Annotated in this window: 53 protein-coding genes and 1 riboswitch (2 of these 54 only partly in view); of the genes, 23 read left to right on the forward strand and 30 right to left on the reverse strand. The window is 64.7% G+C overall.

What is annotated here, in order from left to right; all coding sequences use genetic code 11:
* Positions 1-1,155: the 3' portion of a TolC family outer membrane protein gene (locus LK540_RS20360; protein WP_229439144.1), read on the forward strand. 201 nt of this gene lie to the left of the window's left edge; 1,155 of the gene's 1,356 nt are visible here — the last part of the coding sequence; the start codon falls outside the window, past its left edge; the stop codon is at positions 1,153-1,155.
* A gap of 84 nt (positions 1,156-1,239) precedes the next feature.
* Here LK540_RS20360 and LK540_RS20365 read toward each other — a convergent pair whose 3' ends face one another.
* The 5 genes from LK540_RS20365 to LK540_RS20385 form a co-directional block, all read right to left on the reverse strand.
* On the reverse strand, positions 1,240-2,508 hold the full coding sequence (locus tag LK540_RS20365; protein ID WP_229439145.1) for a hypothetical protein: 1,269 nt from the start codon (positions 2,506-2,508) through the stop codon (positions 1,240-1,242).
* Positions 2,509-2,707: 199 nt separating this feature from the next.
* The gene (gene ribB / locus LK540_RS20370; protein ID WP_229439146.1) at positions 2,708-3,352 is read right to left on the reverse strand and encodes a 3,4-dihydroxy-2-butanone-4-phosphate synthase; all 645 of its coding nucleotides are present in this window, start codon (positions 3,350-3,352) and stop codon (positions 2,708-2,710) included.
* A 108-nt stretch (positions 3,353-3,460) separates the two neighbouring features.
* Positions 3,461-3,607, reverse strand: a riboswitch (FMN riboswitch).
* Positions 3,608-3,697: 90 nt separating this feature from the next.
* Positions 3,698-4,111, reverse strand: a complete 414-nt coding sequence (gloA, locus tag LK540_RS20375; RefSeq protein ID WP_229439147.1) for a lactoylglutathione lyase — start codon at positions 4,109-4,111, stop codon at positions 3,698-3,700.
* Positions 4,112-4,495: 384 nt separating this feature from the next.
* Complete coding sequence (locus LK540_RS20380) at positions 4,496-4,927, reverse strand: OsmC family protein (protein WP_229439148.1); 432 nt, start codon at positions 4,925-4,927, stop codon at positions 4,496-4,498.
* A 10-nt stretch (positions 4,928-4,937) separates the two neighbouring features.
* A complete protein-coding gene (locus LK540_RS20385; RefSeq protein WP_229439149.1) occupies positions 4,938-5,249 on the reverse strand; it encodes a hypothetical protein in 312 nt (103 codons plus the stop codon).
* Between the two features lie 130 nt (positions 5,250-5,379).
* Between LK540_RS20385 and LK540_RS20390 the strand changes: the two genes are divergently transcribed.
* The 11 genes from LK540_RS20390 (at position 5,380) to LK540_RS20440 (ending at position 17,139) form a co-directional block, all read left to right on the forward strand.
* On the forward strand, positions 5,380-6,339 hold the full coding sequence (locus LK540_RS20390) for a DUF3667 domain-containing protein (RefSeq protein ID WP_229439150.1): 960 nt from the start codon (positions 5,380-5,382) through the stop codon (positions 6,337-6,339).
* Between the two features lie 126 nt (positions 6,340-6,465).
* A complete protein-coding gene (locus LK540_RS20395) occupies positions 6,466-7,377 on the forward strand; it encodes an NAD kinase (RefSeq protein ID WP_229439151.1) in 912 nt (303 codons plus the stop codon).
* A gap of 27 nt (positions 7,378-7,404) precedes the next feature.
* Complete coding sequence (gene recN / locus LK540_RS20400) at positions 7,405-9,069, forward strand: DNA repair protein RecN (protein ID WP_229439152.1); 1,665 nt, start codon at positions 7,405-7,407, stop codon at positions 9,067-9,069.
* A gap of 12 nt (positions 9,070-9,081) precedes the next feature.
* On the forward strand, positions 9,082-9,588 hold the full coding sequence (locus LK540_RS20405; RefSeq protein ID WP_229439153.1) for a hypothetical protein: 507 nt from the start codon (positions 9,082-9,084) through the stop codon (positions 9,586-9,588).
* Positions 9,589-9,653: 65 nt separating this feature from the next.
* Entirely contained in the window at positions 9,654-10,082 is a 429-nt protein-coding gene (locus LK540_RS20410; protein ID WP_229439154.1) for an organic hydroperoxide resistance protein, read from the forward strand.
* Positions 10,083-10,273: 191 nt separating this feature from the next.
* Positions 10,274-11,377: a ferrochelatase gene (hemH, locus tag LK540_RS20415; RefSeq protein WP_229439155.1), complete on the forward strand. Its 1,104-nt coding sequence runs from the start codon at positions 10,274-10,276 to the stop codon at positions 11,375-11,377.
* 465 nt (positions 11,378-11,842) lie between these two features.
* On the forward strand, positions 11,843-12,388 hold the full coding sequence (gene grpE / locus LK540_RS20420; protein ID WP_229439156.1) for a nucleotide exchange factor GrpE: 546 nt from the start codon (positions 11,843-11,845) through the stop codon (positions 12,386-12,388).
* A gap of 104 nt (positions 12,389-12,492) precedes the next feature.
* Positions 12,493-14,433, forward strand: a complete 1,941-nt coding sequence (gene dnaK, locus LK540_RS20425; protein WP_229439157.1) for a molecular chaperone DnaK — start codon at positions 12,493-12,495, stop codon at positions 14,431-14,433.
* Between the two features lie 100 nt (positions 14,434-14,533).
* The gene (gene dnaJ, locus LK540_RS20430) at positions 14,534-15,661 is read left to right on the forward strand and encodes a molecular chaperone DnaJ (RefSeq protein ID WP_229439158.1); all 1,128 of its coding nucleotides are present in this window, start codon (positions 14,534-14,536) and stop codon (positions 15,659-15,661) included.
* A gap of 429 nt (positions 15,662-16,090) precedes the next feature.
* Positions 16,091-16,768, forward strand: a complete 678-nt coding sequence (gene can / locus LK540_RS20435) for a carbonate dehydratase (RefSeq protein ID WP_229439159.1) — start codon at positions 16,091-16,093, stop codon at positions 16,766-16,768.
* The gene (locus tag LK540_RS20440) at positions 16,765-17,139 is read left to right on the forward strand and encodes a nucleotide pyrophosphohydrolase (RefSeq protein WP_229439160.1); all 375 of its coding nucleotides are present in this window, start codon (positions 16,765-16,767) and stop codon (positions 17,137-17,139) included. The genes can and LK540_RS20440 overlap by 4 nt, the downstream gene beginning before the upstream one ends.
* A 200-nt stretch (positions 17,140-17,339) precedes the next feature.
* Here the strand turns inward: LK540_RS20440 and LK540_RS20445 are convergent, their stop codons facing one another.
* From LK540_RS20445 to LK540_RS20460, 4 genes are read right to left on the reverse strand one after another with little or no spacing between them, the layout of a single operon-like run.
* On the reverse strand, positions 17,340-17,645 hold the full coding sequence (locus LK540_RS20445; RefSeq protein ID WP_229439161.1) for a hypothetical protein: 306 nt from the start codon (positions 17,643-17,645) through the stop codon (positions 17,340-17,342).
* Positions 17,645-19,099, reverse strand: a complete 1,455-nt coding sequence (gabD, locus tag LK540_RS20450) for an NADP-dependent succinate-semialdehyde dehydrogenase (protein WP_229439162.1) — start codon at positions 19,097-19,099, stop codon at positions 17,645-17,647. Before gabD ends, LK540_RS20445 begins: the two co-directional genes overlap by 1 nt.
* Positions 19,100-19,158: 59 nt before the next feature.
* The gene (gene uraH / locus LK540_RS20455) at positions 19,159-19,560 is read right to left on the reverse strand and encodes a hydroxyisourate hydrolase (RefSeq protein ID WP_229439163.1); all 402 of its coding nucleotides are present in this window, start codon (positions 19,558-19,560) and stop codon (positions 19,159-19,161) included.
* Between the two features lie 30 nt (positions 19,561-19,590).
* Positions 19,591-20,103: a heme-binding protein gene (locus tag LK540_RS20460; RefSeq protein WP_229439164.1), complete on the reverse strand. Its 513-nt coding sequence runs from the start codon at positions 20,101-20,103 to the stop codon at positions 19,591-19,593.
* A gap of 147 nt (positions 20,104-20,250) precedes the next feature.
* Here LK540_RS20460 and LK540_RS20465 point away from each other — a divergent pair, with 147 nt between their 5' ends.
* The gene (locus LK540_RS20465) at positions 20,251-20,943 is read left to right on the forward strand and encodes a heavy metal response regulator transcription factor (protein WP_229439165.1); all 693 of its coding nucleotides are present in this window, start codon (positions 20,251-20,253) and stop codon (positions 20,941-20,943) included.
* Positions 20,940-22,358, forward strand: a complete 1,419-nt coding sequence (locus tag LK540_RS20470; protein ID WP_229439166.1) for a heavy metal sensor histidine kinase — start codon at positions 20,940-20,942, stop codon at positions 22,356-22,358. Before LK540_RS20465 ends, LK540_RS20470 begins: the two co-directional genes overlap by 4 nt.
* A gap of 151 nt (positions 22,359-22,509) precedes the next feature.
* On the opposite strand, the gene LK540_RS20475 is transcribed toward LK540_RS20470, so the two are convergent.
* Entirely contained in the window at positions 22,510-23,250 is a 741-nt protein-coding gene (locus LK540_RS20475) for a PEP-CTERM sorting domain-containing protein (RefSeq protein ID WP_229439167.1), read from the reverse strand.
* Positions 23,251-23,621: 371 nt separating this feature from the next.
* Here LK540_RS20475 and LK540_RS20480 point away from each other — a divergent pair, with 371 nt between their 5' ends.
* From LK540_RS20480 to LK540_RS20490, 3 genes are all read left to right on the forward strand, one after another.
* Positions 23,622-24,380 (forward strand): gamma-glutamyl-gamma-aminobutyrate hydrolase family protein, encoded by a 759-nt coding sequence (locus LK540_RS20480; RefSeq protein WP_229439168.1) that lies wholly within the window; start codon positions 23,622-23,624, stop codon positions 24,378-24,380.
* A 116-nt stretch (positions 24,381-24,496) separates the two neighbouring features.
* Positions 24,497-25,867: a glutamine synthetase family protein gene (locus LK540_RS20485; RefSeq protein WP_229439169.1), complete on the forward strand. Its 1,371-nt coding sequence runs from the start codon at positions 24,497-24,499 to the stop codon at positions 25,865-25,867.
* A 40-nt stretch (positions 25,868-25,907) separates the two neighbouring features.
* Complete coding sequence (locus LK540_RS20490) at positions 25,908-27,356, forward strand: aspartate aminotransferase family protein (protein ID WP_229439170.1); 1,449 nt, start codon at positions 25,908-25,910, stop codon at positions 27,354-27,356.
* 203 nt (positions 27,357-27,559) lie between these two features.
* Here the strand turns inward: LK540_RS20490 and LK540_RS20495 are convergent, their stop codons facing one another.
* The gene (locus tag LK540_RS20495) at positions 27,560-29,020 is read right to left on the reverse strand and encodes a sodium:solute symporter family protein (RefSeq protein ID WP_229439171.1); all 1,461 of its coding nucleotides are present in this window, start codon (positions 29,018-29,020) and stop codon (positions 27,560-27,562) included.
* Positions 29,021-29,185: 165 nt separating this feature from the next.
* On the opposite strand from LK540_RS20495, the gene LK540_RS25410 reads away from it, so the two are divergent.
* From LK540_RS25410 to LK540_RS20515, 5 genes are all read left to right on the forward strand, one after another.
* Positions 29,186-29,368 carry a MerR family DNA-binding transcriptional regulator gene (locus LK540_RS25410; RefSeq protein ID WP_374041377.1) on the forward strand — a complete coding sequence of 61 codons (183 nt, stop codon included), beginning with the start codon at positions 29,186-29,188 and terminating at the stop codon, positions 29,366-29,368.
* Entirely contained in the window at positions 29,340-30,689 is a 1,350-nt protein-coding gene (locus tag LK540_RS20500) for a transposase (protein ID WP_229439172.1), read from the forward strand. The genes LK540_RS25410 and LK540_RS20500 overlap by 29 nt, the downstream gene beginning before the upstream one ends.
* A 16-nt stretch (positions 30,690-30,705) precedes the next feature.
* Positions 30,706-32,190, forward strand: coding sequence for an aldehyde dehydrogenase (locus LK540_RS20505; RefSeq protein ID WP_229439173.1), 1,485 nt, complete (start codon positions 30,706-30,708; stop codon positions 32,188-32,190).
* Between the two features lie 64 nt (positions 32,191-32,254).
* Entirely contained in the window at positions 32,255-33,592 is a 1,338-nt protein-coding gene (locus LK540_RS20510; RefSeq protein ID WP_229439174.1) for a glutamine synthetase family protein, read from the forward strand.
* A gap of 118 nt (positions 33,593-33,710) precedes the next feature.
* A complete protein-coding gene (locus LK540_RS20515) occupies positions 33,711-34,049 on the forward strand; it encodes a hypothetical protein (RefSeq protein WP_229439175.1) in 339 nt (112 codons plus the stop codon).
* A gap of 43 nt (positions 34,050-34,092) precedes the next feature.
* On the opposite strand, the gene proX is transcribed toward LK540_RS20515, so the two are convergent.
* The 12 genes from proX to hda form a co-directional block, all read right to left on the reverse strand.
* Positions 34,093-35,142: a glycine betaine/L-proline ABC transporter substrate-binding protein ProX gene (proX, locus tag LK540_RS20520; RefSeq protein WP_229439176.1), complete on the reverse strand. Its 1,050-nt coding sequence runs from the start codon at positions 35,140-35,142 to the stop codon at positions 34,093-34,095.
* Positions 35,143-35,156: 14 nt separating this feature from the next.
* Positions 35,157-36,308 carry a glycine betaine/L-proline ABC transporter permease ProW gene (gene proW, locus LK540_RS20525; RefSeq protein ID WP_229439177.1) on the reverse strand — a complete coding sequence of 384 codons (1,152 nt, stop codon included), beginning with the start codon at positions 36,306-36,308 and terminating at the stop codon, positions 35,157-35,159.
* Positions 36,305-37,540: a glycine betaine/L-proline ABC transporter ATP-binding protein ProV gene (gene proV, locus LK540_RS20530; RefSeq protein WP_229439178.1), complete on the reverse strand. Its 1,236-nt coding sequence runs from the start codon at positions 37,538-37,540 to the stop codon at positions 36,305-36,307. Before proV ends, proW begins: the two co-directional genes overlap by 4 nt.
* A 557-nt stretch (positions 37,541-38,097) precedes the next feature.
* Positions 38,098-39,168 (reverse strand): formylglycine-generating enzyme family protein, encoded by a 1,071-nt coding sequence (locus LK540_RS20535; RefSeq protein ID WP_229439179.1) that lies wholly within the window; start codon positions 39,166-39,168, stop codon positions 38,098-38,100.
* Between the two features lie 122 nt (positions 39,169-39,290).
* Positions 39,291-40,487, reverse strand: a complete 1,197-nt coding sequence (locus tag LK540_RS20540; RefSeq protein ID WP_229439180.1) for an AraC family transcriptional regulator — start codon at positions 40,485-40,487, stop codon at positions 39,291-39,293.
* A gap of 64 nt (positions 40,488-40,551) precedes the next feature.
* Positions 40,552-41,067 carry an RNA 2',3'-cyclic phosphodiesterase gene (thpR, locus tag LK540_RS20545; protein WP_229439181.1) on the reverse strand — a complete coding sequence of 172 codons (516 nt, stop codon included), beginning with the start codon at positions 41,065-41,067 and terminating at the stop codon, positions 40,552-40,554.
* 11 nt (positions 41,068-41,078) lie between these two features.
* Positions 41,079-41,936 carry a 3-methyl-2-oxobutanoate hydroxymethyltransferase gene (gene panB / locus LK540_RS20550; protein ID WP_374041378.1) on the reverse strand — a complete coding sequence of 286 codons (858 nt, stop codon included), beginning with the start codon at positions 41,934-41,936 and terminating at the stop codon, positions 41,079-41,081.
* Between the two features lie 87 nt (positions 41,937-42,023).
* Entirely contained in the window at positions 42,024-42,371 is a 348-nt protein-coding gene (locus LK540_RS20555) for a DMT family protein (RefSeq protein WP_136220979.1), read from the reverse strand.
* A 3-nt stretch (positions 42,372-42,374) separates the two neighbouring features.
* The gene (gene folK / locus LK540_RS20560; RefSeq protein ID WP_229439182.1) at positions 42,375-42,848 is read right to left on the reverse strand and encodes a 2-amino-4-hydroxy-6-hydroxymethyldihydropteridine diphosphokinase; all 474 of its coding nucleotides are present in this window, start codon (positions 42,846-42,848) and stop codon (positions 42,375-42,377) included.
* Positions 42,845-44,224, reverse strand: coding sequence for a polynucleotide adenylyltransferase PcnB (pcnB, locus tag LK540_RS20565; protein ID WP_229439183.1), 1,380 nt, complete (start codon positions 44,222-44,224; stop codon positions 42,845-42,847). Before pcnB ends, folK begins: the two co-directional genes overlap by 4 nt.
* On the reverse strand, positions 44,217-44,891 hold the full coding sequence (locus LK540_RS20570; protein WP_229439184.1) for an HAD family phosphatase: 675 nt from the start codon (positions 44,889-44,891) through the stop codon (positions 44,217-44,219). The genes pcnB and LK540_RS20570 overlap by 8 nt, the downstream gene beginning before the upstream one ends.
* Complete coding sequence (hda, locus tag LK540_RS20575) at positions 44,888-45,574, reverse strand: DnaA regulatory inactivator Hda (RefSeq protein ID WP_229439185.1); 687 nt, start codon at positions 45,572-45,574, stop codon at positions 44,888-44,890. Before hda ends, LK540_RS20570 begins: the two co-directional genes overlap by 4 nt.
* A gap of 327 nt (positions 45,575-45,901) precedes the next feature.
* On the opposite strand from hda, the gene purM reads away from it, so the two are divergent.
* Positions 45,902-46,945 (forward strand): phosphoribosylformylglycinamidine cyclo-ligase, encoded by a 1,044-nt coding sequence (gene purM / locus LK540_RS20580; protein ID WP_229439186.1) that lies wholly within the window; start codon positions 45,902-45,904, stop codon positions 46,943-46,945.
* Between the two features lie 104 nt (positions 46,946-47,049).
* Here purM and LK540_RS20585 read toward each other — a convergent pair whose 3' ends face one another.
* From LK540_RS20585 to LK540_RS20615, 7 genes are all read right to left on the reverse strand, one after another.
* On the reverse strand, positions 47,050-49,107 hold the full coding sequence (locus LK540_RS20585) for a S9 family peptidase (protein WP_229439187.1): 2,058 nt from the start codon (positions 49,105-49,107) through the stop codon (positions 47,050-47,052).
* A gap of 114 nt (positions 49,108-49,221) precedes the next feature.
* Entirely contained in the window at positions 49,222-50,436 is a 1,215-nt protein-coding gene (locus LK540_RS20590) for a 6-phosphofructokinase (RefSeq protein WP_229439188.1), read from the reverse strand.
* A gap of 43 nt (positions 50,437-50,479) precedes the next feature.
* On the reverse strand, positions 50,480-52,504 hold the full coding sequence (locus LK540_RS20595) for an alpha/beta fold hydrolase (RefSeq protein WP_229439189.1): 2,025 nt from the start codon (positions 52,502-52,504) through the stop codon (positions 50,480-50,482).
* Between the two features lie 161 nt (positions 52,505-52,665).
* Positions 52,666-54,723: a VC_2705 family sodium/solute symporter gene (locus tag LK540_RS20600; protein ID WP_229439190.1), complete on the reverse strand. Its 2,058-nt coding sequence runs from the start codon at positions 54,721-54,723 to the stop codon at positions 52,666-52,668.
* Positions 54,720-55,070, reverse strand: coding sequence for a DUF4212 domain-containing protein (locus LK540_RS20605; RefSeq protein WP_229439191.1), 351 nt, complete (start codon positions 55,068-55,070; stop codon positions 54,720-54,722). The genes LK540_RS20600 and LK540_RS20605 overlap by 4 nt, the downstream gene beginning before the upstream one ends.
* On the reverse strand, positions 55,060-56,634 hold the full coding sequence (locus LK540_RS20610; RefSeq protein WP_229439192.1) for a sensor histidine kinase: 1,575 nt from the start codon (positions 56,632-56,634) through the stop codon (positions 55,060-55,062). The genes LK540_RS20605 and LK540_RS20610 overlap by 11 nt, the downstream gene beginning before the upstream one ends.
* 25 nt (positions 56,635-56,659) lie before the next feature.
* Positions 56,660-56,948, reverse strand: partial view of a response regulator transcription factor gene (locus LK540_RS20615; RefSeq protein WP_229439193.1) — the end only. 446 nt of this gene lie beyond the right edge of the window; 289 of the gene's 735 nt are visible here — the last part of the coding sequence; the start codon falls outside the window, past its right edge; the stop codon is at positions 56,660-56,662.

Raw genomic sequence — 56,948 nt, forward strand, 5'->3', positions numbered from 1 at the left:
TCCTACGCCAAGAACGACAACGATTTTTCCCCGTTCAACCAGGGCCAGACGGTGGTCATCGACGGCGTGCCGACCGTGATCACCGGCAGCGGTTCCGACCTGCGCACCAACCAGTATGGCCTGTCGCTGACCCAGCCGCTGTTCCGCTGGGACCGCTGGCAGACCTACGAGCAAAGCAAACTCGCCCAGGCGATTGCCGAAGCCCAGTTTGCCCAGGCCCAGCAAGACCTGATCACGCGCGTGGCGCAAGCCTACTTCGACGTGCTGGCCGCGCAGGACACGCTGGAATCGACCCGCGCCCAGAAAAGCGCCGTGACCGAACAGCTGGCCTCGGCCAAGCGCAACTTCGAGGTCGGCACCCAGACCATCACCGACACCCACGAAGCGCAGGCCGCGTACGACCTGGTAGTGGCGCAGGAGTTTGCCGCCGTCAACGAGCTGGAAAACCGCCGCACCATGCTGCAAGTGATCATCGGCCAGGCGCCGGATGCGCTGGCGCCGCTGCAGGCCGGCGTCACGCTGACCTCGCCGCAACCGGCCGTGGTCGACCCGTGGGTGAGCTCGGCCGAAACCCAGAACTATGGCGTCACCGCTTCGGAACTGGCGCTGGAATCGGCCAAGCGCGACATCTCGCGCAACCGCGCCGGCCACCTGCCGACCCTGGACCTGGTAGCGAATACCGGCCGCACCAACGTCAGCGGCCGCACCCTGAATTCCGGCGACGGCCGCAACAACTCGATCGGCGTGCAGTGGTCGGTGCCGATCTTCAGCGGCTACGCCGTCACCAGCCGCGTGCGCGAATCGATCGCCCTGGAAGACAGGGCCCGCAACGACCTCGAATCCACCCGCCGCAACGCGGCCCTGCAGGCGCGCCAGGCTTTCCTGGGCGTGAACAGCGGCATGGCGCAAGTAAAGGCGCTGGAAGCGGCCGAAGTGTCGAGCCAGTCGGCGCTGGAATCGAACAAGCTGGGTTACCAGGTGGGCGTGCGCATCAACATCGACGTGCTCAATGCCCAGCGCCAGCTGTACTCGACCCGCACCGACCTGGCCCGCGCGCGCTACAACACGATCCTGAACGGCCTGCGCCTGAAGGCGGCGGCCGGTTCGCTGCGCGAGGCGGACCTGGTACCGGTGAACAATCTGCTGCAAAAATAAGTGTTCATATAAAATTTGCATCTTGAGTTCTGGATGCAAATAAAAAACGGCGCCTGCGTGGCGCCGTTTTTGTTCCTGGAACCCTTATTTTCCGCCATCTTTTCTTGGCCGCAGCAGGCCCAGCCCGGTGCTGGTACGCACGGCAATCGCGCCATCGTCGGCCACCGCCTCGGCCTCCAGCAGCACGACGCCCGCCGGCAAATCCTTCACCCGCGTATTCAGGTCGACCAGGCCATAGTCCGGCCCCCAGGCAACGGCGTGCTCGGGACCGGTGTTGCCATTCACCGCCTGGCCGACGATCAGGCCGGAAGCATTGATGGCATTGGCATCGGAAAAGCTGCCGCCGTTCAGCGTGCCCAAGCTGCGCATGCTCGTGCCGTCGTGCACGAAGGCGACCTGGCCGAAATTGCTGTAGACGTAGCCGACGACATGGCCGGCGTCGTTGATCGCATGCGGCACTGCACCGTTGGTATCGGGCAGCACGCCGAGGTCCTGGAGAACGCCGCCGCTGTAGCGGAAGGCGCGCAGCAGGCCATCGACCACGGGGTCGCGCGCGCTGATGGCGATCTGGCCGGACTCGTTGATGTCGATTGCCTGCGAGCTGAAGCCGGGCGGATTCAGGTCCTGCATCGGCGCGCCCGTGCGGGCGTCGTACAGGAAGGCGTGGAGTACGTTTTCGCCCGTGATCGTGGACGTGCCGACTACCTGGCCGGCCGCATTCACGTCGAGCGCCTCCGAGATCTGCCCGCCCAGGGTGCCGAGGTCGCGCATCGACTTGCCGTCGTAATAGAAGGCGTGCCGCGGCGAGCCGGGTACCGTGGACCACCCGGCTACCTTGCCGCAGGTGCTGATCGACACGCCCCAGGACTCGCCGCCCAGCGCGCCGATGTCGTGCAGGGTGCCGTCGTAGAAAAAGGCGTGGGGAATGCCGGACGGCGTTTGCCCCCAGCCGGCCACCTGGCCGCAGCGGTTAACGGCGAAAGCACGCGCGTTCGCCCCGCCGAAGGTGCCGAGGTCGATGTTGGTCTTGCCGTTGTACAGGAAAGCCCGGACGATGCCCGATGCATCCCACGAGCTGCCGGTCACCAGTCCGCCGTTGGCAATGCCTTGCCGGTCGACCACGCCGTACGTGATGCCGGGCAGGCCGATGGGGGTGAAGTCGTAGAGCGGCCCCTGGTTGACCGGTGGCGGAGGCGAGGGTGGCGATGGCTGGACGGGCGGCGTTGGGTGCGGGGTGTGACTGCCGCCGCCACCACCGCCGCAAGCGGTCAGCATGGCGCACAGCGCCAGGGCTGCGCCGGGCATGGCCCGGCCGTTTGAAAGAGAGCGCTGGAACGAACGGAAACCGGACATGGCGTGCCTCCATTGACGAGTTGATACTTCAGTCTAGGTCGGGCCCGGCTGCTGCGTTCGCGTATTGAAGAGTTCGTTTGGCTTCGGTCAAGGTAGCCGTTGACGCCGTGCAATAACAGCTTCCGAATGCTTCCGTAAAGAAAAACGGCGCCGCAGCGCCGTTCGTCATGTATGGCTAATCCCCAAGTTCAAGCCGGGTTCAGGCCTGCTTTTTGCGCCATTCGATCATCTCGGCAATCGTCAGGATCGAAAAGCCGCGTTCCTCGGCGAAGCGCTCGATGGCTTCGCCGCGCATCATGGTGCCGTCCGGGTTCATCAGCTCGCACAGCACGGCCGACGGCTGCAGGCCGGCCATGATGGACAGATCGACCGAGCCTTCGGTATGGCCGGCGCGCGACAGCACGCCGCCCGGGGTGGCACGCAGCGGGAACACGTGGCCTGGGCGGACCAGGTCGTCCGGTTTCGCATCGGCGGCGATGGCGGCGCGGATGGTGGTGACGCGGTCGGCCGCCGAGACGCCGGTGGTCACGCCGTGGCGCGCCTCGATCGACACCGTGAACGGCGTGCCGTAGCGGCTGCCGTTCTCGATGGCCATCGGCGGCAGTTCCAGTTCGCGCACGCGGTCGGCCGACAGGCACAGGCAGACGATGCCGCTGCATTCGCGGATCATCAGGGCCATGGTTTCGACGGTCAGCTTTTCGGCGGCAATGATCAGGTCGGCCTCGTTTTCGCGGTCGAAATCGTCGAGCAGGATGACGGGGATGCCGGCACGGGTGGCGGCCAGCGCCGCGGCGATGCGGCCTTCCAGGTCGGTGCTGTGAAGGGAGTAGGTATTGACTAACATTGTGAGACGCTCCTCGCGTAAAGTTGGCGAAAAACGCATCAGGGCAAGCGAATTGACACGCCTCGCCCGCGCGCCGCAGGGACGAGCAAAGGCAAGGCGCATTGCAGCGCACATCTTCTTTCATCCGGACTATAACCGTCGGCTCTGGAGTCGCACCAGATCTGCTGACCCTGCTCGTTGAAGCAGGCGCTCGCGGGCTTGGCCATGGCTGGCCTTACCGCCGGTGGGGATTTCCACCCCGCCCCGAAGACGTATTATTGCCTGTGGAAACAGGCGCAGGAATTTTAACAGCAAGCATGCAACCCTGCCGGGCAGGGCCGATTCTTGCCGTGGCAGGCGCGTGCCTTAGTTGCTCAGGCCGCCGCCGCCTTCGTTGTCCTTGCGCTGGATGAACTCGATCTTGTAGCCGTCCGGATCGGTAACGAAGGCGATCACGGTCGAGCCGCCCTTGACCGGGCCCGGTTCGCGCGTGATGTTGCCGCCGGCGGCACGCACCGCGTCGCAGGTGGCGTAGATGTCGTCGGCCGAGATGGCGATGTGGCCGTAGGCCGTGCCCATGTCGTAGCTGTCGGTGCCGTAGTTGTAGGTCAGCTCGAGTTCCGCGTGGTCGGGGTTGCTGCCGTAGCCGAGGAAGGCCAGTTTGTACTGGTACTCGGGGTTGTCGCTGGTGCGCAGCAGTTTCATGCCGAGCACGGTGGTGTAGAAATCGATCGAGCGTTGCAGGTCGCCGACGCGGAGCATGGTGTGCAGGATGCGCATGGGGTGGTGTCCTTCTGGGAAACGGAAAGCAGCAATTTTATGCGTTCGGGGCGATCCTTGCCGGAGGCGGGTGTGGCGGGAAGTTGTGATGGCCGTTGTGTGATGCTCCAGCGGCGTCATTCCATCGTTGGCATTAACCGTACGGTGGGCACCCCGTGCCCACGCGGTACGTGCGTTTGCTTACACCTGCGGCCGTGATTATTCGCTCGTACCGTATCCGAAGGGCGCTATACGCAAGTTTGTGGCCGCTGCATACCGTGCGAGCAGTTAGTCACGGCCACGTACTCCAGAGACGCCCGTATCGCGTGGGCACGGGGTGCCCACCGTACGATCAGCGCCGCGGGTGAAAGGCAGCGCCGACCGTCATCCAATTACGAAAACGAATCAGTTTTCCAAGCGCGACGCCAGCGTAATCTCGGCATTGAGCAACTTCGACACCGGGCAGTTTTCCTTGGCAGTGGTAGCCGCCTTGTCGAACGCTTCCTGGCTGGCGCCCGGAATCTTCGCGACCAGGTCCAGGTGCACGGCAGTAATCTTGAAACCGCCTTCGACCTTTTCCATCGACACCGTGGCCGTGGTGCGCAGTTCCTCGGCCGTCAGCCCGGCCTGGCCGAGCTGGCCCGACAGCGCCATCGTGAAACAGCCCGCATGGGCCGCGCCGATCAGTTCTTCCGGGTTGGTGCCGGGGCCATCCTCGAAGCGGGTGTTGAAACCGTACTGCGAATCCTTCAGCACGCCGCTGCCGGTGGACACGGCGCCCTTGCCGTCTTTCAGGCCGCCGCTCCAGACGGCGCTGCCATTGCGTTTGATGGTCATGTGTTCTCCTTTATCGGTTCTTGCCCGGTACGGGCTCGACGGAATCGTGGTCGCGCATCGAGCGATGGCGGTCGGGTTGCGGGTTGGCCTGGCCGGTGGCGTCGGCGTCGGGTTCGACCGCAACGCTGATGCCAGGGGTATTGCGGGCATCGGTATCGACCAGGCCCTGGGCCAGGTCTTCGGCGGCCTGCTTGATGATGCCGCGCGGCTCGGTGTCCTGGCCGTCGGGCGACTCGTCGCGCTCGTGCGGCTCGCGCTTGACGCCATCGTTTTCGATCTTCGCGTCGGTGTTCACGAAGCGGTCTTTGGTTTCGGTAACCATGGGTATTCTCCTGTTGCTGACTCTTGCATGAATCCTAACGCGTCGGGCGAGCGACAGTCGCGCAATTGAATGCGCGTTTTATGATGCTTTTTTGCAATTAACTGGATAACATGAACACTTCGCCATCATCGTGCTCGCCCGTTCCGTGAATTCCGAAGCCCACCTGCACCACAGCGCCACCCATTGCCCGAATTGCGGCACCTCCCTCGGCGGCAATTTCTGCCAGGAGTGTGGCCAGGCCGCCGTCCTGCACGTACCGAGCGCGCGCGAATTCCTGCACGAGTTCGTGGCCCATTACGTGGCGCTGGAAGGCAAGCTGTGGCAATCGGTCAAGCTGCTGCTGTTCAAGCCTGGCCAATTGACGCGCGAATACATCGAAGGCCGCCGCGTGCGCTACGTCGAGCCGCTGCGCCTGTACCTGACCTTCAGCATCATTTTCTTTGCGCTGTTCAAATTCAGCGGCATCAACATCGGCGCCCAGGAAAGGGAGACGGAAGCGCCGCAGCCGAAGGCATCTGCCGTGCAGCAGGCGCCGGCAGGGCAGGACAAGGCCGCACCGCCCACCGCCAGGCCCGCGGACAAGAAAACCAATCAACCCGCCCTGATCGAGATCGAGGACGACGACGAAGACCTGCGCAAGCTGGCGGCCAATGTGTCTCCATCCCTGGGCGCTAAGATCGATCACTTCGGCAAGCTGCCGAACGAGGTCCGCAACGAAGCCCTGAAGCGCGCCTTCTTCAGCTACGCCCCGTATGCCATCTTCCTGCTGATGCCGGTGTTTGCCGCCTTCCTGAAACTGTTGTATCTCGGCTCCGGGCGCCGCTATGGCGAACATGTGCTGTTCGCGCTGCACACGAATGCCTTTGCCTTCCTTTGCCTGAGCCTGCTTATGGTCATCCCGGACTTCATCCCGCTGGTCGGCAAGGCGCTCGGGCTGTGGCTGGTGTTCTATTTACCGACTGCCATGCGCAAGGTGTATGGCGGCAGCCGTACCCTTACCGCGCTGCGCTGGATGGTCCTGATGACGGCGCATATCGTGAGCATCATGCTGGCGGCCGTGTTCGCGGCAGCCATGGGCATGATGGGCTGAACTTGCAGTTACCGCACCCGCCCATCTATACTGTGATTTTGTACAGTATTCGATGCGCGGCGAAGTGGCAGGCGCTGGGATTATCGGTTAATCTCAGCGTGTTCGCCTTCTACTGCCGAGAGACCCATGCCCCCTGAGCAAGAAACAAATCAAGCGCAACAACTCATCGCGCTCGTGGTGCGGCAAAACACGGCCGGCATCGAAGAACCCGTCGAGCGCATCCTCGCCTTCTTGCAGGAGGCCGGCTACCGCGTGGTGTTCGAAGCCGATACCGCGGCCTACCTGGCCATGCCGGCCATCGAGGCGATGGACGTGAACGCCATCGGCGAGCAGGCCGACCTGGTGATCGTGATGGGCGGCGACGGCACCATGCTCGGCATCGCGCGCCAGCTGGCCAAGTACGACGTTGCCCTCATCGGCATCAACCTCGGCCGCCTCGGCTTCATCACCGACATTCCGGTCGAGCGCATGCTGCCGGCGCTCGGCGAAATCCTGCAGGGCAAGGCCACCGCCGAGAAGCGCAGCCTGCTCGAGGGGCGCGTAATGCGCGACGGGCAGATGATGTTTTGCGGCGTGGCCGTGAACGACGTGGTGGTGGCGCGCGGCAGCGGCGCCGGCATGGCCGAGCTGCGCGTGACGGTCGACGGCCAGTTCATGTACAACCAGCGTTCGGACGGGCTGATCGTGTCCACGCCCACCGGTTCCACGGCGTATGCGTTGTCGGCCGGCGGGCCGCTGCTGCACCCCAGCCTGCAAGGCATCGTGCTGGTGCCGATCGCGCCGCACGCGCTGTCGAACCGGCCGATCGCCGTGCCCGACACCAGCGAGATCGTGGTCACCATCGTCAGTGGCCGCGACATCTCCGTGAACTTCGACATGCAGACCTTCGCCAGCCTGCAGCACGGCGACGAAATCGTCATCTCGCGCTCGCCGAACACCATCACCTTCCTGCATCCGGAAGGCTGGAGCTACTACAACACCCTGCGCGAAAAGCTGCACTGGCACGAATACCCGTCCTACGACGGCAAACTCAAGTAAAAGAACCGACAGGAGACCTGTTTCTTCATGCTGCGCACACTGACCATCCGCGACTTCGTCATCGTCGACGCGATCGAACTCGAATTTGCCAACGGCTTTTCGGTCTTCACCGGCGAAACCGGGGCCGGCAAGTCGATCCTGATCGACGCGCTGCAACTGGCGCTCGGCGGGCGCGGCGAAGCGAGCATGGTGCGCGAGGGCGCGGCCAGGGCCGACATCACGGCCGACTTCGCCCTCACCGAGCAGGCCGCAAGCTGGCTCGAGCAGCACGAGTTTTCGAGCGAAGAGGGCGGGGCGCTGCTGCGCCGCGTGATCGACAACGCCGGCCGCTCGAAGGGCTACATCAACGGCATCGCCGCCACCGCCGGCCAGCTGCGCGAGCTGGGCGACATGCTGGTCGACATCCACGGCCAGCACGCGCACCAGAGCCTGCTTAAATCCGATGCCCAGCGTGCCCTGCTCGATAACCAGATTGCCGTGCGCGACCCGGCCGCTGTGCTCGAAGCCCAGGAAGTCGCCAGCGCCTGGCGTGCCTGGCGTGCGCTGTCGCGCCAGCGCGAGGAATACGAAACGAATGCCAAGAACGTGCTGCTCGAACGTGAGCGCCTCGAATGGCAGGTGAGCGAACTCGACAAGCTGTCGCCGAAGCCGGGCGAGTGGACCGAGATCACCAACGAACACAGCCGCCTGTCGCACGCCGCCAGCCTGCTCGACGGCGCGCAAGAGGCGCTGGCCGCGATCTCGGAATCGGACCACCCGATCCTGTCGCAACTGTCCTCGCTAAATACCAAGCTGGGCAAGCTCGTCGACGTCGACGCCGAACTGCAGGCCGTGCTCGACTGCATGGAGCCGGCCCGCATCCAGCTGCAGGAAGCGGTATATGCGCTGAACAATTACATCGACAAGGTCGAACTCGACCCGGCCCGCCTGCGCGAAGTCGACGCCCGCATGGACGCCCTGCACAGCGCCGCCCGCAAGTACCACGTCACGCCGGAAGAACTGCCCGAGGAGCACGCGGCGCTCGCCGCCAAGCTGCGCCAGCTGGCCGACGCCACCGACATCGATGGCCTGAAGCGCCAGGAAGAAAAGGCCGAAAGCGCCTATAGGAAGGTAGCGAACCGATTGTCGGCGCGGCGCGTGACTACCGCGAAAGCCCTGAGCGAACAGGTGACGCTGGCCATGCAGGAACTGAGCATGGGCGGCGGGCGCTTTGCGGTGGCGCTGAACCCGTCGGAACCGGGCGCGCATGGCCTGGAGCAGGTGGAATTCCTGGTGGCCGGCCACGCCGGCGTGGCGCCGCGTCCGCTGGCCAAGGTGGCCTCGGGCGGCGAACTGGCGCGTATCTCGCTGGCCATTTCCGTCATCACCTCGAATGCGACCGTGACGCCGACCCTGATCTTCGACGAGGTCGACAGCGGCATCGGCGGCGGCGTGGCGGAAGTGGTGGGACGCTTGCTCAAGCGCCTCGGCCAGCAGCGGCAGGTGCTGTGCGTGACCCACTTGCCGCAGGTGGCGAGCCAGGCCAACCAGCACTTCCAGGTGGCCAAGGGCACGACCGGGGAAGGGCGCACGGTCTCGCGTATCGAGGTGCTGAACAACCGGGCGCGCGTGGAGGAAGTGGCGCGCATGCTGGGTGGGATCGAGATCACCGAGACGACGCGCAAGCATGCGCGGGAGTTGTTGGCGTCCTGAAAATAGAACGCCATGGAATCCAGCCTGTACGAAGTCGATGGTTCATGTAGAGATATCAATTTCTCCGAGTACATCTCGACAAGCAGCGCCTGTTCCCTTATCGAATTTATCGGCGCCCGGTGGGAGCTCACCAGGGCGCTGGACAGCGAGGGTGAACAAGTTGAACGAGGCGCGCTGGCTGACTATCTTGGTCGGCGGGAGGGAACGCTGCTGACGGTATGGGATGGAACGCCCAGTCCGCGCCACCTCCAGGCATGGTTTCACTGGACCTCGATCGACCAGGTATTTTGTGAGCTGACGTTTTTTCCAGAAGATCTGGAGGCTGGGCGCTTCGACGATTTTCTGGATTTAGTGGCCTCCCTGGTCAAGCTTGTCCAATCCAGGGAATATTATGTGCGCGTCGAAAACGCTTCATGGCGGCATACAGACGGCGGCAGCAAACCCGACGTGATTTTCTCGCATGAGAGTCTGACGCTCCTTGGATTGGATGGTCGGGCAAGCGAAAAGCCGCACAACTGAACCGGGCGCTGCGCCGGTCGTCCATCTGCCACAATCTGCCCTCCCAACCACACACGGAGGATCGCATGAGCATCGACAAAGTCCTGTACCGCGCCAAGGCCACCTCGCAGGGCGGCCGCGAAGGCACCTCGCGCAGCGACAACGGCGTGCTGGACGTGAAGCTGACCACGCCGAAGGAACTGGGCGGCAACGGCGCCACCGGCACCAACCCCGAGCAACTGTTCGCGGCCGGCTACTCGGCCTGCTTCCTCGGCGCGCTGAAATTCGTCGCTGGCCAGGCGAAAGTGAAACTGCCGGAAGACCTGACCGTGACCGGTGAAGTCGGCATCGGCCAGATCCCGACCGGCTTCGGCATCGAGGCCGACCTGACCATCCACGGCCCGGGCATGGAGCAGGGGCAGCTGCAGGAACTGGTGGACAAGGCCCATATCGTCTGCCCGTACTCGAACGCGACGCGCAACAACATCGACGTGCGCCTGCACGTGACGACCTGAGCCTCATCAAGCGGCGCTAGCGCCAGCCCGCCAGCACGACAACGCCCCCCTTCTGCGGTGGCGTTGTCGTTTTCATTGACCGCGCCTATCGGTCCGATCAACTGTTGGGCTATCGCCGCAATCAGGAATATCTTCTCGAAGGCAGGGCGGCACCCACCTATAATGGAGCACCAAGCGTTTCTGTCTCCCTTATGCCCTTTCGAAAAGAACCACCCCACACCCACGGCAGCATTGCCCAAAGCGCCATCGTCCTCGTCAACCTCGGCACGCCGGACGCACCCACCCGGTCCGCGGTCAAGCGCTACCTGAAGCAATTTCTATCGGACCCGCGCGTGGTCGAGATCCCGCGCCTGGTGTGGTCGTTCATCCTCAACTTGATCATCCTGCCGTTCCGCTCGGGCGCCTCGGCCAAGAAGTACGGGATGATCTGGACGAAAGAGGGTTCACCGCTGAAGGTGCACACCCAGAAGCAGGCGCAACTGCTGGAAGCGGCGCTCGAGCAGCGCGGCCACGAAGGCGTGCAGGTGCGCATGGCAATGCGCTACGGCTCGCCTTCGCTGCCGGAAGTGCTGGATCAACTGAAGCTGGATGGCTGCGACCGCATCGCGGTGCTGCCGGCCTATCCGCAGTATTCCGGCACCACGACAGCCTCGATCTGGGATGCGGTGTTCGCGCACTACAAGAACGTGCGCAACATCCCCGAACTGCGCCTGGTGAAGCATTACCACGATCACGACGGCTACATCGACGCCCTGCACGACACCGTGCTGGCCTACTGGGACGCGCACGGCCGCGGCCAGAAGCTGGTGATGAGTTTCCATGGCGTGCCGAAGCGCACGCTGGAACTGGGCGACCCGTATTACTGCGAGTGCCAGAAGACGGCGCGCCTGCTGGCCGCGCGCCTGCGCCTGGCGCCGGACGAGTATGTCATCACTTTCCAGTCGCGCTTCGGCAAGGCCGAGTGGCTGCAGCCCTACACGGCGCCGACCGTGGCCGAGCTGGCGCGCCAGGGCGTCGAGCGTGTCGACGTGATCTGTCCGGGCTTTACCAGCGACTGCCTGGAAACGCTGGAAGAGATCTCGATGGAAGTGAAGCACGACTTCGAGGCGGCCGGCGGCAAGGATTTCCATTACATCCCCTGCCTGAACGAAGCGCCGACCTGGATCGTGGGCATGGCCGAGATCGCCGAGCAGCATTTGATCGGCTGGCCGACCATGATGAGTCCGTCGCAGCGCGAGGCCGAGCGGCGCGATGCGGAAATCGCCCGCGAGCATGCATTGCGTCTCGGCGCGTGATGTGAATGGTGGGTTCCAGAACCCACCCTACCTGGGACGGGTTCTCGAACCCACCGCCCATCGGCCCGGCCACAAACTCCGCAACCGGCCTCGTCCTATCCCAACCTGCTAAAATGGCACGTTTTTGTGGCGTGGTTTACACCCCGGCGTAGCAAATGCACGCCGTTGCAAGGGCGGTGTAGACCACGACGGCGCTGCTGATCAAGTGCAATCTCATGCTGCTCTCCCACGTTGGGTTCTTGTTCTGTTCACGCATCGAACGCGTGTTGAGGAACATGTTAGAACCTTGAACGCGGGAAAGAATCACCTCATCGGTAACTGTTGTAACAAATGTTGTCAGTCATTCTGCTAACAGAGTCGCAATATCCCTTGAAAATGTAGGAGATCGCCCCATATGCGGCGCTGTACGACAAGCAGCACTTGTCCAACCATTCAGCCAAGTCCTTGATTTCAGGAGTTTTTTCGATGCATGACCAAGAAAATCCAGAGGTGAATACCCAGCCGGAGGCCGAGGCCGCACCTGCCGCGGACACCACCGCAGCGAAAGGCGAACCGACCCTCGAAGAGCAACTGAGCGCGACCGAAGCCAAGCTGGCTGAAATGCACGATGCATTCATGCGCGCCAAGGCCGACGGTGAAAACATCCGCCGCCGCGCCCAGGAAGATGTCAGCAAGGCCCACAAGTTCGCCATCGAAAGCTTCGCCGAGGCCATGGTGCCGGTGCGCGACAGCCTGGAAATGGCCCTGAAGGTCGAAACGCAGACCGTCGAAGCCATGCGCGAAGGCGTGGAAATGACGCTCAAGCAGCTGACCGCCGCGTTCGAAAAGAACCGCCTGGTCGAAGTAATGCCGGCCCAGGGCGAGAAGCTCGACCCGAACAAGCACCAGGCCGTGGCCGTGGTGCCGGCCGAGCAGGAAGCGAATACCGTCGTGACGGTTCTGCAGAAGGGTTACATGATTGCCGATCGCCTGCTGCGTCCGGCCATCGTCACTGCAGCACAAGCGAAGTAAGAAGAAAAAGTATTGTGCTGCTTGGCAAGAGGCCTTGAAAGCAGTCAGGTATTTCCCCATATCCGAAGCATTAAAACATTTCAGCATTCAAAGGAAAATAAATCATGGGCAAAATTATCGGTATCGACCTGGGGACCACCAACTCCTGCGTCGCGATCATGGAAAACGGCCAGCCTAAGGTGATCGAGAACGCCGAAGGCGCGCGCACCACGCCGTCGATCATCGCTTACCAGGAAGACGGCGAGATCCTCGTCGGCGCACCTGCCAAGCGCCAGGCCGTCACCAATCCGAAGAACACCCTGTTCGCGGTGAAGCGCCTGATCGGCCGTAAATTCGACGAGAAAGAAGTCCAGAAGGACATCTCGCTGATGCCTTACCAGATCAGCAAGGCCGACAACGGCGATGCATGGGTCGGCGTGCGCGACAAGAAACTGGCTCCGCCGCAAATCTCGGCTGAAGTCCTGCGCAAGATGAAGAAGACCGCCGAAGACTACCTCGGCGAAGAAGTCACCGAAGCCGTCATCACCGTGCCGGCCTACTTCAACGACTCGCAGCGCCAGGCAACCAAGGACGCCGGCCGCATCGCTGGCCTGGACGTCAAGCGCATCATCAACGAGCCGACCGCTGCCGCACTGGCATTCGGCCTGGACAAGACCGACAAGGGCGACCGCAAGATCGCCGTGTATGACCTTGGCGGCGGCACCTTCGACGTGTCGATCATCGAGATCGCGGACGTGGACGGCGAGAAGCAGTTCGAAGTGCTGTCGACCAACGGCGACACCTTCCTGGGCGGCGAAGACTTCGACCAGCGCGTGATCGACTACATCATCGACGAATTCAAGAAGATCAACGGCCTGGATCTGTCGAAAGACCCGATCGCCCTGCAGCGTATCAAGGCTTCGGCCGAGCGCGCGAAGATCGAGCTGTCGTCGTCGGCACAGACCGAAATCAACGAGCCGTACATCGCCATGGCGAACGGCGCGCCGGTCCACCTGAACCTGAAGATCACCCGCGCCAAGCTGGAGTCGCTGGTCGAGGAACTGATCAACAAGACCATCGAGCCATGCCGCATCGCCATCAAGGATGCCGGCGTCAAGGTCTCGGACATCGACGACATCATCCTGGTCGGCGGCATGACCCGTATGCCGAAGGTGCTGGAAAAGGTCAAGGAGTTCTTCGGCAAGGAGCCACGCCGTGACGTGAACCCGGACGAAGCCGTCGCCGTTGGCGCCGCCATCCAAGGTTCGGTCCTGTCGGGCGAGCGCAAGGACCTGCTGCTGCTGGACGTGACCCCGCTGTCGCTGGGTATCGAAACCCTGGGCGGCGTGATGACCAAGATGATCCACAAGAACACCACGATCCCGACCAAGTTCTCGCAGGTGTTCTCGACCGCCGACGACAACCAGCCGGCCGTGACCATCAAGGTCTACCAGGGCGAGCGTGAAATCGCTGCAGGCAACAAGGGCCTGGGCGAGTTCAACCTCGAAGGCATCCCGCCGGCACCACGCGGCACGCCGCAGATCGAAGTTACCTTCGACATCGACGCCAACGGCATCCTGCACGTCGGCGCGAAAGACAAGGCCACCGGCAAGGAAAACAAGATCACCATCAAGGCGAACTCCGGTCTGACCGAAGAGGAAATCCAGAAGATGGTGAAGGACGCCGAGCTGAACGCCGAGGAAGACAAGAAGGTCAAGGAACTGGCCGAGTCGCGCAACCAGGCCGACGCGCTGGTGCACTCGACCCGCAAGTCGCTGACCGAATACGGCGACAAGCTGGAAGCCGGCGAGAAGGAAAAGATCGAAGCGGCGATCACCGACCTGGAAGGTTCGATCAAGTCGGGCGACAAGGCCGACATCGAAGCCAAGACGGCCGCCCTGTCGACCGCTGCCCAGAAACTCGGCGAAAAGATGTACGCCGACATGCAGGCGCAGCAGGCTGGCGGTGCTGAAGGCGGCGCAGGCGCGGCCGGTGGCGCCGACGCATCGGCCAAGGCCGACGACGTGGTCGATGCCGACTTCAAGGAAGTGAAAGACGCGAAGTAATTCCTAACGTGTAACGAACCGAGCCGACGTAGCCCCCGGGTGCGCGGCTCGGTTTTTTTGCTCAAACAGTTTCGATTAGTAGACAACAGCAAGGTGCCAAATGGCAAAGCGTGATTTTTACGAGATCCTTGGGGTCGCAAAGGGTGCTTCGGAAGAAGAGATCAAGAAGTCGTATCGCAAGCTGGCGATGAAGTACCACCCTGACCGCAATCCGGACAACAAGGAAGCGGAAGAGAAGTTCAAGGAGGTCAAGGAAGCCTACGAGATGCTGACCAATCCGGAGAAGCGCGAGGCCTATGACCGTTACGGTCATGCCGGCGTCGACCTGAACATGGGCGGCGGGGGCTTTGGCGGCGGCGCGGGCGGCTTCGGCGATGCCTTCGGCGACATCTTTGGCGACATCTTCGGTGGCGGCCGTGGCGGCCGCGGCGCGGGCCCGCAGGTGTACCGCGGCGCCGACCTGCGCTACAACCTCGAGATCACGCTGGAACAGGCGGCCAACGGCTTCGACACCACCATCCGCGTGCCGAGCTGGGACAAGTGCGACACCTGCCACGGCAGCGGCGCCAAGCCCGGCACCCAGCCGGTCACCTGCACGACCTGCCACGGCCACGGCCAGGTGCGCATGCAGCAGGGCTTCTTCAGCATCCAGCAAACCTGCCCGAAGTGCCACGGCAGCGGCAAGATGATTCCGGAACCTTGCCCATCGTGCTCGGGCGCCGGCCGCATCAAGCGCAACAAGACGCTGGAAGTGAAGATCCCGGCCGGTATCGACAACGGCATGCGCATTCGCTCGACCGGCAACGGCGAGCCGGGCACGAACGGCGGCCCGTCGGGCGACTTGTACGTGGAAATCCACATCAAGCCGCACGCGGTGTTCCAGCGCGAAGGCGACGATTTGCACTGCGAGATGCCGATTTCGTTCTCGAAAGCGGCGCTGGGTGGCGAGATCGAAGTGCCGACCCTGTCGGGCAAAGTGTCGTTCACGGTGCCTGAGGGTACGCAGACTGGTAAAACTTTCCGCTTGAAGGGCAAGGGCATCAAGGGCGTGCGCTCGGGTTACCACGGCGATCTGTTCTGCCACGTGATCGTCGAGACGCCGGTGAAGCTGACCGACAAGCAGAAGGACCTGCTGCGCGAATTCGACCGCCTGACCAACGAAGGCGGCTCGAAGCACAGCCCGCAGAGCAAGGGCTGGATGGACAAGGTGAAGGACTTCTTCGAGTAAGAAGGTCCATAAAAGACCGCCGGGTGCGCGAGCCCTCGGCGGTTTTTTTTGGTCGATATGCGGTGCAGTGCCTATGGCCGGGCAGGTAGATATCGTAAGGTGAGCACCCCGTGCCCACGCGGAACGATGCGCATGGTTAGCCGTGTCTTGACCCGTGCCGCTGGCTGATCGAAACGCGTCCAAATGATCATTCGGAGGCACTGACAAAGGGCCACCGGCGCGCTTTGAAGACTGTCATCACTAAGCACGCTTCCGCGTGGGCACGGAGTGCCCACCCTACAAACCCGTCCGCCAACGCACATTTCGACGCCCGACCCGCACCGCCAACGCACAATTCCCTGCCCCGACCCACTCCGCTTACAATACGGAAAATCTCACCGAACACCACACGGGCAGGCGCCGCGCGCCGCCCGCAGCAAGGAGAACCACATGGCAAAAACCCCCACCGGCCTGACGGCGGAAGACCTGTTCGAACGCAACCGCAAATGGGCGGCCTCGATGGTCGAGCAAGACCCGGGCTTCTTCAAGGACCTGGCCTCGCAGCAAGCCCCTGAATACCTCTGGATCGGCTGCTCCGACAGCCGCGTCCCCGCCAACGAACTGCTGGGCATGGCCCCGGGTGAACTGTTCGTGCACCGTAACATCGCCAACGTCATCTCGCATTCGGACCTGAACGCCCTCACCGTGCTGCAGTTCGCGGTCGACGTGCTGAAGGTGAAGCACATCATCCTGTGCGGCCACTATGGCTGCTCGGGCGTCGGCGCCGCACTGAACAATACCCGCGTCGGCCTGGCCGACAACTGGCTCGGCCACGTGCGCGACGTGCGCGACAAGCACGGCCAGTACCTGGGCAACGTCAGCGGCGTGTCGGCCATCAACCGCCTGGTCGAGCTGAACGTCGCCGAGCAGGTGATCAACGTGGCCCAGACCACCGTCGTGCGCGACGCCTGGGAACGCGGCCAGCCGCTGACCATCCACAGCTGGGTCTACGGCGTGCACGACGGCCTGCTGCGCGACCTCGGCATTACCGTCAGCAGCTACGACCAGATCGCGCCGAAGCTGGAAGTGGTGCTGGACGGCTACCGCGACCGCGGCGAGGAACTGTGAGTTCTTCCACTGAGCCGGGTGACCTCGCCCGGCTGCGCGAGCTCGTGCGCGTGTTTGTCGACGAGCGCGACTGGGACCAGTTCCATACGCCGAAGAATTTGTCCTCGGCGCTGAGCGTGGAAGCGGCCGAGCTGCTGGAACACTTCCAGTGGCTGCAGACAGGGCAGGCCGAGGAACTCGGACCGGACAAGCTGGTGCAGGTGCGCCACGAGATGGCCGACGTGCTGGTCTACCTGGTGCGCCTCGCCGACAAGCTCGACGTCGACCTGATGGCGGCGGTGCAGGAAAAGATGGTGCTGAATCGCGCCAAGTATCCGGCCGATAAAGTACGCGGCGACGCGCGTAAGTACCACGAGTACAAAGACGCGTGACGGGATTTTTCGGCGACGTGCGTTCGCATGGGAGTAGGGTGGGCACCTGTGCCCACGCGGTCGTGCCGATGCGTTCTGGTAAGCATCGCGCAGCGGTTGCGCCATATGCAAAAGGTTACGAGCGACACTTCCAGACACGTGTCCACGTGATGAGCACGTAACCGCGTGGGCAAGGAGTGCCTAGCGCGGCCCGGCCCACCCTACAAAATCACGCCGACATCATCTGTGCCGACGATTACCAGCAGCTCCTTCAACGCAACACCGAATCGCTTGCGTGTTTCAAGGTCCTCGCCGGCAACTGCTTCGACGGCCTTCTGCACGTGCTTTAATACCCAGAACCTGGTCGGATGCCCTTCGATCCCTTCGAGCAATCGCCCACGCAAACGCTCGAACTCCGCCAGCGCCTCACCATCCAGCGCCGGTCGAAACGAGCGCAAGCGCTCCAGCACCCGCGGCACGATGAACAGCGGTGCATCCACCGCATCGCGCAGCGGGTCGCGTGCCATCACATGCCGCCCATGCAGATATACTTCACCACGAGATAATCCTCGATCCCATACGCCGAGCCTTCACGCCCCAGGCCCGACTGCTTGACGCCGCCGAAGGGCGCCACCTCGGTCGAGATCAGCCCGGTGTTCACACCCACCATGCCGCTTTCGATGGCCTCGGCCACGCGCCAGACGCGGCCGATGTCGCGCGAATAGAAATACGAGGCCAGGCCGAATTCGCTGTCGTTGGCCATGGCCACGACTTCCTCTTCGGTCTGGAACCGGAACAGCGGCGCCAGCGGGCCGAAGGTTTCCTCGCGCGCCACCATCATTTCTGGCGTCACATCCGCCAGCACGGTCGGCTGGAAGAAGCTGTGGCCTAGCTCGTGCCGCTTGCCGCCCAACATCAAGCGCGCGCCTTTCGACAGCGCATCGGCAATGTGCTGCTCGACCTTCACCACGGCTTTTTCTTCGATCAGCGGACCCTGGGTCACCCCGTCTTCCACGCCATTGCCCACCTTCAGTTTTTCGACGGCGGCCACCAGCTTGCGCGCGAATTCCTCGTACACGCCGTCCTGCACGTACAGGCGGTTGGCGCAGACGCAGGTCTGGCCGGCGTTCCTGTATTTCGAGGCAATCGCGCCTTCCACGGCGGCGTCGATGTCGGCGTCGTCGAAGACGATGAAGGGTGCGTTCCCGCCCAGTTCCAGCGAGATTTTCTTCACGGTCGGCGCGCATTGTTCCATCAGCAGGCGGCCGACGGCCGTCGAGCCGGTGAAGCTGAGCTTGCGCACGGTCGGGTTGCCCGTCATTTCGCCGCCGATGGCTTTCGAGTCGCCGGTAACGACGCTGAACACGCCCTTCGGCACGCCGGCGCGTTCGGCCAGCACCGCCAGCGCCAGCGCCGAGTAGGGCGTCAGCTCGGCCGGTTTCAGGACGATGGGGCAGCCGGCGGCCAGTGCCGGGGCCACCTTGCGGGTGATCATCGCCGCCGGGAAGTTCCATGGCGTGATCGCCGCGCAGACGCCGATCGGCTCCTTGGTTACCACGATGCGGCGGTCGGGCCAGGGCGATTGTAGGGTGTCGCCATTCACGCGCTTGGCTTCCTCGCCGAACCACTCGAAGAAGGAGGCGGCGTAGGCGACTTCGCCCTTCGATTCGCTGAGCGGCTTGCCCTGCTCGGCCGTCATCAGGAGCGCCAGGTCGGCGGCGTTTTCCAGCATCAGATCGTTCCACTTGCGCAGGATCAGGCTGCGTTCCCGCGCCGTCTTCTTGCGCCAGGCCGGCCAGGCGGCGTTGGCGGCCTCGATGGCGCGCCGGGTTTCCCGGGCGCCCATGTGCGGCACCGTGCCCAGCTTGTCGCCGGTGGCGGGATTGATGACGTCGACGGTGGCGCCCTCAAGAGCGTCGCACCATTCGCCGTCGATATAGGCCTGCTGGCGCAGCAGGCCGGGGTCGTTCAGGTTCAGCATGGGAGTCCTCGATAGTCGTTCGATGACCCCAATACTAGACTTTTTTGCACGTTTCCGTGTCAGTTGCCTCGATACGTCGAGTAGCCGAAGGGGCTCAGCAGCAGCGGGATGTGGTAGTGCTGGTCCGTTTTGTCGACATTGAATTCGACCGGAATGCGCGGGAAGAAGGTGGACTGGCCCTGGCGCGCGTAGTGCTCGCCGGTGGCGAACACGATGCGGTATTCGCCGGCCGCGAAGGGCTTGTCTTCCGGGTAGAGGGCGGCGATGCGGCCCTTGGCGTCGGTGACGTTGGCGGCCAGCGTGCGCCAGTTGTCGCCGGCGCGCGCTTCCAGCGTCACCTTGATGCCGGCGGTCGGCTGGCCGCTTTGCAGGTCGAGCACGTGGACGCTGAGCGGGTTGGCGGCGGCCAGCGTGGCGGCCGAGAACAGGGCGCCGGCGAGGAGGAGCTGTTTGAAGGTCATGGGAATTCCTTTTGGTATGGATGGGAGGGATCAGTCGAAGGGGCGGTCGAGTTCGGGCACGGCGGCCATTGCGGCGCGCGCGCAGGCGTCGTCGTTGACGGCGCCGCCACCGCCGGCCACGCCGATGGCGCCCACCGTCTGGCTCTGGGCCCGCAGGGGCAGGCCGCCGCCGAGCAGCAGTAGTTCGGGCAGGGTGGCGAGGTTGCGCGCGTCCGGGTCGGCACCGGCCTTGCGCGCCAGGTCGAGCGTGCTGCTGCGCGTGGACAGGGCGGTGTAGGCCTTGCGCCGCGCGGCCTCGATGTTGTGGGGGCCGACCGTGTCGGCGCGTTGCAGCGCCACCAGGTTGCCGCCACGGTCGAGCACGGCTACCACGATGTCGCGTCCCTGGCGCCGGCAGGCCTCGATGGCGCCGGTGGCCAGGCGGTTGGCCGCGGCCAGCGTCAGGTCGGGCTGCTGGCGCAGCTGTGCGGAGGCGGGCGGGGCGGTGACTGTAAGCAGGGTAGTGAACAAGGCGGTGAACAAGGCGGCAGGCGGTCTGGTCATGGCATCTTCGGGCAAGTGGGCAAGCAGGTGAGCGAGCCGCCACCTTAGCGCGCGCCGCCCAACGGCAAGCTGACTGCCAGATGACAGTTTCGTCATCTTCGGCAGCGCCGGATCGGCATAGAATGGCGCTTTTGCGCGCACCCAGCCATGACCATCCTGGTAATTGAAGACGAGCCGAAGACCGGCGATTACCTGCAGCGCGGCCTGGCCGAATCCGGCTTCGGCGTGCGCCTGGCGCGCAACGGCCGCGACGGCCTGCACATCGCGCGCGAAGAAGAGATCGAGCTGGTCGTGCTCGACGTGATGCTGCCGCGCATGGATGGCTGGGAGGTGCTGGCCGCCCTGCGCGCCTACCCGGCCACGGCGCAGATGCCGGTGCTGTTCCTGACGGCGCGCGACGAAGTCCAGGACCGCGTGCGCGGCCTCGAGCTGGGCGCCGACGATTACCTGGTGAAACCTTTCGCCTTTGTCGAACTGGTGGCGCGCATCCGCACCCTGCTGCGGCGCGGCCCGGTGCGCGAAGAAGCGCAGATTTGCATCGGCGACATGGAAATCGACGTGCTCATGCGCCGGGTGCGGCGGGGCGGCACGCCCATCGTCCTGACGGCCCAGGAGTTCGCTCTGCTGCACCTGCTGGCGCGGCGCCAGGGCCAGGTATTGTCGCGCGCGCTGATCGCATCCCAGGTCTGGGACATGAATTTCGACAGCGACACGAACGTCATCGACGCCGCCGTGCGCCGCCTGCGCCGCAAGATCGACGATCCATTCCCGGATAAATTGATCCACACGCGGCGCGGCATGGGCTATGTGTGCGAAGCCGTCCCGGCAGCGGCGGCATGATGGCTTCTGCGATGGACAACTGGCGCCAGTCGCTGGCGCTGCGCGTGAGCGCCATGTTCACGCTGGTGGTGGCGCTGGCCGCTGCCGGCCTGGGCACCTACCTGTACCGCGCCTTTGTGCATGAAATCGAGCGGCGCGACGATATCCAGCTGCTCGGCAAGCTGCGCCAGGTGCAGATGCTGCTTGGCCGTCCCGGCGCGGCCGAGCTGCTGCGCGCCCAGCCGGATTATTTCCGCGACACGATGAGCGGCCAGGAAAATTCGCTGGTGCGCATCCTGGCGCCCGACGGCACGCCGCTGGCCGACATCAACGCCCTGCACGAAACTTATCCGCTGCCGCCCGTGGCCGGCGCGGCGCCCGGACGCGATGCGATCCGCAGCTGGACCGCGAGCAATGGCGCACCCGGCAGGGTGGTGGCCGGCAGCGCACGCCTGGACAATCGCCAGGTGAACATTGTCGTTGCCCGCGCCTATGCCGAGCGCAGCGCCATGTTCGCCGGCTACCGGCGCCAGATCGCCGGCGCGGCCCTGGTCAGCGCGCTGGCTGCCGCATTGCTGGCCGCCCTGTTGCTGCGGCGCGGGTTGCGGCCCTTGCGCAGCGTGGCCGAGCATGCCGCGCTGGTGCGGCCCGGCACCCTGGCCGGGCGCCTGGCGGTCGAGGGCGCGCCGTCCGAATTGCTGCCGCTGATTCATGCCCTGAACGACATGCTGGCCCGCCTGCAGGAAGCGTATGCGCGCCTGTCCGGTTTCTCCGCCGACCTGGCGCACGAATTCCGCACGCCGGTGGCGAACCTGCTCGGGCAAAGCCAGGTGATGCTGGCGCAGCCGCGCAGCACCGGCGAGTACGAGGACTTGATCGCGTCGAACATCGAGGAGCTGGAAAGGCTGGCGCGCATGATCGAGAGCATGCTGTTCCTGGCGCGCGCCGGGCAGGAAGAGGTGGTGCTGGTGCGCCAGCCGCTGGCGGCGCTGGGTGAACTGGACAAGGTGGCCGGTTTCTTCGAAGGCATGGCCGAAGAGCGCGGCCTGGTGTTCGCCTGCTCCGGCGACGCCGCCCTCACCGTGGAGGCCGATGCCGCGCTGTTGCGGCGAGCCCTGGCCAACCTGATGTCGAATGCGGTACGCCATGCCGACGCGGGCAGCACGATTGCCCTGGCTGCCAGCCGGCGCGGGGCCTGTGTCGAACTGAGCGTCAGCAACCACGGCGCGCCGGTCGCATCCTCGCACCTGGCGCACTTGTTCGAGCGCTTTTACCGCGCCGACCCGGCCCGCAGCGAGGCCGAGGGATCGACTGGCCTCGGGCTGGCTATCGTCGGCGCCATCATGGACCTGCACGGCGGCCAGGCAAGCGTCCACGCGGACGGCGGCCGCATCACCTTCACGCTCGTGTTTTCAGCTGAATCAGCAGCTGTCTGAGTAGCCCCCTGAGTCCGCCGCGAGCCCATGCAGGGCCGCGTATATTGGTGTCAGATTTTTCGACAAACGCCGATGCCGGCCCCGATTACCCATGAAAAAAGAGCGCCGCAAGGGCGCTCTTTCTTTTTGCATCCGGCAGGCGCCGGAGGGATTACTTGCGGCGGCGTGCAGCTGCCAGGCCCATCAGGCCCAGGCCCAGGGTCAGCAGCGTGGCCGGCTCAGGCACTTCCGACGGCAGGGTCGGGTTGGTCGGGTTGCCCGGCAGCTCGACCGGCGGGACCGGCAGGGTGACGACTGGCGGCTCGGTCGGCACGTCGACCGGCGGGTTCGGTTCGGTCGGCTGGGTCGGTTCCGTCGGGTTGGTCGGCTCGGTCGGGTTCGTCGGCTGAGTCGGCTCGGTCGGGGTGGTCGGGGTGGTCGGATTCGTCGGGTTCGTCGGCTGGGTTGGCTCGACCGGCACGGTCGGCTTGGTCGGCACGCGCTTGATGTCCAGCAGGATCTTCTTCAGCCACACGTCCTGGTCCAGGCAGAAGATGTAGTAGGCCGGGGTGCAGCCCAGCGAGATCGACAGGTCCAGCTTGTTATCGCCCAGCAGCGATGGCAGCACGTTGAAGCTGTAGGTCGTGTAGTCGCTGCCGACGTTGTAGATGGTGCCGGCCAGGACACCGTCGAGCTTGACCGAGATGGTTTCCTTGGTGGTCCAGGTGTTGTTGGTGACGTCGGCAAAGGTCAGGAACAGCTTGGCGGATTCGATCTCGGTGCCCGGCTTGCTGTCGATCTTCAGGGTGGTGTTGTAAGGATCGTTCGTGGTCAGGTAGGCCGGCAGGTAGGTCGCCTGGGCAGTGGAAGCAAAGCCAAGGGCGAGGGCGGCGGTAGCGATGATCTTTTTCATGGTCTGGGTTCTCGTCAGGTTGAATTCGGTTGGAAACACTATGCTTTCATAGAAAGCAATTAGTGTGCCTGAAAGGAAATATTCATTTCTTTCAAGAACTTATGTGAGAAAGATCAAATCGGACGAGCTCAGCTGTAAGATTTTTCGACAACCCGGCCGTACAAACCTGGCCGGACGGGCGCTGCCGGATCGTGTTGGCACCGATCTTCGGTTAACGTTAAGCTTTTGCTATGGAAATTGTGTTTTACTAGCAGATCGGCGCTGCCTGCGCGCGCAAAGCGCACGGTGTTTGATCTGGATTAACGGCCACTCGCGCCCGGACCAGATTGCTCGTATGATGGTCTTCGTGCGCTCACGACAAGGTAGACACCATGCGCCCCATCGTTATCGTTCCAGCATGCACGCGTGACTTCGGCGAACACCCGTATCACGCTGCCCAGCACAAGTATTGCGACGCCGTCGTCCTGGGAGCCGATTGCGCTCCCATGATCCTGCCCTCGCTCGGGCCGGCACTCGACCTGGAAACCATGCTGCAACTGTGCGACGGAATCATGCTCACCGGTTCGGCCTCCAATGTGCACCCCAGCTATTACTCCGAGGATGTGCTCGACCCCTCGCTGCCACAAGACCCGGCGCGCGACGAAACCACGCTGCCGCTGATCCGGGCGGCTGTGGGGCGGGGCATTCCGATCATCGCGATCTGCCGCGGTTTCCAGGAGATGAACGTGGCCCTTGGCGGCAGCCTGCACCAGGCGGTGCAAACCGTGCCCGGCAAGTTCGACCACCGCGAAAACGCCGAACTCGGCATGGACGAACAGTACGGCGATGCCCATAAAGTCAGCATCGTGCCGGGCGGCTTCCTGCACGGCGTGCTCGGCGCCGACGAAATTCCCGTCAATTCCCTGCACGGGCAGGGCGTCAATGAACTGGCGCCCGGCCTGGTGGTCGAAGCCACCGCCGAGGACGGACTGGTCGAAGCATTCTCGGTCGGCGCCGCGCCCGGCTTCACGCTGGCGGTGCAGTGGCACCCGGAATGGCGCATCACCCACAATCCGTATTCCATGAAGATGTTCGGCGCCTTCGGCCAGGCTTGCCGCGACTACCGCGCCAGGAAACAGGGACGCCTATGACCGCCTGGGAAAAGTGGGCGGCGCGCGCCGTTCCCTAGCTTGCCTCGTTCTCTCCAGCACCTACGTGCCGGCGTGCCTTTGCGCGCCTGCGAATCGAAGCGAACAATGAGGCAAACATGGCAATCCGCGAGAATTTTAGCTACACCGACATGGACGACTGGCTCAATGCCAAGCGCGTCACTGAAATCGAATGCCTGGTCCCCGACCTGACCGGCGTTGCCCGTGGCAAGATCCTGCCGCGCGTGAAGTTCACCGAAGAGCGCGGCATGCGCCTGCCGGAAGCCGTGCTCGGCATGACCGTCACCGGCAATTCGCCGACCCACGACGCCGCCTATGACAAGGCGATTTCGTCCACCGACCGCGACATGATCCTGAAGGCCGATCCCACCACCATCACCATGGTGCCGTGGGCGGTCGACCCCACCGCCCAGGTGATCCACGACTGTTATTTTGCCAGCGGCGAGCTGGTCGACTTCGCACCGCGCTCGGTGCTGCGCCGCGTGCTGAAACTCTACGAGAAAAAGGGCTGGAAGCCGCTGGTCGCGCCGGAACTCGAGTTCTATCTCACCGCCAAGAACATCGACCCCGACTTGCCATTGACGGCCCCGATCGGCCGCAGCGGACGCTCGGAAACCAGCCGCCAGGTCTACAGCATCGACGCCGTCAACGAGTTCGATCCGCTGTTCGAAGACATCTACGATTACTGCGACATGATGAACCTCGACGTCGACACCCTGATCCACGAGATCGGCGCCGGCCAGATGGAAATCAATTTCCAGCACGGCGATCCGCTGGGCCTGGCCGACAAAGTGTTCTACTTCAAGCGCACCCTGCGCGAAGCGGCGCTGAAGCACGACATGTACGCCACCTTCATGGCCAAGCCGATGGCGGGTGAGCCGGGCTCGGCCATGCACGTGCACCAGAGCGTGGTCGACGTGAACACCGGCCGCAACATCTTCAGCAATGAAGACGGTTCCGAATCGAAGCTGTTCCACCAATACATTGGCGGCCTGCAGCGCTACATGCCGTCGGCGATGGCGGTGGTGGCTCCCTATGTAAATTCCTACCGCCGCATCGTGCGCCATACGGCCGCGCCGATCAATCTGCAATGGGGCATCGACAACCGCACCGTCGGTTTCCGCGTGCCGGTGTCGGGCGCGCAAGACCGCCGCGTGGAAAACCGCATCATCGGCGCCGATGCCAACCCCTATCTTGCGCTGGCCGTGACCTTGGCTTGCGGCTACCTCGGCATGGTGGACGGCACCGAGCCGTCGCCGATCGTCGAGGGCAGCGCCTACAACATGCCGGTCGAGCTGCCGCAAGGCTTGCCGGAAGCCCTGAACCTGCTGCGCGGCGAAGCGGCGCTGCGCGAGGTGCTGGGCGAACGTTTCATCGACGTGTATTCGGCGATCAAGGAACTCGAGCACCAGGAGTTCATGACCGTCATCAGCCCATGGGAGCGCGAACACCTGCTGCTGCACGTCTAAAAACCAAAACAGGGATTTTCAACAACAACGAGGTGCCATCATGGCAACCGACGAAACGGCGGTGCTTGCCGCCAGCTTGAGCTCTGCACGCGTAGCGGACGTGGAAACCTTCGACACGCGCGCCATCCAGCAACGCGACGCGGCGCATTTCCTGCACCCGTTCACCGACCACGCGGCGCTGCGAAGTCGCGGCGCACGCGTGATCGTGCGCGGGCAGGGCGTGTACCTGTGGGATTCCGAAGGCAAGCAACTGATCGACGGCATGTCGGGCCTCTGGTGCGTGAACGTAGGCTATGGCCGCACCTCGATTTCCCAGGCCGTGTACCGGCAGATGGAAACCCTGCCTTTCTATAACAGCTTCTTCAACACCACCAACGTGCCGGCCGTCGAGCTGGCCACCGAGCTGGTGGCGCTGGCGCCGCCGCAGTTCAGCCACGTGTTCTTTACCGGCTCGGGCTCGGAAGCGAACGATACCGTGGTGCGCATGGTGCGCCGCTACTGGGACGTGATGGGCCAGCCCGCCCGCACTGTCATCATCAGCCGCCACAATGCCTACCACGGCAGCACCATGGCCGGGGCCTCGCTGGGCGGCATGGCCGGCATGCATGCGCAGGGCGGACTGCCGATTGCCGACATCGTGCACATCGGCCAGCCCAACTATGCCGAGAGCGGCCGCGGCATGAGCGAGCACGCCTTCGGGCTGCGCGCCGCCGGCTGGCTGGAAGAGCAGATCCTGGCCAGCGGGCCGGAACGGGTGGCCGCCTTCATCGGCGAGCCGGTGCAGGGCGCGGGCGGCGTCATCATTCCGCCGGAAACCTACTGGCCGGAAGTGCAGCGCATCTGCGACAAGTATGGCATTTTGCTGATCGCCGACGAGGTGATCTGCGGCTTCGGGCGCCTGGGCACGATGTTCGGCTCGGAACTGATGGGCATGCGGCCGGACCTGATCAGCTTTGCCAAGGGCGTGACCTCGGGCTACGTGCCGCTGGGTGGCGTGCTGGTGGGTAAGCGGGTGGCACAGGCGCTAATCGAGCGGGGTGGCGACTTCAACCATGGCTTCACCTATTCCGGCCACCCGGTGGCCTGCGCGGCGGCGCTGGAAAACCTGCGCATCCTGCGCGAGGAAAAACTGGTGGAAAAGGTGGCGCTGGAAACCGGGCCGCACCTGAAGGCGGCGTTTTCCGAGCTGGCCACGCATCCGCTGGTCGGGCATGCCGAGAGTTGCGGCATGGTGGCGGGGCTGAACCTGGTGCGGCGCAAGGGCAGCGGGCCACACGATTGCGAGCATTTTGCACGCGAGCTGGGAGTGGGGATGCTGTGCCGCGGGCACATGTTCGACAACGGGGTGATCATGCGCGCGGTCGGCGACCGGATGATCGTGGCGCCGCCGCTGGTGATGACAAAGGCCGAGATCGACGAGATGGCGGAGCGGATCTGGGATTGCCTGGATTTGACGCTGGCGGATGTGTACAACCGGGGCTGGATCTAGCCTGGGAGCTTATCGTACGGTGGGCACGCCGTGCCCACGCGGTTACGTGCGTGTCCGTAGTCAGCTGCGGCGCGATATCGCCCGCAAAGCGTGCCTTGGATACAGGCCGTGCTCGGCGTTTCGAGCGACATTCGGCGGCCAACGAAAAAGGATACGTGCGTAACCGCGTGGGCACGGAGTGCCCACCCTACGTACTGCCTACCTCATGCGCCAGCCGCGATGGTCTTCGCCGGCTCCGTTCGGTTCTTCAGCACCTGCGGCGCCAGCGAACCCACGAACATGCCGACGAACGCCGCCAGCAGGCCGGCAAGCTGCCCCGGGAAATGCTCGCCCAGCGTCGAGATCTGCGGGAAGAAGGCTATCCACACCACCAGCCCGGCCGCGATCGAGAAGATCGCGCCCTGGGTCGTCGCCCGCTTCCAGTACAGGCCCATCACCAGCGGCACAAAGGCCGCCACCAGCGTCACCTGGTAGGCCGACGACACCAGCTCATAGATCGAGGTGCCTTCCATCGCAATCGCATACACCAGCACCAGCGCCGCGAAGATCACGATGGTCACGCGCATCGCGAACAATTGCTGGCGGTCGCTCATGCCCGGGCGGATATTCTTCAGGATGTTCTCGGTAAAGCTGGTCGACGGCGCCAGCAGCGTGGCCGACGAGGTGCTCTTGATCGCCGACAGCAGGGCGCCGAAGAACAGGATCTGCATGATCAGCGGCATTTTCGTCATGACGAAGGTCGGCAGCAATTGCTGGTAATCGTTGCGCGCGATTTCCATGGCGTTACTGCCCATCACCACCACCGCTGCGGCAACGATGAACATCGGCACGAAACCGAACAGGATGTAGCTGGCGCCGCCGATCACGGCGCCGGCGCGCGCGGTCGGCGCGTCCTTGGCCGACATGACGCGCTGGAACACGTCCTGCTGCGGGATGCTGCCGAACATCATGGTAATCGCCGCGCCGATGAAGAAGATGATGTCGTTGAAGGTCGGTTCCGGCAGCAGGCGCCACAGGTTGGCTTGCTGGGCCATGTCCAGCACCTTGTCGGCGCCGCCGGCCAGGTCCGCGGCGAAGAAGGCGATGATCGACATGCCGATCACCAGCACGATCATCTGGATGAAGTCGGTCAGCGCCACGGCCAGGAAGCCGCCCACCACCACGTAGATCAGCACGGCCAGGGTGCCGATCACCATGCCGACGGCAGGCGCCATCGCGCCATTGGTCAGCACCGAGAACACCAGGCCGAGCGCCGTGATCTGGGCCGCGACCCAGCCGAGGTAGCTCAGGATGATGGCAACCGAGCAAAAGATCTCGATGCCCTTGCCGTAGCGCTGGCGGTAGTAGTCGCCGATGGTCAGCAAATTCAGTTTATACAGCTTGGTCGCGAAGAACAGGCCGACCAGGATCAGGCAGGTGCCGGCGCCGAAGGGGTCTTCGATGATGGCGTTCAGGCCGCCCTGCACGAACCTGGCCGGCACGCCCATCACGGTTTCGGCGCCGAACCAGGTGGCAAACGTCGTCGTAATGACCATGATCAAAGGCAGGCTGCGGCCGGCAACAGCGAAGTCGCTGGTATTCTTGATACGCGAGCCTGCCCACACGCCCAGCGCCAAGGTGCCCAGCAGGTAGATGACGACACAGGTAATCAGGGTGAAGTTCATAGGGGAAGATCCCTTGGCAAGGGCAAGAAATTATCAGGCGGAAAATCGGCGATTATAGCGGCAGAAAGTGCCAGGGAGATCACCCTGGCCTGGATTTTCGTGGATATCGAGTATGGTCGAATTAAATAGTTGTGTACGTGTCCAATTGTGATTATGAAAAGCACAATGGCCCTAGGTCAGGTAGCCAGGTTGCTCGGCATTACAGTCAAGTCGCTGCAGCGCTGGGAGAGCGAGGGACTGCTCGCTCCAGTAGCGCGCACAGCCAGTAACTGGCATGGTTACACGGAAAGCCAGTTGCACACGGTATTGGAGAACGACCATGCTGCTGGCACATCGAATCAGGCTTGATCCGTCACTTGACCAGCGCGACTATTTCACGCGCGCGGCCGGCACTGCCCGCCGGGTGTGGAACTGGGCACTGGCCGAATGGCAACGCCAGGTGGCGCTTGGCCAGCGCCCGAACGCGATGGCCCTCAAAAAGCGTTTCAACCGCATTAAATATACCGACCCGGACTGGCTCGACGAACATGGCCAGCCCTGGCTGCGCGCCATCCACCGCGACGCCCATGCACAGCCCTTTGCCAATCTGGCCAGGGCGTGGACCCGCTACGTCGAACAGCGCCGCGCCGGCCAGCCTGCCCACCCGCCGCGTTTCAAGAAAAAAGGCCGGTGCCGGGACAGCTTCTACCTGGCCAACGATAAATTCAGGATGGAAGGCCTGGCCGTCGTTTTGCCCAGGATCGGTCGTGTACTGCTGCGTGAGCCGCTGCGCTGGCCGGGGAAAATCATGGGCGCCAGCGTGTCGCGCCAGGCCGATCAGTGGTATCTGTCGGTTCAGGTCGAGGTGCCCGAGCAACTGGCGATGCGGTCGCGAACGGGCGATACGGTGGTTGGTGTCGATCTGGGCTTGCGTGCTGCGGTGACACTGTCTAGCGGAGAAAAGATCGCCGCGCCTCGTCCGTTAAAAACCGCGCTGCGGCGCCTTCGCATCCGCAGCCGGCGCCAGTCGCGTAAGCTGGAGGCGGCCAAAAAGGCGTCCGGCGTCACCGGACCGATCCCAAAAGGATTCCGTCTGCCGGTATCGAAAAACCGTACGAAGGGCGCGCTGGCGCTGGCGCGCCTGCATGCACGCATCGCGCGCGTCCGTGCCGATTTCACGCACAAGCTGACGACTCGTCTCTGCCGCGAAAATCAAGCGGTTGCGATCGAGGACCTGAACGTCCGCGGCATGCTCGCCAACCACAAACTGGCCCGGGCCATCGCCGACGTCGGCTTCCATGCAATCCGGCGCCAGCTGCAATACAAGTCGGCCCGTTACGGCACCAGGATCGTGCTGGCCGACCGTTGGTACCCGTCGAGCAAGCTATGCTCGGGGTGCGGGGTGCGCAATGGCGAACTGACCCTGGGTGAGCGGGTCTGGACCTGCGCCGCTTGCGGCATCCGCCACGACCGTGATGTCAACGCGGCCGTCAATTTGCAACGGCTCGCCACCGGCGCCCTTGCGGCGCATACGGCGCTACCCGAGGCGAGCCAAGCGGTAACGCCGGGCACTGCCGCTGGAACAGCTCCGGCGGTAGGCGGGGAAGTGACGCCTGCCAGGCACGAATGCGGTCAACATGACGGTTCGGGGCAGGAAGAATACGCTGCGCACGTTTGCGCACGTTTTTGATAGCAGGAATACTGGGATGACAACAACACCATGGCACGAACGTGCCGCTGCGCTGGAAATCGATGGCCGCGCCTTCATCGGCGGCGAACGGGTGCATGCCCGCTCGGGCACGCGTTTCGACTGCATCTCGCCGGTCGACGGCCGCAAGCTGGCCGAGGTGGCGCGCTGCGACCTGGCCGACGTTGACGCGGCCGTGTCCTGCGCCCGCGCCGCTTTCGACGACCGGCGCTGGGCCGGCAAGGCGCCCGCCGAACGCAAGCGCGTATTGGTCCGCTTCGCCGATTTGATGCTGGAGCAGCGCGACGAACTGGCCTTGCTGGAAACCCTGGACATGGGCAAACCGATCCGCTACAGCCGCAGCGTGGACGTGCAGCTGGCCCAGAACTGCATCCGCTGGTATGGCGAAGCGGTCGACAAGCTCTACGACCAGGTGGCGCCGACTCCCGAAGACAGCCTGGCCCTGGTCACGCGCGAGCCGGTCGGCGTGGTAGCCGCCATCATTCCCTGGAACTACCCGATGCTGATGGCGGCCTGGAAGATCGGCCCGGCCCTGGCCGCCGGCAACAGCCTGGTATTGAAGCCGTCGGAAAAGGCGCCGCTGACCGCCCTGCGCCTGGCCGAGCTGGCGCTCGAGGCCGGCGTGCCGCCGGGCGTGTTCAACGTGCTGCCGGGCTATGGCGAGGAAGCAGGAAAGGCGCTGGGCCTGCACATGGACGTCGACTGCATCGCGTTCACCGGATCGACCCGCACCGGCAAGCAGATCGTGCAGATGGCGGGGCAATCGAACCTGAAGCGCGCCTGGACCGAGCTCGGCGGCAAATCCGCCAACATCGTCTGCGCCGATTGCCCGGACCTCGATGCCGCCGTGGCCGCCGCGGTCGGTTCCATCTATTTCAACCAGGGCGAAAGCTGCAATGCGCCCTCGCGCCTGTTTGTCGAGGCGTCGATCAAGGATGCATTTTTGGAAAAGGCCCTGGCGCTGGTGCCGAACTTCACGCCGGGCGACCCGCTCGATGAAGACACGGTGATGGGCGCGATCGTCGATGCCGTCCAGATGAAGACCGTGCTCGGTTACATTGCCTCGGGCCAGGAAGAGGGCGCGCGGCTGCTGGCGGGCGGCGAGGCAGCGCGGGTCGAGTCGGGCGGCCTGTACATTGCGCCGACCCTGTTCGATGGCGTCGACCCCGGCATGCGCATCGCGCGCGAGGAAATCTTCGGGCCGGTGCTGTCGGTGCTGTCGTTCACCGACCTCGACGAGGCGGTGCGCCAGGCGAATGCCACGCCCTACGGCCTGGCTGCGGCGGTGTGGACGTCGAACATGAGCAAGGCGATCCGCACGTCGCGTGCCCTGCGCGCCGGCACGGTCCACGTGAACCAGTACGACAACGACGACATCACCGTGCCCTTCGGCGGCTACAAGCAGTCCGGCAACGGGCGCGACAAGTCGCTGCACGCCTTTGACAAGTACACCGAGCTGAAGACGACCTGGATCGGGCTTTGAGCGCGCGCGGCGGCATGGAAGGCGGTGCTATATTGGCCGCCTTGCCGGTGGCACGGGAGTAGCGATGAGCGAAGCGATGCACGCGTTCTTGCAGGAACACGGGATACTCGACGTGGAATGCGTGATCGCGGACATGACGGGCATTGCGCGTGGCAAGATCCTGCCCAAGGATCTGTTCCTGAAAGACGAGCACATGCGCCTGCCGAAAAGCGTGCTCCTGAATACCGTGAACGGCGAGCAGCCGAACAATCTGCCGTATGTCGGCGCGGCCGACCCCGACATGGTCTGCGTGCCAGACGAAGCCACTTTGCGCGTCGTGCCCTGGGCCTCGGAACCGGTGGCGCTCGTCATCCATGATTGCCAGAACTTCGATGGCACGCCGGTCGAGCTGGCCCCGCGTGCCGTGCTGCGGCGCGTGCTGTCTCAATATGCCGAACGCGGCTGGAAGCCGGTAGTCGCCCCCGAGATGGAGTTTTACCTGGTGGCGCGGAATACCGATCCGCACGTGCCGCTGATGCCGCCGATGGGCCGCAGCGGCATGGCGGAACTCGGCCGCCAGTCCTATTCGATCGACGCCGTCAACGACTTTGATCCCTTCTTCCTGGAACTGTCGAGCTTCTGCAAGACCCATGCGCTCGGCGTGGAAACCCTGATCCACGAAGCCGGGGCCGGTCAGATGGAAATCAATTTCACCCATGGCGATGCGCTGGAACTGGCCGACCGGGTGTTCCTGTTCAAGCGCGCCGTGCGCGAGACGGCGCTACGGCACGGCATCTTTGCCACCTTCATGGCGAAACCCATGGAAACCGAGCCGGGCAGCGCCATGCACGTGCACCAGAGCGTGGTCGAGATGGCGAGCGGCCGGAATATTTTCAGCAATGACGATGGTGGCCCGAGCGATGTGTTCTTCCATTTCATCGGCGGCCTGGAGAAATACGTGCCGCCGGCACTGCTGCTGTTTGCGCCGCACGTGAATTCCTACCGCCGCCTGTCGCGCTTCCAGTCGGCGCCGACGAATGTGCACTGGGGCTACGACAACCGCACCTGCGGCATCCGCGTGCCGAATTCCGCGCCCGAGAACCGCCGCGTGGAGAACCGCGTGCCGGGCGTCGACGTCAATCCCTACCTGGCGATGGCGGCCACGCTCAGCTGCGGTTACCTGGGCATGGTCGAGGGATTGATGCCGTCCGAGCCGACGCCGGACAGCGCCGAGCAGGTGCACGACGATTTGCCGCGCAACCTGGAAGACGCGATTTTGCGCCTGCGCGGTTGCGGGGCGCTCTCAAGCATGCTGGGGGAGCGCTTCGTGCAGGCATTCTGCGAAGTCAAGGAACTCGAGTTCGCCACCTTCAGCCGCGTGATCAGTTCCTGGGAGCGCGAGCACCTGATGTTGCTGGTTTGATCTTGTCCTCACACCACATGCCGCTCATGCGCTTCATGCGGTCGATTGACGCGGCTGCTCTGCCGCGGCTAGTGTCGATACAATGAATCCTGCACGTTGGTAACTAATCAGGAATCATATGATCTACGTATTCAATGCGGCATTGGTGTGCGTCTGGCTTGCCATCTCAAGCGCCATTTACGCCGGGCTGTGGCATGCCTGGTTGCGGAAAACGACGCTGCCATGGCGCACCGTGCTGAACCTGCTTGCGTCGGCGTTGTTGAGTCCTGGCGTTGTGACCGGACACGGCGTTGCGCCTGTTCCCGGCGGCCTTGCCTTCCTGGCGACGGCAACAGCCCATGGCAATTCGCTACGCATATTCAACTTCAGCATGTGCTTGCTGACCTTCGTCCTCTTCCTCGTGCTGGACCGGCGGCTCCAGCGCAGGAAAGCCCGGCCCGGGGAAGCATGGCGCTAGCCCGGGCCGAAGGCCGTGCGTTTCGTGTCCTGACAGCCCGGGATCAGGGCTTGGCCGCCGCCAGCGCCTGGGCGATCCAGCTGTCGAACAATTGCTGGTGGAACTTGATCCAGCCTGCTGTGTGGCGCGCGATATCGTCCTGCGAGTTTTCGCCGGTGCGCATGCGCTCGTTCTGCGCATTGATGTCGGCAATCGGCAAGCGCATGACCTGGAACAGCTTGACGGCGGCCGGGTTCTTCTCGGCCCAGGCACGGTTCACGACGATACGCGTGGTGTTCACCGAAAAGCCGTAGTCGCTGCCATCGTCCAGGCGGGTATTTTCCTTGCGCGGATTGGCCGAGAACGGCACCTGCAGCCACACCACATCCTTGCCCGGCACCAGCACGCCGCTCACCCAGTAGGGCGTCCAGGTGTAGTACAGGATGGGTTCGCCACGCTGGTAACGGCCGATCGTGTCGGCGATCAGCGCGGCATAGCTGCCCTGCACGTGCTTGACGGTCGCGCGCAGTTTGTAGGCGTCCATGTGGTGCTCGATCATGGCTTCGCAGCCCCAGCCCGGATCGCAGCCGGTCAGGTCCGCCTTGCCGTCGCCGTCATGGTCGAACAGCTTGGCCAGGCCCGGGTCGCGCAGCTGCTCGATGTTCGTGATGTTGTATTTCTCGGCCGTTGCCTTGTCGATCAGGTAGCCCTGCGCGGCCGGGCCAGCGTAGGCGCCGGTGCGCAGCAGCTTGGCATCGCCGCCGGCGTTATCGTAGTAATCCTGGTGCAGCGGGTCCCAGTGGACCGCGAGGAAAGTCGCATCGCCATTACCCACGGCGACGTGGGCGGTAGGATAGGCGACTTCCTTGATCGGCTGGGTCTCGTAGCCCAGCTTTTCCAGGGCGCGGTTCACCAGCATGGTCTGGAAGGTTTCCTCGGCAACCGAGCCTTGCAGCGCCTGTACCTGGATGCCCTTGCCGGGCAGCTCGGCAGCCGGCGTTTGCGCCATGGCCAGGCTCGTGGTGAGGGTGAGGGCGGCAAGCGCCATGGCCGAGAACCACTGGAAGCGGCGCTTCGTCTTGACTGTGTCTTTGAAGTTTGCGAGTTGATGCATCGAAATCCTTTCTTTTATTGGGTGCGCATCGAGCGAACGGGTGCGGCCGCGGCGGCATCGCCGCGTGCCTGGCTGCCCCGCACCAGGCGCAGGATGACGCCGGCCGGTCCGGTCTGGTACCAGTGGCGCACGCCGCGGCGCGCCTGGCCCATGGATTGCGTCAGGCGATCCAGCATGATGGCCAGCAGCACGATGCCGAGGCCGCCCACGGTGGCCATGCCCATGTCCAGGCGGCCAATACCGCGCAGCACCATCTGGCCCAGCCCGCCGACCGCGATCATCGAGGCGATCACCACCATCGACAGCGACAGCATCAGCGACTGGTTGATACCGGCCATGATCGACGGCATCGCCAGCGGGAATTGCACGCGGGTGAGCAGCTGCCACGGCGAGGCGCCATAGGCGCGCGCCGCTTCGATCAGGTCGGGACGGACCTGGCGGATGCCGAGATTGGTCAGGCGCACCAGCGGCGGCAGGGCGAAGATGATGGTGACGATCACGCCAGGCGCATTGCCGATACCGAACAGCATGACCACCGGCACCAGATACACGAAAGCCGGCGTGGTCTGCATGGCGTCGAGCAGCGGGCGCAGGATGGCTTGCGCGCGGTCGCTGCTGGCCAGGAAGATCCCCAGCGGCAAGCCGAGCGCCAGGCAGAAAGCGAGCGAAGTCAGCACCAGCGACAGGGTGACCATCGCTTCCGGCCAGACGCCCAGCACCGACACCAGCAGCAGGGACACCACGGTGCCGGCGGCCAGCGCGCGGCTGGTGAACTGCCAGGCCAGCAGGCCGATGATGGCGATCACCACCAGCGAAGGCGCGGCCAGCAGCAGATGGCTGAACGCATTCAGCGTGGCGTCGATCGGCGCGCGCACGGCCTGGAAGAAGGGGCGGAAATGGGCGACCACCCAGCCCAGGCCTTCGTTGATCCAGGATTGCAGCGGCAGCGAGCCATCGAGGATGTGCGTGACGTCGATGCCGGCTGCGTGTTCGGGCGTGGCCGAGGGCGGCACCGCGTCGAGCCAGGAGGTGTCGGACGGCGGCGCCGGCAGCCATGGGTTGACCTGGGCGGCCTGCTCGGCGACCGGTGCGCTGACCGGGGCGATGGCCGGTGCTGCGACCCCTTCTACTGCCGCTTGCGCAGCGCTGACAGTACTCGAATTCATGCTTGTCCTTTCTGTGTCTGGATTTCAGGAACGGCCGGCGTATCGCGGTCGAGGAACTTCAGCAAGGTCGTCTTGCTGATGGCGCCGCGGAAGCTGCCATCGTTGGCCACCACCGGCACCGCGTACGGCTGCTGCGCCACCTGGCCGAACAAGCCGGCGACGGGTTCGTCCGAGTTGATGGTCTGCACGTCCGGCAAGAAGGCATGCGCCAGGCCCAGCGGGCCGGTATGGCCGTCGAGCGCGCTGCGCAGGGAATCGGCCGATACCACGCCGAGGAATTCGCGCTTCGGGCTCACGACATAGGCATAGGCCCGGTCCTGTTCTTCCAGCATCGACAGCGCCGCGCGCGAACCGCGGGTGGGCGACTCCGACACCACGATCTGGCTCTTGCGGGCGATGTCGCCGGCCTTGAAGACGGCCGCCGCATCGACGCCGCGCACGAAGTTGCGCACGTAGTCGTTGGCAGGCTGGCGCAGGATTTCCTCCGGCGTGCCGACCTGCACCACGTGCCCGTCCTTCATGATGGCGATGCGGTCGCCGATGCGCATGGCTTCGTCGAGATCGTGCGAAATGAAGACGATGGTGCGGCGCTTGATCTGCTGCAGGCGCAGCAGCTCGGACTGCATGTCCGTGCGCATGATCGGGTCGAGCGCGGAAAACGCTTCGTCCATCAGCAGGATCGACGGGTCGGACGCCAGCGCACGGGCCAAGCCCACGCGCTGCTGCATGCCGCCCGAGAGTTCATCGGGATAGCTGGCGGCATAGCCCGCGAGGCCGACCTGTTCCAGCGCCTGCAGCGCCTGCGCATGGCGCTCGGCCTTCGGAATGCCGGCCAGCTCCATGCCGAACGCGGTGTTGTCGAGCACGGTGATATGCGGCAGCAGCGCGAACGACTGGAACACCATGCTGATGTCCTTGCGGCGCAGGGCGCGCAGTTGCGCGTCGGGCAGGGTATTGATGTCGTCGCCGTCGACCAGGATGCGGCCGGCGGTCGGCTCGACCAGGCGGTTGAGCATGCGCACCATCGTCGACTTGCCGGAACCGGACAGGCCCATGATGACGAAGATTTCGCCGGCCTCGATGGTGAAGGTGGCGTCGAACACGCCGATGGTGCAGCCGGTACTGGCGAGGATGTCCTGCTTGCCGGCACCCTGGCGGACCAGTTCCAGCGCCGCTTGGGGCTCGTCGCCGTAGACCTTGAAGACATGGTCGATGATGATTTGTTTTGCCACGTTGTGGTTCTCCTTCGATTTGGCGAATGGGCGCTTGGGCAAAACCCTGCAGCCATACCCGCCAAAGGAATGAATGGACCCGAGCCGTCGTCGATGCAAGGCGCACGAGCGCACGAGCGCGCAGGCGACGGAAAGGGGCGAGACACGCATTGCCGGAGCAAATGCCGTTCAAGGGTGTCGTACGCGTGTCAAAAGAGGCTGGGGTTCAGGACTTTTAAGCACGCAAGGCGCTGCGCAAAGTGCGACGCCGGGAGTGTTGACGAGAAAACTGCGTCAAACGATTACAGGTGTGGGCGCAAGGCCCTGGAGTGATTTCCCACGGGTGGGAAATACGGTGCAGCAGAAAGTCGTATTGACGACAATTGTTGTTAATTGTTGCCAATTGTAGTGCAAAATGACAAGAAAGTCAATTGGCATGGCGAAACGGATGTGCTAGTAATGTGCTCTGGCGCACCAACTGCGGAAACTACGTAGGCCCTGAATCAGCGTGGCTTAACTTTATATTGGCAGGAAATCGCGTGCGAAGCCCTGCCAAATCCCCGTATTTCCGAACTCAACTATTGCGGCTTGACCGCCGACGCGGAACGTCGTGCGCGTTCAGCCGTTTGTGCGGCTGCCAAGCCTGTTTCGAATGCGGTCGGGGCCACCGTTTTCTCCGCCGTTTTCTTCGCCATGTTCCTTTTACCCGCGCGTTGATCGACGTCGCCCGCTATCGTTTCGGCGATGCGGAAGCCTTCACCGACGCTGCTGCGATTGTCCTTGCCTGCATGTCCGCGATACGTCGGGCTGACGCCGACCGCCGCATTGTTGTAGCTGCCGCCGCGGTGGATCACCATGGCCGATCCGTGCCATGCCGGGCAGGCATTCGTCCAGGCCGATCCATCGCCTGGCGCACCTTCGTAATTCAGATGCTGGCAGTCCTCGACGAATTCCCCCACGTTGCCCAGCATGTCGTGCAGGCCGAACGCGTTCGGTGCGTACATGCCCACCACCGTGGTCAATTCCGCACCGTCGTCACAATGGATTTCCTCCCGGGTCTTGCCGGTCAGGCGCGCGATCGCCGCCTTGCCGCTGCGATCGAACACATTGCCGTACTTGCACAAGGCGGCAGGATCGTCGCCGAACGGATAACGGCCCTTGCCGCCGGCGCGCGCGGCATATTCCCATTCCGCCTCGCTGGGCAAGCGGTAGTGTTTTCCGGTTTGCTTCGACAGCCATGCAAGGTAAGCCTGGGCGTCGTTCCAGCTCACGCACAGGACGGGGTGATAATCGGTAGGCGCGTTGACAGGTGCATCCCAACCGGTCTTGCCCACTTCCATGCCCCAATCGTTGGCGGCGAGTTTCCAGCAGTCGCCAGTGGCCTGGTAGCCGGTCGCCTCGACAAACTGGCGAAACTGCCCGACCGTGGTTTCGTACCTGGACAGCCGGAAGGATGTGATCCTGACCGGATGCATCGGCTCGGAAATGGGAAAGTCAGGGTCCTTGGGATTGGCAAGGCTTCCCATCATGAATTCGCCTCCCTTGATCGTCACCATGGACGGTGCGATGACCTTGTCCTGGGCAGCGGCGGACGGCGCCTCCAGGCCAGCCAGGATGAGCAACGATAAAATGACGTAGTTTTTTTTCATAGAAGTGGCGTGAGAAAAGAAAACCTGCCGCGACCGGCGCGAGCGCGTCGCGGCAGAGTACACAGCCGTTCCATGGAAAACGGCCAGCCGCCAGTCTGGTCCGTCAAGGCAGGAAAAACGCCCTAGCCGATCGGCGCGGACGTCCTGGCATGCTGGCTGCGCCAGCTGGACGGCGCTAAGCCACTGATTTTCTTGAAAGATGCATTGAACGTGGATTTGCTGCTGAAGCCCGCTGCAAATGCCAGTTCAAGCAATGTACGCGTGTCGTTGGCGCGGTCGCGCATCATTTCCTGGATGGCGGCGACACGCAAGCCGTTGATGTAATCGAAAAAACTCAAGCCCAGTACGTCGTTGAGATACTGGGACACCAGCTGGGGCGATGTGCCGATGCATTCGGCCAGGTCGGTCAGCCGGATATCGGGATTGAGGTAACCGCGCGCATCCGCTACCCAGCGTTCCAGGCGCCGGCCGATTAACGCGCTTGCCGCGTTGGTCATGCCGGAGCGCGCATATTTATGGGATGCCAGCGCATCGGCAGCACCGGATGACGAGGGCTCGGCGGGCGATGCCGGCTCGACGGGCGGTGCAACCGGAACTTTGTCAGCGCCGGTGGCGTTTTCAGGGACGGATTTATCTGCTTCGCCTGCGCCGATCCGCGACGTGAAGACGGCAGTCTGGCGTAGCCCGAACCAGCCGACGAAGTACAGGGTAACCAGACGGCCCAGAATCAGCAGCAGTTGCCAGTACCCGCCAACCAGGTTGGCCGGGAACCACAGGATCAGCAATGTAATAAAACTCAGGCTGAGCCAGGAAAGCCAATGCAATTCACGGCGATCAATCGAGGAATAATGTACGCGCAAGCGCTGACGGTATTGCCTGAGCCGGTACAGCGCCGCAAGGGCATAAGCGCCGGCCAGCATCTGAAAACCCAGTAGCAGCATGTTGAACAAAGGCCGCGATCCATCCAGCAGCAAGCGCAGCAGGTCGATGCCGGATAACCGGGAGCGCCCATACGCCAGGGCGCATACCAGCAGGGCAAGGGGCAGGAAATGCCAACGCTGGCGGCGAGCATTACCGAGGCCAGTCAGGCTGCGCACATAGCAGTAGAAGAATGCGCCGACACCTGCAAGCGGCCAGTCGAACAGGCCGAACAGTTGCGGAAACCGCGCGTACACCGGAAAGGCCAGCGACAGCAGCGAGATCGACAGGATGAACAAGCCCAGCCAGCCATTCGCGGGCCGGCTGCGCGTCATGGCAAGCAACGGCAATGCCAGGAAGAGACCGAGCAATCCAGCCGATACGTCGATGCCGGCTAACATGGCGCCGCCCGGTCAACAGCTTCCGGTAACACCATCCGGGTAGCGCGGCGCTCCGTAGTAGGCTTCAAGAATAGGTTTCCAGCACCTGGTACACGCCGCCATTGTCCGGCTGCGATTCGACCAGCGCATAGCCATCGACTTTCCACACCAGCGGCGGCGCTTCGGGCGGCAGTGCGACGCCGCTGGCGCGCCGTGCAAACGTCACGTGCGGCCGGTACTTGCGCGCTTCCGGCTGCAGGCCGAGGGCAACGAGGGCGTTCGACAGCTGGGCGTGCAGTTCCAGCAGCTCGGGCGGTTCGCTGGAGGGTTCGAGCACGGCAATGCCGTTGTGCCAGAGCTTGGGCACACCCAGCGTCAATTCGAAAGGAGTAAAGGGAACGGCAAACCCGCGCCGCAGATCCGGCACGCGTTCTCCCGGCACGCTGCCGAGGAAGTGCAGCGTGACGTGGAGTTTATCCGGGTGAACCGGACTGGCGCCGCGCGGCCAGTCCCAGAGGTCGCGCCGCTCGCGCAGCGCATGCCGGACCGCAGGGTCCGGCCACAGGGCGAGGAACAGGCGAGTATGCGAGCCGCTGTCCATCGCTCTTCCTGTCAGAAGCAGTGTTCCGGCGCCGGGAAGCTGCCGTCCTGCACCGCCGCCACATAGGCTTGCACGGCGCCGTCGATGCTGGTCTGGCCGTCCATGAAGTTTTTCACGAAACGCGCCTTGTGGCCTGGGAAGACGCCCAGCATGTCGTGCATGACGAGCACCTGGCCCGAGGTGTCGGGGCCGGCGCCGATGCCGATGGTCGGCACCTGCAGCGATTCCGTGACTTCCTTGCCCAGCGCCGACGGCACCGCTTCCAGCAGCACGATGGCCGCGCCGGCCGCCTGCAGGGCCAGCGCATCGTTCTTCAGGCGCTCGGCGCCTTCACTGGTCTTGCCCTGCACCTTGAAGCCGCCCAGCTGGTGCACGAACTGCGGGGTCAGGCCGATGTGGGCGCAGACCGGGATGCCGCGTTCGGCCAGGAAAGCAACCGTCTCGGCGAGCCAGGCGCCGCCCTCGATCTTCACCATCTGGGCGCCGGCGCGCATCAGGGCGGCGGCGCTCTCGAAGGCGATTTCCTTGGTGGCGTAGCTGGCAAATGGCAGGTCGGAGACGATCAGGGCATTCTTGTTGCCGCGTACGACAGACGCCGTGTGGTAGACCATGTCGGCCAGGGTCACCGGCAGCGTCGACGAGTGGCCGGCGCAGACCATGCCCAGCGAATCGCCGATCAGCAGGATATCGACGCCGCAGCGGTCCATCAACGAGGCGAAGCTGGCGTCGTAGCAGGTCAGCATGGCGATCTTGGTGCCCGCCGCGCGCATGGCGTGCAGGGCGGGAATCGTGACGGGTTTGCGCGCCGGCCTGGATGGTGGTGGGGTGTCGCCGCCAGTCATTTCCTTGCCTTGCAAATAAGCGCTCATGGTCATCCTTTGAAATACGAAATAATCAACGGCGTAGTGTAATGCCGTCTACAAAATCCTGCCGGAGCCGCCGGTTTCCCCAGCGCTTCAGCTACGGAAAATGAAATACACCGCGCCCACCAGGCACAGCGCCGCCCATACGTAGTCGAGCTTGAACGGCTGGTTCATGTAGAACATCGCGAACGGCACGAACACGGTCAGCGTGATCGCTTCCTGCATGATCTTCAACTGGGCCAGGCTGTATTGCGTGGCGCCGATGCGGTTGGCCGGCACCTGCAGCAGGTATTCGAACAGGGCGATGCCCCAGCTGATCAATGCGGCGATGTACCAGGCGCGGTTGTTCAGGCTCTTCAGGTGCCCGTACCAGGCAAAGGTCATGAAGATGTTCGACAAGACCAGGAGGCCCGCGGTCTGGAAGAAAACGGGAATCTGCATGCGCTAGTCCAGTCTGGCGATGGCCTGGCCGGCCACGCCAGGCAGGAAATCGGCGGCGCGGCCGCGGCCGGGAATGGCGATGTCGGGAGCGATTTCCAGCAGCGGCGCCAGCACGAAGGCGCGCTCATGCATGCGCGGATGCGGCACGGTGAGGGTGGGGGTATCGACCACGGCATCGCCAACCAGCAGCAAATCCAGGTCCAGCGTGCGCGGCGCGTTGCGGTAGGGGCGCTCGCGGCCGTGTGCCTGTTCGATGTCCATCAGCGCCGCCAGCAGGGCGTGCGCATCGAGACCGGTATCGACGGCGGCCACCGCATTGATGTAGTCGTCGCCCGAGGAATCGATCGGCGCGGTGCGCCAGCAGCCGGAGGCGGCATGCAAACGGCAGCCCGGATACGCATCCAGGCGCGCCAGGGCGTCGCGCACGTTGGCGCGCGCATCGCCCAGGTTGGCGCCGATGCCGACGTAGGCGATCATTCCTCGGCGCCGCCCGAGCCGGCTGCAGCGGCGGCGGTGCCTTCGGCGTTGCGGTGGCGCGGGCCACGGCGCGGTGCGCGCTTTTTCTTTTCGCCGGCGGCCGGGCGCGCATTCGCCTGGGTCAGCAGGCGTTCGCGCTCGCCAGATTCGGCTTCGTAGAAGGCGGTCCACCATTCGCCGATCTCGGCATCGAGTTCGCCCGAGGCGCAGCGCAGCAGCAGGAAGTCGTAGCCGGCGCGGAAGCGCGGGTTCTCCAGCAGTTTATAAGGCGCCTTGCCCTGGCGGCGCTCGAAGCGCGGCTGCATGGCCCAGATGTCGCGCATGTCGGTGGCGATGCGGCGCTGCAGGGCCAGGTTCTCGGTCTGGGTTTCCAGCACGTCGTCGGCGGCCAGGTGCAGGGCGGGAATCGGCGACTCGCCAGCGGCGCGGTAGGCGGTCCACTTTTCCAGCACCTGGTGCCACAGCAGCGAAGCGAACAGGAAGCCCGGCGAGACGCCTTTGCCGGCTTTCACGCGGCCATCGGTCGACTCCAGCGCCAGGGTCACGAACTTCATGCCGATCGGCTGCTCCAGCACCACGTCGAGCAGGGGCAGGAGGCCGTGGTGCAGGCCGGCCGAACGCAGCTCCTTCAGGCAGGCCAGCGCGTGGCCCGAGAGCAGGAGTTTCAGCATTTCGTCGAACACGCGCGCGGCCGGCACGTTGTCGATCAGCGGCGCCATCACCGGGATCGGCGCGCGCGTGGTCGGCTCGATCGTGAAGCCGAGTTTCGCGGCAAACCGCACCACGCGCAGCATGCGCACCGGGTCTTCGCGGTAGCGCGCTTCGGGCACGCCGATGATGCGCAGGGTCTTGTCGCGGATGTCCTCGATGCCGCCGTGGTAGTCCAGCACGGTCTGCGTGGCCGGATCGTAGTACATCGCGTTGATGGTGAAGTCGCGGCGCGCGGCATCCTCGTGCTGGGGACCGAAGTTATTGTCGCGCAGGACGCGGCCGTGCTCGTCCTTCGGCGCGTTGGCGCTGCCGGCGCCGCGGAAGGTGGTCACTTCCAGCAGCTCCTGGCCGAACATCACGTGCACGATCTGGAAGCGGCGGCCGATGATGAAGGCGCGGCGGAACAGTTTTTTCACTTGCTCGGGCGTGGCGTCGGTGGCGATGTCGAAGTCTTTCGGCTTCACGCCCAGCAGCAGGTCGCGCACGGCGCCGCCGACCACGAAGGCCTTGAAGCCGGCTTCCTGCAGGGTTTGCGTCAGGCGGATCGCGTTTGGCGACAGCAGTTTGAGGTCGATGCCGTGCTGCTCGACGCCGAGGGTCACCGGTTCGGTAGGGTTGCGCCCGTCTTTCACGCCAAGGATTTTACGGATGAATTTTTTAATCATTGAAAAGATGAAGTAGTGGCCAGCCGTTGGCGTGTGCGTGTTGGGCGAGCGCCGCGTTGGGGTTGGTCGCAACCGGGTCCGACACTACGGATAATAGTGGAATATCGTTGTGCGAGTCGCTGTAGAACCAGCTGCGCTCGAAGGAGGCGAACTGACGGCCCAGGCCTTCCAGCCAGGCGTGCATGTGCGTGACCTTGCCCGGCCCCGAGGTCGGGGTGCCGGCCAGCTTGCCGGTCAGGCGGCCAGCGGCGTCCAGCGCGGGCATGGCGGCGATGTGGTGCTCCACGCCGAAGGCCCTGGCGATCGGCGCCGTGATGTAGTGGTTGGTGGCGGTGATGATGGCCACCAGGTCACCGGCGTCGAGGTGGCGCTGCACCAGGGCGCGCGCCTGCGGGCGGATCGCCGGAACGATCACTTCCTCCATGTACCGGGCGTGCATGGCGTCGAGCTCGGTGCGCGGATAGCGCGCCAGGGTGCCGAGGGCGAATTCCAGGTACTCCACGGGGTCGAGCACGCCGGCCTGGTACTGGGCAAAAAAGTCGTCGTTGCGGCGCTTGTATTCGAGCGCGTCGACGGCCCCGATCCGTACCAGGAACTGGCCCCACTCGTAATCCGAGTCGATCGGCAGCAGGGTGTGGTCGAGGTCAAACAGCGCAAGGTTTTTCATTCTTTGGATTCCGGCTGCGGGGTTCCCTGGAGCAGCAAGTCGCGCAGCAGCGGCAGCGTGACGGGGCGCTGGGTTTCGAGCGAATACTGGTCGAGGGCGTCCAGCATCGTCGCCAGGGAGCGCATGTCGCGCTTGAAATGGGACAGCAAATAGGGTAACACGCTGGCCGACAGCGTCAAACCGCGCGCCTCGGCAGCTTGCGTGAGGGCGGCGATCTTCTCGTCGTCGGACAAGCCGTGGATCAGGTAGATCAGGCCCCAGCCCATGCGCGTGCGCAGGTCTTCGCGCACCGGCAGCACGGCCGGTGGCACCGGGCCGGTGGAGACCATGTAGGCGCCGTGTTCGCGGATCTGGTTGAACAGGGCAAAGGCGTCGATCTGGGCTTGCGGCGAGAGCAGGTTGCAGTCGTCCAGCAGGTAGAGCGTGATCTCCGGCGTAAACACAAATTCTTCGCTCGGCGCGTCGGCGGCGATGTAGCGCGAGGCCGGCGTGGCCGCCAGGCCCTGCAGCAAATGGGTCTTGCCGGCGCCGGTGTCGCCCCACAGGTAGGCGAAATGCTCGCGCGACGCGCGCTGCGCGAACTGGTGCATCAGGTGCGTGAGTTCCGCATTCGCCCCGACCTGGAAGGTATCGAGGCTCTGCGCCGGCGCTTCGGCGCCGAGATCGAGCACCAGCTGTTTCATGGTGTCGGCCTCATGCGGGAATGATCGTGCATGATGGTGTGGGTTTCGTAGGGTGGGCCGGGCCACGAAAGGCACCTGTGCCCACGCTGTCTCACCGCATGCATGGTGGAACATCGAACGAAGTCCGTGCCGCCGCCCATACCCGACCGGAGCGCCGCCACAAGCTCGGCTGATTGTTCTCCAGTTGGCGAAAAGAATGGCATGTTTTTGTTGTTATCTCGGTTTAGCGGCGGTTTAGCGGTTGGGGCCAGCCCGTTTTGCTAGAATAGCGAATTGACCAGAAACAGGTCTACGCCTTCTATTTTACCGCCTCCGCTGCTAAATACCATGAGCCAACCATCTAATGTTTCTCTGTCTTACCGCGACGCGGGTGTCGATATCGACGCCGGCGATGCCCTGGTCGAAGCGATCAAACCCCTTGCCAAGCGCACCATGCGCGAAGGCGTGCTCGGCGGCATCGGCGGCTTCGGCGGTCTGTTCGAGATCAGCAAGAAGTTCAAGGAACCGGTCCTGGTCTCGGGTACCGACGGCGTCGGCACCAAGCTGAAGCTCGCCTTCGAGCTGAACCGCCACGACACGGTCGGCATCGATTTGGTGGCCATGAGCGTGAACGACATCCTGGTGCAGGGCGCCGAGCCGCTGTTCTTCCTCGACTATTTTGCATGCGGCAAGCTCGACGTGGCCACCGCCACCGCCGTGGTCTCGGGCATCGCCAAGGGTTGCGAAGAATCGGGCTGCGCCCTGCTGGGCGGCGAGACCGCGGAAATGCCGGGCATGTACCCGGACGGCGAATACGACCTGGCCGGCTTTGCCGTCGGCGCGGTGGAAAAATCGCAGATCATCGACGGCAGCAAGATCGTGCCGGGCGACGTGGTGCTGGGCCTGGCGTCGTCGGGCATCCACTCGAACGGCTACTCGCTGGTGCGCAAGATCATCCAGGTAGCCAAGCCGGACCTGGAAGCCGATTTCCACGGGCGCAAGCTGGCTGACGTGCTGATGGCGCCAACCCGACTCTACGTGAAGCCGCTGCTGGCACTGATGGCGGCGATGGAAGTGAAGGGCCTGGTGCACATCACCGGCGGCGGCCTGGTCGAGAACATCCCGCGCGTGCTGGCGGACAACCTGACCGCAGTGCTCGACGCCAAGTCATGGACCATGCCGCCGCTGTTCCAGTGGCTGCAGCAGCACGGCGGCGTGGCGGATGCCGAGATGCACCGCGTGTTCAACTGCGGCATCGGCATGACCGTGATCGTGGCCAAGGAAAATGCGGATGCGGCCATGGCCCAGCTGCAGGCGGCTGGCGAGACCGTGTACCGCATCGGCGAAATCCGTGCGCGCGAAGAAGGCCAGGCGCAGACCGTGGTGGTATAAGCTGGTCTGCAGCTCAGCAAAAAGGCGCTCCGAGGAGCGCCTTTTTTATTGTCCTCGTACGGTGAATGGCTACGCCGTCCACCGTACATGATCAAGCTGATCGGTTATTTCGCCCCGCTGCCGATATTCCGGTCCAGGAACTTCTCGACCCGTCCCCAGAAATCGACCCGGTTCGCCGGCAGGCTCCAGCCGTGCCCTTCGTCCTGGTACTCGAGCCACTCGACCTGCGTGTTGTTCGGCTTCACCGCGTCGAGGAATTTGCGGCCGTGGAACATCGGCACGCGGCGGTCGACGCCGCCGTAGGCCAGCAGCAGCGGCGCCTTGATGCGCGCCGCCTGCTGGATCGGCGAGGTCGCCTTCAACTGCGCCGCGTCCTTGACCTGGTCGCCGATCAGGTCGGGCATGCCGTACTGCTTCCACTGCGCGGTCATGTCCGAGGTGAAGCTCCAGTGGCCGTCGTAGAGCAGGTTGATGTCGGTAACGCCGACCCAGCTGACGCCGCACTTGTACAGGTCGGGGTCGTTCACCAGCCCCATCAGGGTGGCGTAGCCGCCATAGCTGGCGCCTGCGATGCAGATGCGCTTCGGATCGGCGTAGCCCTGCGCCACGGCCCAGCGGGCGCCGTCGGCGATGTCGTCCTGCATCTTCAGGCCCCATTGCTTCCAGCCGGCGCGGAAGTGCTTGTCGCCGTAGCCGGTGCTGCCGCGGAAGTCCGGCTCCAGCACCGCGTAGCCGCGCGAGGCCAGGAACTGGGTTTCCGGGTCCCAGCCCCAGTGGTTGCCGTGCACATACGGCCCGCCATGCACCAGCACCACCAGCGGCGCATTCTTTGCGCCATTTGCCGGCAGGGTCAGCAGCGCGGGAATCTCCATGCCGTCGCGCGCCTTGTAGCGCACCGCGTCCTGGCGGCCCATGCGCGCCGGGTCGATGCCCGGATAAGCCTGGCCGACCAGGTTCAGCTTGCCGGTCCGGACGTTGTACAGGTGATAAAAGGGCGGCGTCTTGTCGGAATACGAGCGCACCAGCGCCCATTCGGCGTGGTTCCCGGAAGGGAAGGACATCAAATTGATCGTGCCGGGCAGGGCTTCGTCGAGCTTTTGCTGCACCGCCTGCATCGGCGCGTCGAGCCAGACCGTGGTAACGGCATCGGTGCGCAGCCGGATGCCGAGCAGCTTGTCGCCGCTGCTGACGAGCGAACCCGAGAAGTCGTAGCCGGGCGTGACCACGAGCGGCTCGGCGCCCAGCTTGCCGGTGGCGGTGTCGACGGTGAAGACACTGGTGGTGTCCTTGCCGCCGTGGGCCACCGCGTACAGGGTGCCGTCGCTGCCGAAGCCGAGCGGCTCGAAGGCATCCTTGCCGCCCTTGTAGGTGTCGAAGGTGCTCAGCACGCGCCAGGCGCCCGTGGCGGGGTCGCGGTACCAGATGGTGGTCATGCCTTTGTCGCTGCCCGAGGCCAGGCGCGGCTCGCCCTTGTGGTCGAGCATCCAGCCGGTGACCCTGGCCGGCCGCTGCACGCTCTGGGTGGCGCCGGTGAGGGTGTTCAGCTTCAGCAGATTCACGGTGCGGATTTCGTAGCTGTCTTCCTCGTACTCGACGCTCTGGACGTAGACAAAGGCGGAATCCTGGGCGCCGCGCTCGTCCATCATGAAGGTATGCCAGGGCAGCACCTTGCTCGCGATGAGGGTCCCGGTCGACTCGATGGCGTTGCCGCGGCGATTGGCCAGCTGGCGCAGGTTGGCGCCGTCCTTGTCGACCGCATACAGCCCGGCCGCCATGTAGGCGCCGCCCGGCGCCACCTGGCGGTCGGTCACGTTGAAGAGCAGGCGGCCGTCGTTGACCCATTCGAAGTCGAGGATGTCGGCATCCTTGTAGCCGGCCACCGGCTTGGCGCTATTGGCCTGCAGGTCGATCACCACCAGGATGTCGCGCCGTCCGGGCGCGCTGGATACCGCCGCCAGGTAGCGCGCGCTCGGCGACAGCTTGGCGCCGGCCAGCACCGGATTGATGAAGAAGCGTTCGATCGGCGGCAGCGCCGATGCGGTGGATGAGGCGGTGGGGGCGGCAGTGGATGCGGCGTCAGGTGCGGCGTACAGCGGCGCGGCGACACACAGGGTCAGCGCCAGCGTACTGGCGAGCCGGCCCGGGAGAGGGCGTGAAAGCATGGATGTTCCGTTCAGGTCGTTATCGTTATCGGCCGCGTGCGCGGCCATTTGTGCCAGGAGCATAGCAGTTGGGCAAGCCGAAAAGCTCACCAATTCCCACGGCACATCCGGTATTCAGCGTCCCAGCACCTTCGGCACCCGTGCGCCGCGCAGGCGGAAGGCGTCCGGCATGCCTGAACCCAGCAGCGGGCGCAGGTAGAGGCGGAAGGCGTCGGTCACGTCGGTGCCGCTCTCGCTGATGAATTCGTCTTCCATGGTGCGCGTCTTGCCGGCCACGGCGTCCAGCGGCAGCAGTTCGTAGTCGACCGAATAAAAACCGGTGCGGCGGATGGCCACCGAGCCGTCGCGCTCGCCCCAGAAGGCGAACTGCACCGCCTTTTCGCCGACTTCGCGCGCCTCGCGCTGGTCGACGTTGGACACGCAGCCGATGAAGGAGCGCTGCAGGTAGCCGAAGGTATCGCCGCGCACGCGCTTGATGCCGAGTTTCGCCTTGATTTCGTCGCACAGCAGATCGGCCAGGGCGCCGCTGCCCGAGAGTTGCACGTTACCGTGCTGGTCGCGCTCGATTTCCCTCGCCAGCAGGGTGGCGACCGGTTCGCCGGAAGCATCGTGGATGCCTTCCGAGACCGCGATCACGCAGCGCCCGTGGCGTTCATACATCGCCTTGACGTCGGCCAGGAAGCGTTCCAGGTCGAACACGCGCTCGGGCAGGTAGATCAGGTGCGGGCCGTCGTCGGGGAACTTCTTGCCCAGGCTGGCTGCCGCGGTGAGGAAGCCGGCATGGCGCCCCATCACCACGCCGACATAGACCCCGGGCAGGGCGGCATTGTCGAGATTGGCGCCGGCAAAGGCCTGGGCCACGAAGCGCGCCGCCGACGGAAAGCCGGGCGTGTGGTCGCTGCCGGCCAGGTCGTTGTCGATGGTTTTCGGAATATGGATGCAGCGCAGCGGATAGCCGGCCTGGTGCGCCTCCTGGCTGACGATGCGCACCGTGTCGGCTGAATCGTTGCCGCCGATGTAGAAGAAGTGTTCGATCTGGTGCGCGCGCAATGTTTCGAAGATGCGCGCGCAGTAGGCGGCGTCGGGCTTGTCGCGCGTCGAGCCCAGCGCCGAGGACGGCGTGGCGGCCACCAGCTCCAGGTTGTGGCTGGTTTCCTGGGTCAGGTCGAGGAAGTCCTCGTCCACGATGCCGCGCACGCCATGCAGGGCGCCGTAGACGCGGGTGACGCCCTGGAAGCGGCGCGCTTCGAGCGCGACGCCGACCATGGACTGGTTGATGACGGCGGTCGGACCGCCTCCCTGTGCTACGAGGATCTTGCCAGATGACATAGGACCTCCTTCGGGTGATGGCAGGGCGCCGCCGTCGATGCGCTTACAAGGCTGCGCCCTTGCCGATGTTTTTGTCGAGGAACTTCTCGACACGGCTCCAGAAATCGATGCTGTTCTTCGGCAGGTAGAAACCGTGGCCCTCGTCCGGGTACTCGACCCATTCGACGTTCGGGTTGGTGCGCTTGACCGCCGAATAGAACTTGGTGCCGTGGTCGATCGGCACGCGCACGTCGGCGCCGCCGTAGGCCAGCAGCAGCGGCTGCTTGATGCGCGCCGCCTGCTCGATCGGCGAGGTCGCCTTCAGCTGGGCCGCGTCCTTGACCTGGTCGCCGATCATTTCCGGCATGCCATAGCGTTTCCATTCGTCCGGCATGTCGCTGGTATGGTTCGCGCTGCCGTACATCAGGTTGATGTCGGTCACGCCGACCCAGTCGACGCCGCACTTGTACATGTCCGGATCGTTGATCAGGCCCATCAGGGTGGCATAGCCGCCATAGCTGGCGCCGGCGATGCAGACGCGCTTCGGATCGACCAGGCCCTTGTCGACCGCCCAGCGCACGCCGTCGGCAACGTCGTTCTGCATGGCCAGGCCCCATTGCTTGAAGCTGGCCTTGTAGTGGGCCGAACCGTAACCCAGGCTGCCGCGGAATTCAGGCTCCAGCACCGCATAGCCGCGCGAGGCCAGGAACTGGGTATGCGGACTCCAGCCCCACGAGCTGCCGCGCACCCAGGGGCCGCCGTGCACCAGCACCACCAGCGGCAGGCCGCTCTTCTTGCCGCCCGGCGGCAGCGTCAGCAGCGCCGGAATCTCGAGGCCGTCGCGCGCCTTGTAGCGCAGCGCCTGCTGGCGGCCCATCTGCTTCGGATCGACGCCGGGGAAGGTTTCGCCGACCTTGTTCAGCAACTTGGTTTCGCGGTTGTACAGGAAATAAGTCGATGGAATCGCATCCGAATAGGCGCGCACCAGCACCCATGGCGTGGTGGTGTGCTGGGGCGGCGGCGACACCAGGTTGACGGTGGCCGGCAGCAGCTTGTCGACGCTGTCCTGCACCGCCTTCATCTCGGGATCGATCCACTCGACCGACTCGGCATCGGTGGTGAAGTGCATGCCCAGCACCTTGTCGCGGCTGGTCAGGATGTCGCCGTCGAAATCGTAGCCGGCCGCATTCAGCACCGGTTCGCTTGCCAGCTTGCCGCTGGCGATGTCGAAGGTGTACACGGCGCTGGTGTCCTTGCCGTTGCGCGCGGCCACGTACAGTTTGCCGTCCGGGCCGAAGGCCAGCGGCGTGATGTCGTCCGGGTTGTCGCCGTAGGACTTGAAACTGGTCAGCTTGCGCCATTCCTTGCTGGCCGGGTCGAGGTAGAAGATGTTCGTCACATCCTCGTCCTGGCCAAAGGCGATGCGCGGTTCGCCCTTGTGGTCGAGCAGCCAGCCGCTCACGTCCTGCTTCGGCCGGCTCACTTCCTGGGCCTGGCCGGTGAGCGTGTTCAGGCGCAGCAAACTGACGCGGCTGCGCTTGTAGCCGGTCTTCCAGACCACGTTGCGCACGTACACGAATTCGGAATCCTGGGCGCCGCGCGCCGGCATCAGGTAAGTGTGCCAGGGCAGGATGCGGCGGCCGGTCATCGTGCCCGTCTGCGAACGCACGCCGCGGTCGGCCAGCTGCACCAGTTGGCTGCCGTCGGCATTCACGGCAAACAGGCCCGGCGCGTATTCGACATCGCCCTGGGCGACGGTACGGTCGTTGACGTCGAAAATCAGGCGTTCGCCATTCACCCACTGGAAGGCGCCGATGTCGGCATCGTTGTACGAGGCAACCACCTTGCCCTGGTTGGTTTGCAGGTCGACCACCACCAGGAAGTCGCGCTGGCCCTTGGCGCTCGAGCGCGCGGCCAGGTAGCGGCCGTTCGGCGATAGCAGGCCGCCGTTGAAGGCCGGGCGCGAGAAGAACTGTTCGATCGGCGGCAGGGCCGGACTAGCCTGGGCCTGTGCCTGGGCTACGGGGCCGGCGCACAGCGACAGGGCCAACAAAACGGCGTGACAGAGTGAAGCTCGGGTGAACGACATGCTGATTCCTGAGAAGGTAAGTGGCCGCCCGCAGGCGGAACAGTTGTTTCTTAAGAATAACATTTGTGCATGCCGAAAAGCTATGCCTTTTGGGTAGACTGAGGCGGTGTTGCGTTCTTGCCGCAGCCGCCGCCATAGCCATAACCTGGCCGGCCACGCGCCTATTCCGGCGCCCGGATATAGTCGACCAGGCCATTGCTGGCGCGGCTGGGCGGCGCCGTCAGCAGGCTGACCAGCACCACCGCCGCGATCCCCGCCGGCACCCCGAAGATCCCGGCCGACATCGGCGCGATGTCGAACCAGGCCGCATCCATCCGCCCGCCCAGGATCGGATTGGTGCGCAGCATGTAGTACAGGCAGGTGAGAAAACCGGCGATCATGCCGGCGATCGCTCCGGCGTGGTTGGCGCGCTTCCAGAACACGCCCAGCACCAGCGGCGCGAACAGGGTCGAGGCCGCCAGCGAAAACGCGGCGCCCACCAGCGACAGAATGTCGGCCGGCTTCTGCGAGGCGGCATAGGCGGCGATGAAGGCGACGGCCAGCAGCAGCAGCTTCGAGATCGTGACCCGCTTCTGGGTGGACGCGCCGGGATCGACGATCTTGTAGTACACGTCGTGCGAGAGGGCGTTCGAGATCGCCAGCAGCAGGCCGTCGGCGGTAGAGAGGGCGGCAGCCAGGCCGCCGGCCGCCACCAGGCCCGAAATCACGTAGGGCAGGCCGCCGATTTCCGGCGTCGCCAGCACCAACACGTCGCCGTCGATGGCGATCTCGGCCAGTTGCACCAGGCCGTCGCCGTTGATGTCGGTAACACTGATCAAGGGATTGATCTTGTCGACATTCGCCCAGTAGGAAATCCAGGTCGGCAGCGAGCGGAAGTCGCTGCCTACCAGGCTCGTATAAATGTCGTATTTGGCCAGCACCGCCAGCGCCGGGATGCTCAGGTAGATCAGCAAAATGAAGAACAGGGTCCAGAACACCGAGCCGCGCGCCGCGTGCACCGAGGGCGTGGTGTAGGACCGCATCAAGATGTGGGGCAGGGCGGCGGTGCCGAACATCAAACAGAACACCAGGGCCAGGAAGTTGTTGCGGCGCGCATTCGATTCGGCCTCGGTGGCGCCGGGGAAGGGCGCGGCATGCGCTTCCGGTGGCTGGGCCCGCGCCAGCAGGCGCGCCCGCTGTGCGCGCCACAGGGCGTCGGCATCGTCCACGGTCTTCGGGTAGGCCGCCAGGGCGCGCTCGGCATTGCGCACCTCGCCCAGCGAGGCGTTGCGCAGGCGCGCGGTGTCGAGGCGGCGCTGGGCTTCCAGCCGGCCCCCTTCCCAGGACCCCGGCAGGGCCGCCAGGCGGGCGCCGTAGTCTTCGGCCTGGCGCCGGAACTGGGCGCGCACCGCTTCCTCGCGCGGGTCGGCCGCCAGTTGCGCTTCGCGCTGGGCCAGCTTCGGCAGCACCGAGCCGTAGGCCACCTGCGGCAAGGGATTGTCGGCATGCTTGGCCGACAGCCACATGGTCGGAATCAGGAAGGCGACCAGGATGATGATGTACTGCGCCACCTGGGTCCAGGTAATGCCGCGCATGCCGCCCAGGAAGGAACAGACCAGGATGCTGGCCAGTCCCAGGAAAATCCCCACCGAGAAATCGACGCCGGTAAAGCGCGAGGCGATCAGCCCCACCGCATAGATTTGCGCCACCACGTAGATGAAGGAGACGATGATGGTCGCGCCCACGGCCAGCGCGCGCACCGGCCCGCCGCGTCCGCCCGCGCCGCCGCCGTAGCGCGCCGCCAGGTAGTCGGGAATCGTGTACTGGCCGAACTTGCGCAGATACGGCGCGATTAGCAGGGCCACCAGGCAATAGCCGCCGGTCCAGCCCATGATGTAGGCCAGGGCGTCGAAGCCATACAGGTACAGGCCGCCGGCCAGGCTGATGAAGCTGGCCGCCGAGATCCAGTCGGCGGCGGTGGCCATGCCGTTGAACAGGGCCGGCACGCGGCGCCCGGCCACGTAGTATTCGGTCACGTTCGAGGTGCGGCTGACCACGCCGATGGTGGCGTACAGCACGATGGTGGCGAACATGAACAGGTGGCCGATCCACAGGCGCGGCATGCCTTCCTTTTCCAGCACCGTCAAGGCCAGCAGGAAACCGGCGAAGCAGACGCAGAACCAGGCGTAATAGCCGGACAGGCGCCGGAAGTAGCGCTTGTTGCTGCCCGGGGCGCTCAAGGCGCTCCCTCCGGCGCCTGGTTTTGCGTCGAATCCAGCGCGTTCGCGTAGGCGGCGTCGAGCTGGCGCATGCGCCAGGCGTAGAAGCCGATGATGGCCAGGCAGACCAGGGACGCGCCCTGCGCCGCCATGTAGAACGACAGCGGCCAGCCGAACACGGTGATGTGCGCCAGCTCGCGCGCAAAATACACGGTGCAAAAGCCGGTGAGCAGCCACAAGCCCAGCAGGATGGCGGTCAGGCGCCGGGTGCGGCGCCAGTGCAGGGCGCGTTCGGCCAGCAGCAGGCGCTGGCGGCGCAGGTCGGCATCGTGCGGCGTAGCCGGTGGGGGCAGGGATTCAGGCAGCATCGATGGGATCGCTGGCAGGTGGCGGGAAGGTCAGCCGGAACAGGCTGCCCGGGAATTTCTTGGAAAGACTGCGCGGGTTGTTGAAGATGTCGACCTCGGCATTGTGCTGGCCGGCGATCTCGCGCACGATCGCCAGGCCCAGGCCGCTGCCGCTGGCGCTGTTGCCGAGGATGCGGTAGAAGCGCTCGAACACGTGGGCGCGCTCGGCGGGGGCGATGCCGGGGCCGGTGTCCTCGACTTCCAACAGCGCGTGCTCGCCGCTGCCACCCCCGCGCACGCGCACCGTGACGCTGCCGCCGGCTGGCGTATACCGCAGGGCATTGTCGATCAGGTTCGACAGCAGTTCGCGCAGCATCATGGCGTTGCCGGCAATGACCACCGCTTCGTCGTGGGGCTCGTAGCCGAGGTCGATGTCATGGGCGAACGAGGCCTGGACCCAGTCCTGCACCACGCTCACCGCCAGCGCGCCGAGCTCGATTTCCTCGAAGGCGAGGCCGGCATGCGGCTGGTTTTCCGCGCGCGCCAGGGCCAGCAGCTGGTTCACCAGGCGTGTCGCCGACTCCGAACTCTTTGCCAATTGTTCCAGCGAACGGTGGATTTCGCCCGGATCCACCTGGCGCAGCGCCAGCTCGGACTGCATGCGCATGCCGGCCAGCGGCGTCTTCATCTGGTGCGCGGCGTCGGCAATGAAGCGCTTCTGCATGTCGATGGTCTGGGCCAGGCGGCCCAGCATGTCGTTCAGCGAGCCGACGAGCGGAGAAATTTCTTCGGGCACCTGGCGCGAGTCGATGGGCGAGAGGTCGTCCGAGGAGCGCGCGCGGATGCGCTCCTGCAGCTCGGCCAGCGGCGACAGCCCGCGCGACAGGGCAAACCAGACCAGGGCCAGGATCACCGGCAGGATGATGAACTGGGGCAGGATCACCCCTTTGATGATCTCGTTGGCCAGCAGGGCGCGTTTATCCAGGGTTTCGGCCACCTGCACCAGGGCCTTGCGCGCGGCCGGTTCGCCGTCGTTGGCCGCGGCGTCGGCCTGGTGGAAGGGGTCGAGGTTCAGATACAGGTAGGCCACGCGCACCGGCGTGCCGTGCACGGCGTCGCCGCGAAAGTGGACCGCGCCGTCCTTGTCGGCTTCGTCCTCGCGCGGGCGCTGCAGCTCGCGGTCGCCGTCCACATGCCGGCCCTGGGCGTCGAGGATCTGGAAGTAGACGCTGTCGACGTCGTCGGCGCGCAGGATGTCGCGCGCGCTGCCGGGCAGGCGGGTGGCGATTGCGCCGTCGACCTCGCGCACCTGCTGGGCCAGCACCGTGACCCGGTCTTCCAGGGCATGATCAAAAGGCTGGTTCGCGATCGACTTCGCCACCAGGTAAGTAATTGCGATGCTCATCGGCCACAGCAGCAGCAGGGGCGCCAGCATCCAGTCCAGGATTTCGCCGAACAGCGAGTGCTGGATGCTTTCCTCGGGTTCGGGATTCGGCGGCGCGTACAGGGGTTCGAGCGGCGGCTCGGACGCGCCCGGGGGCAGGGCGCTGTCGGGCGGCACCAGGCCGGCATCGCGGTCGTTCACGTGCGTCTGTCCGCTGCGGTTCGTGTCACTTGTGCTCGCTGGCAGGCTCGGCGCCTGCGCCTGCACCGGCGCCTGCGCCTGAGCGCGCGGCATCGGAATACTTTTCCAGGCAGTAGCCGAGCCCGCGCACGGTGGCGATGCGCACGCCGCCGACCTCGATCTTCTTGCGCAGGCGGTGCACATAGACCTCGATGGCGTTGTTCGAGACCTCCTCGCCCCATTCGCACAAGTGGTCGACCAGTTGTTCCTTGGAGACCAGGCGCCCGGTGCGCGCCAGCAGGATTTCGAGCAGGCCGAGTTCGCGCGCGGAGAGG

The sequence above is a fragment of the Massilia sp. IC2-278 genome (assembly GCF_020708045.1).
GTDB lineage: Bacteria > Pseudomonadota > Gammaproteobacteria > Burkholderiales > Burkholderiaceae_D > Telluria.

Bases quoted from the DNA above. Each gene is read 5' to 3' on its own strand.
- LK540_RS20540 (WP_229439180.1), bottom strand. From the start codon at position 40,487: ATGTTAGCCGGCATCGACGTATCGGCTGGATTGCTCGGTCTCTTCCTG.
- LK540_RS20460 (WP_229439164.1), bottom strand. From the start codon at position 20,103: ATGACCAGACCGCCTGCCGCCTTGTTCACCGCCTTGTTCACTACCCTG.
- hemH (WP_229439155.1), top strand. From the start codon at position 10,274: ATGCCCTTTCGAAAAGAACCACCCCACACCCACGGCAGCATTGCCCAA.
- LK540_RS20480 (WP_229439168.1), top strand. From the start codon at position 23,622: ATGCGCCCCATCGTTATCGTTCCAGCATGCACGCGTGACTTCGGCGAA.
- LK540_RS20470 (WP_229439166.1), top strand. From the start codon at position 20,940: ATGATGGCTTCTGCGATGGACAACTGGCGCCAGTCGCTGGCGCTGCGC.
- folK (WP_229439182.1), bottom strand. From the start codon at position 42,848: ATGATCGCCTACGTCGGCATCGGCGCCAACCTGGGCGATGCGCGCGCC.
- thpR (WP_229439181.1), bottom strand. From the start codon at position 41,067: ATGGACAGCGGCTCGCATACTCGCCTGTTCCTCGCCCTGTGGCCGGAC.
- dnaK (WP_229439157.1), top strand. From the start codon at position 12,493: ATGGGCAAAATTATCGGTATCGACCTGGGGACCACCAACTCCTGCGTC.
- LK540_RS20405 (WP_229439153.1), top strand. From the start codon at position 9,082: ATGGAATCCAGCCTGTACGAAGTCGATGGTTCATGTAGAGATATCAAT.
- gloA (WP_229439147.1), bottom strand. From the start codon at position 4,111: ATGCGCATCCTGCACACCATGCTCCGCGTCGGCGACCTGCAACGCTCG.
- proW (WP_229439177.1), bottom strand. From the start codon at position 36,308: ATGAATTCGAGTACTGTCAGCGCTGCGCAAGCGGCAGTAGAAGGGGTC.
- LK540_RS20410 (WP_229439154.1), top strand. From the start codon at position 9,654: ATGAGCATCGACAAAGTCCTGTACCGCGCCAAGGCCACCTCGCAGGGC.
- LK540_RS20475 (WP_229439167.1), bottom strand. From the start codon at position 23,250: ATGAAAAAGATCATCGCTACCGCCGCCCTCGCCCTTGGCTTTGCTTCC.
- LK540_RS20385 (WP_229439149.1), bottom strand. From the start codon at position 5,249: ATGGTTACCGAAACCAAAGACCGCTTCGTGAACACCGACGCGAAGATC.
- LK540_RS20515 (WP_229439175.1), top strand. From the start codon at position 33,711: ATGATCTACGTATTCAATGCGGCATTGGTGTGCGTCTGGCTTGCCATC.
- LK540_RS20555 (WP_136220979.1), bottom strand. From the start codon at position 42,371: ATGCAGATTCCCGTTTTCTTCCAGACCGCGGGCCTCCTGGTCTTGTCG.
- LK540_RS20465 (WP_229439165.1), top strand. From the start codon at position 20,251: ATGACCATCCTGGTAATTGAAGACGAGCCGAAGACCGGCGATTACCTG.
- LK540_RS20380 (WP_229439148.1), bottom strand. From the start codon at position 4,927: ATGACCATCAAACGCAATGGCAGCGCCGTCTGGAGCGGCGGCCTGAAA.
- uraH (WP_229439163.1), bottom strand. From the start codon at position 19,560: ATGACCTTCAAACAGCTCCTCCTCGCCGGCGCCCTGTTCTCGGCCGCC.
- LK540_RS20570 (WP_229439184.1), bottom strand. From the start codon at position 44,891: ATGAAAAACCTTGCGCTGTTTGACCTCGACCACACCCTGCTGCCGATC.
- LK540_RS20585 (WP_229439187.1), bottom strand. From the start codon at position 49,107: ATGCTTTCACGCCCTCTCCCGGGCCGGCTCGCCAGTACGCTGGCGCTG.
- recN (WP_229439152.1), top strand. From the start codon at position 7,405: ATGCTGCGCACACTGACCATCCGCGACTTCGTCATCGTCGACGCGATC.
- LK540_RS20495 (WP_229439171.1), bottom strand. From the start codon at position 29,020: ATGAACTTCACCCTGATTACCTGTGTCGTCATCTACCTGCTGGGCACC.
- LK540_RS20490 (WP_229439170.1), top strand. From the start codon at position 25,908: ATGGCAACCGACGAAACGGCGGTGCTTGCCGCCAGCTTGAGCTCTGCA.
- pcnB (WP_229439183.1), bottom strand. From the start codon at position 44,224: ATGATTAAAAAATTCATCCGTAAAATCCTTGGCGTGAAAGACGGGCGC.
- LK540_RS20395 (WP_229439151.1), top strand. From the start codon at position 6,466: ATGCCCCCTGAGCAAGAAACAAATCAAGCGCAACAACTCATCGCGCTC.
- LK540_RS20500 (WP_229439172.1), top strand. From the start codon at position 29,340: ATGCTGCTGGCACATCGAATCAGGCTTGATCCGTCACTTGACCAGCGC.
- LK540_RS20445 (WP_229439161.1), bottom strand. From the start codon at position 17,645: ATGGCACGCGACCCGCTGCGCGATGCGGTGGATGCACCGCTGTTCATC.
- proX (WP_229439176.1), bottom strand. From the start codon at position 35,142: ATGCATCAACTCGCAAACTTCAAAGACACAGTCAAGACGAAGCGCCGC.
- LK540_RS20595 (WP_229439189.1), bottom strand. From the start codon at position 52,504: ATGTCGTTCACCCGAGCTTCACTCTGTCACGCCGTTTTGTTGGCCCTG.
- dnaJ (WP_229439158.1), top strand. From the start codon at position 14,534: ATGGCAAAGCGTGATTTTTACGAGATCCTTGGGGTCGCAAAGGGTGCT.
- LK540_RS25410 (WP_374041377.1), top strand. From the start codon at position 29,186: ATGGCCCTAGGTCAGGTAGCCAGGTTGCTCGGCATTACAGTCAAGTCG.
- LK540_RS20505 (WP_229439173.1), top strand. From the start codon at position 30,706: ATGACAACAACACCATGGCACGAACGTGCCGCTGCGCTGGAAATCGAT.
- LK540_RS20510 (WP_229439174.1), top strand. From the start codon at position 32,255: ATGAGCGAAGCGATGCACGCGTTCTTGCAGGAACACGGGATACTCGAC.
- purM (WP_229439186.1), top strand. From the start codon at position 45,902: ATGAGCCAACCATCTAATGTTTCTCTGTCTTACCGCGACGCGGGTGTC.
- LK540_RS20535 (WP_229439179.1), bottom strand. From the start codon at position 39,168: ATGAAAAAAAACTACGTCATTTTATCGTTGCTCATCCTGGCTGGCCTG.
- panB (WP_374041378.1), bottom strand. From the start codon at position 41,936: ATGAGCGCTTATTTGCAAGGCAAGGAAATGACTGGCGGCGACACCCCA.
- LK540_RS20365 (WP_229439145.1), bottom strand. From the start codon at position 2,508: ATGTCCGGTTTCCGTTCGTTCCAGCGCTCTCTTTCAAACGGCCGGGCC.
- can (WP_229439159.1), top strand. From the start codon at position 16,091: ATGGCAAAAACCCCCACCGGCCTGACGGCGGAAGACCTGTTCGAACGC.
- LK540_RS20590 (WP_229439188.1), bottom strand. From the start codon at position 50,436: ATGTCATCTGGCAAGATCCTCGTAGCACAGGGAGGCGGTCCGACCGCC.
- grpE (WP_229439156.1), top strand. From the start codon at position 11,843: ATGCATGACCAAGAAAATCCAGAGGTGAATACCCAGCCGGAGGCCGAG.
- LK540_RS20485 (WP_229439169.1), top strand. From the start codon at position 24,497: ATGGCAATCCGCGAGAATTTTAGCTACACCGACATGGACGACTGGCTC.
- hda (WP_229439185.1), bottom strand. From the start codon at position 45,574: ATGAAACAGCTGGTGCTCGATCTCGGCGCCGAAGCGCCGGCGCAGAGC.
- ribB (WP_229439146.1), bottom strand. From the start codon at position 3,352: ATGTTAGTCAATACCTACTCCCTTCACAGCACCGACCTGGAAGGCCGC.
- gabD (WP_229439162.1), bottom strand. From the start codon at position 19,099: ATGCTGAACCTGAACGACCCCGGCCTGCTGCGCCAGCAGGCCTATATC.
- LK540_RS20605 (WP_229439191.1), bottom strand. From the start codon at position 55,070: ATGCTGCCTGAATCCCTGCCCCCACCGGCTACGCCGCACGATGCCGAC.